This is a genomic window from Cryobacterium sp., assembly GCF_025463825.1.
Lineage (GTDB): Bacteria > Actinomycetota > Actinomycetes > Actinomycetales > Microbacteriaceae > Cryobacterium.
In genome coordinates this window covers 1-56,823 of record NZ_JAODBG010000049.1, presented here as the reverse complement: position 1 = coordinate 56,823, position 56,823 = coordinate 1, and the positions used below count along the sequence as shown (strand labels likewise).

General features: G+C 68.8%; 51 protein-coding genes and 6 pseudogenes (1 of these 57 only partly in view). 23 read left to right on the top strand and 34 right to left on the bottom strand.

The genetic code is table 11. The features are described 5' to 3' along the window. From yicI to chvE, 9 genes are all read right to left on the bottom strand, one after another. Positions 1-864, bottom strand: partial view of an alpha-xylosidase gene (gene yicI, locus JWP54_RS06070; RefSeq protein ID WP_297368745.1) — the 5' end (the start) only. 1,476 nt of this gene lie to the left of the window's left edge; the window shows 864 of its 2,340 coding nt (coding positions 1-864); it begins with the start codon at positions 862-864; its stop codon lies beyond the left edge, outside the window. Further along, the gene (locus JWP54_RS06065; protein ID WP_297368742.1) at positions 865-1,770 is read right to left on the bottom strand and encodes a carbohydrate ABC transporter permease; all 906 of its coding nucleotides are present in this window, start codon (positions 1,768-1,770) and stop codon (positions 865-867) included. It lies immediately after the preceding gene. Beyond that, positions 1,770-2,750, bottom strand: a complete 981-nt coding sequence (locus JWP54_RS06060; RefSeq protein ID WP_297368739.1) for a carbohydrate ABC transporter permease — start codon at positions 2,748-2,750, stop codon at positions 1,770-1,772. Before JWP54_RS06060 ends, JWP54_RS06065 begins: the two co-directional genes overlap by 1 nt. An 84-nt stretch (positions 2,751-2,834) precedes the next feature. Further along, the gene (locus tag JWP54_RS06055) at positions 2,835-4,130 is read right to left on the bottom strand and encodes an extracellular solute-binding protein (protein WP_297368736.1); all 1,296 of its coding nucleotides are present in this window, start codon (positions 4,128-4,130) and stop codon (positions 2,835-2,837) included. Positions 4,131-4,248: 118 nt separating this feature from the next. Continuing rightward, positions 4,249-5,262: a LacI family DNA-binding transcriptional regulator gene (locus tag JWP54_RS06050; RefSeq protein ID WP_297368733.1), complete on the bottom strand. Its 1,014-nt coding sequence runs from the start codon at positions 5,260-5,262 to the stop codon at positions 4,249-4,251. A 176-nt stretch (positions 5,263-5,438) separates the two neighbouring features. Further along, the gene (locus JWP54_RS06045; RefSeq protein ID WP_297368729.1) at positions 5,439-6,656 is read right to left on the bottom strand and encodes an ROK family protein; all 1,218 of its coding nucleotides are present in this window, start codon (positions 6,654-6,656) and stop codon (positions 5,439-5,441) included. 60 nt (positions 6,657-6,716) lie between these two features. After that, on the bottom strand, positions 6,717-7,934 hold the full coding sequence (gene mmsB / locus JWP54_RS06040; protein WP_297368726.1) for a multiple monosaccharide ABC transporter permease: 1,218 nt from the start codon (positions 7,932-7,934) through the stop codon (positions 6,717-6,719). Between the two features lie 5 nt (positions 7,935-7,939). Beyond that, on the bottom strand, positions 7,940-9,448 hold the full coding sequence (gene mmsA / locus JWP54_RS06035) for a multiple monosaccharide ABC transporter ATP-binding protein (protein ID WP_297368767.1): 1,509 nt from the start codon (positions 9,446-9,448) through the stop codon (positions 7,940-7,942). A 176-nt stretch (positions 9,449-9,624) separates the two neighbouring features. Continuing rightward, a complete protein-coding gene (gene chvE / locus JWP54_RS06030; RefSeq protein ID WP_297368723.1) occupies positions 9,625-10,749 on the bottom strand; it encodes a multiple monosaccharide ABC transporter substrate-binding protein in 1,125 nt (374 codons plus the stop codon). Positions 10,750-11,227: 478 nt separating this feature from the next. Between chvE and xylA the strand changes: the two genes are divergently transcribed. Further along, a complete protein-coding gene (gene xylA / locus JWP54_RS06025; protein ID WP_297368720.1) occupies positions 11,228-12,418 on the top strand; it encodes a xylose isomerase in 1,191 nt (396 codons plus the stop codon). A gap of 251 nt (positions 12,419-12,669) precedes the next feature. Here the strand turns inward: xylA and JWP54_RS06020 are convergent, their stop codons facing one another. Beyond that, positions 12,670-13,602, bottom strand: coding sequence for an aldo/keto reductase (locus JWP54_RS06020; RefSeq protein ID WP_297368717.1), 933 nt, complete (start codon positions 13,600-13,602; stop codon positions 12,670-12,672). A 38-nt stretch (positions 13,603-13,640) separates the two neighbouring features. Beyond that, positions 13,641-13,922, bottom strand: a complete 282-nt coding sequence (locus tag JWP54_RS06015) for a hypothetical protein (RefSeq protein ID WP_297368714.1) — start codon at positions 13,920-13,922, stop codon at positions 13,641-13,643. A 477-nt stretch (positions 13,923-14,399) separates the two neighbouring features. Between JWP54_RS06015 and JWP54_RS06010 the strand changes: the two genes are divergently transcribed. Both JWP54_RS06010 and xylB read left to right on the top strand, forming a co-directional pair. After that, positions 14,400-15,449, top strand: a complete 1,050-nt coding sequence (locus tag JWP54_RS06010; RefSeq protein ID WP_297368710.1) for a LacI family DNA-binding transcriptional regulator — start codon at positions 14,400-14,402, stop codon at positions 15,447-15,449. 253 nt (positions 15,450-15,702) lie between these two features. Next, positions 15,703-17,118, top strand: coding sequence for a xylulokinase (xylB, locus tag JWP54_RS06005; protein ID WP_297368707.1), 1,416 nt, complete (start codon positions 15,703-15,705; stop codon positions 17,116-17,118). Between the two features lie 120 nt (positions 17,119-17,238). Here the strand turns inward: xylB and JWP54_RS06000 are convergent, their stop codons facing one another. The 9 genes from JWP54_RS06000 to JWP54_RS05960 form a co-directional block, all read right to left on the bottom strand. Continuing rightward, positions 17,239-18,267: an arabinan endo-1,5-alpha-L-arabinosidase gene (locus JWP54_RS06000; RefSeq protein WP_297368704.1), complete on the bottom strand. Its 1,029-nt coding sequence runs from the start codon at positions 18,265-18,267 to the stop codon at positions 17,239-17,241. After that, complete coding sequence (locus JWP54_RS05995; RefSeq protein ID WP_297368700.1) at positions 18,243-19,748, bottom strand: alpha-N-arabinofuranosidase; 1,506 nt, start codon at positions 19,746-19,748, stop codon at positions 18,243-18,245. The genes JWP54_RS06000 and JWP54_RS05995 overlap by 25 nt, the downstream gene beginning before the upstream one ends. Positions 19,749-19,821: 73 nt before the next feature. Beyond that, positions 19,822-20,526 carry a YesL family protein gene (locus JWP54_RS05990; RefSeq protein WP_297368697.1) on the bottom strand — a complete coding sequence of 235 codons (705 nt, stop codon included), beginning with the start codon at positions 20,524-20,526 and terminating at the stop codon, positions 19,822-19,824. A 1-nt stretch (position 20,527) separates the two neighbouring features. Continuing rightward, on the bottom strand, positions 20,528-21,994 hold the full coding sequence (locus tag JWP54_RS05985; RefSeq protein WP_297368694.1) for an arabinan endo-1,5-alpha-L-arabinosidase: 1,467 nt from the start codon (positions 21,992-21,994) through the stop codon (positions 20,528-20,530). Positions 21,995-21,996: 2 nt separating this feature from the next. Next, a complete protein-coding gene (locus tag JWP54_RS05980) occupies positions 21,997-22,959 on the bottom strand; it encodes a carbohydrate ABC transporter permease (protein ID WP_367274187.1) in 963 nt (320 codons plus the stop codon). A gap of 11 nt (positions 22,960-22,970) precedes the next feature. Then, on the bottom strand, positions 22,971-23,885 hold the full coding sequence (locus JWP54_RS05975; RefSeq protein WP_297368691.1) for a carbohydrate ABC transporter permease: 915 nt from the start codon (positions 23,883-23,885) through the stop codon (positions 22,971-22,973). Positions 23,886-23,989: 104 nt separating this feature from the next. Then, a complete protein-coding gene (locus JWP54_RS05970) occupies positions 23,990-25,321 on the bottom strand; it encodes a sugar ABC transporter substrate-binding protein (RefSeq protein ID WP_297368688.1) in 1,332 nt (443 codons plus the stop codon). Positions 25,322-25,567: 246 nt separating this feature from the next. Then, positions 25,568-26,581 carry a LacI family DNA-binding transcriptional regulator gene (locus tag JWP54_RS05965; RefSeq protein WP_297368685.1) on the bottom strand — a complete coding sequence of 338 codons (1,014 nt, stop codon included), beginning with the start codon at positions 26,579-26,581 and terminating at the stop codon, positions 25,568-25,570. Positions 26,582-26,804: 223 nt separating this feature from the next. Continuing rightward, a complete protein-coding gene (locus JWP54_RS05960) occupies positions 26,805-27,920 on the bottom strand; it encodes a glycerate kinase (protein ID WP_297368682.1) in 1,116 nt (371 codons plus the stop codon). Positions 27,921-28,126: 206 nt separating this feature from the next. Between JWP54_RS05960 and JWP54_RS05955 the strand changes: the two are divergent. From JWP54_RS05955 to JWP54_RS05930, 6 genes and pseudogenes are all read left to right on the top strand, one after another. Further along, positions 28,127-28,530 (top strand): annotated as a pseudogene (locus JWP54_RS05955) (gfo/Idh/MocA family oxidoreductase); the annotation flags it as partial. Next, positions 28,517-28,750 (top strand): annotated as a pseudogene (locus tag JWP54_RS05950) (DUF993 family protein); the annotation flags it as partial. The pseudogenes JWP54_RS05955 and JWP54_RS05950, both read left to right, overlap by 14 nt. Next, positions 28,747-29,631, top strand: a complete 885-nt coding sequence (locus tag JWP54_RS05945; RefSeq protein WP_297368761.1) for a sugar phosphate isomerase/epimerase — start codon at positions 28,747-28,749, stop codon at positions 29,629-29,631. The pseudogene JWP54_RS05950 and the gene JWP54_RS05945, both read left to right, overlap by 4 nt. A gap of 201 nt (positions 29,632-29,832) precedes the next feature. Then, complete coding sequence (locus JWP54_RS05940) at positions 29,833-31,164, top strand: GNAT family N-acetyltransferase (RefSeq protein ID WP_297368680.1); 1,332 nt, start codon at positions 29,833-29,835, stop codon at positions 31,162-31,164. Positions 31,165-31,327: 163 nt separating this feature from the next. Then, complete coding sequence (locus JWP54_RS05935) at positions 31,328-32,245, top strand: thioredoxin domain-containing protein (protein WP_297368678.1); 918 nt, start codon at positions 31,328-31,330, stop codon at positions 32,243-32,245. A 126-nt stretch (positions 32,246-32,371) separates the two neighbouring features. Beyond that, entirely contained in the window at positions 32,372-32,797 is a 426-nt protein-coding gene (locus JWP54_RS05930) for a CHY zinc finger protein (RefSeq protein ID WP_297368675.1), read from the top strand. A 78-nt stretch (positions 32,798-32,875) separates the two neighbouring features. Here JWP54_RS05930 and JWP54_RS05925 read toward each other — a convergent pair whose 3' ends face one another. Then, the gene (locus JWP54_RS05925; protein ID WP_297368672.1) at positions 32,876-33,667 is read right to left on the bottom strand and encodes a M23 family metallopeptidase; all 792 of its coding nucleotides are present in this window, start codon (positions 33,665-33,667) and stop codon (positions 32,876-32,878) included. A 343-nt stretch (positions 33,668-34,010) separates the two neighbouring features. After that, positions 34,011-34,199 (bottom strand): hypothetical protein, encoded by a 189-nt coding sequence (locus JWP54_RS05920; RefSeq protein ID WP_297368669.1) that lies wholly within the window; start codon positions 34,197-34,199, stop codon positions 34,011-34,013. A gap of 177 nt (positions 34,200-34,376) precedes the next feature. On the opposite strand from JWP54_RS05920, the gene JWP54_RS05915 reads away from it, so the two are divergent. Continuing rightward, positions 34,377-35,975: a helix-turn-helix domain-containing protein gene (locus JWP54_RS05915; protein ID WP_297368666.1), complete on the top strand. Its 1,599-nt coding sequence runs from the start codon at positions 34,377-34,379 to the stop codon at positions 35,973-35,975. 7 nt (positions 35,976-35,982) lie between these two features. Here JWP54_RS05915 and JWP54_RS05910 read toward each other — a convergent pair whose 3' ends face one another. Continuing rightward, the gene (locus JWP54_RS05910; protein WP_297368663.1) at positions 35,983-36,447 is read right to left on the bottom strand and encodes a DUF296 domain-containing protein; all 465 of its coding nucleotides are present in this window, start codon (positions 36,445-36,447) and stop codon (positions 35,983-35,985) included. Between the two features lie 413 nt (positions 36,448-36,860). Between JWP54_RS05910 and JWP54_RS17690 the strand changes: the two are divergent. The 8 genes and pseudogenes from JWP54_RS17690 to JWP54_RS05875 all read left to right on the top strand — a co-directional run. Continuing rightward, positions 36,861-37,349: pseudogene (locus JWP54_RS17690) on the top strand (amidohydrolase family protein); the annotation flags it as partial. Further along, the gene (locus tag JWP54_RS17685; protein ID WP_367274188.1) at positions 37,264-37,590 is read left to right on the top strand and encodes an amidohydrolase family protein; all 327 of its coding nucleotides are present in this window, start codon (positions 37,264-37,266) and stop codon (positions 37,588-37,590) included. The pseudogene JWP54_RS17690 and the gene JWP54_RS17685, both read left to right, overlap by 86 nt. Positions 37,591-37,679: 89 nt before the next feature. Further along, positions 37,680-39,263 carry an ABC transporter substrate-binding protein gene (locus tag JWP54_RS05900; RefSeq protein WP_297368660.1) on the top strand — a complete coding sequence of 528 codons (1,584 nt, stop codon included), beginning with the start codon at positions 37,680-37,682 and terminating at the stop codon, positions 39,261-39,263. Positions 39,264-39,358: 95 nt separating this feature from the next. Continuing rightward, on the top strand, positions 39,359-40,396 hold the full coding sequence (locus JWP54_RS05895; protein ID WP_297368657.1) for an ABC transporter permease: 1,038 nt from the start codon (positions 39,359-39,361) through the stop codon (positions 40,394-40,396). After that, positions 40,393-41,307 carry an ABC transporter permease gene (locus tag JWP54_RS05890; protein WP_297368654.1) on the top strand — a complete coding sequence of 305 codons (915 nt, stop codon included), beginning with the start codon at positions 40,393-40,395 and terminating at the stop codon, positions 41,305-41,307. Before JWP54_RS05895 ends, JWP54_RS05890 begins: the two co-directional genes overlap by 4 nt. Then, positions 41,304-42,491, top strand: a pseudogene (locus tag JWP54_RS05885) (ATP-binding cassette domain-containing protein); the annotation flags it as partial. The gene JWP54_RS05890 and the pseudogene JWP54_RS05885, both read left to right, overlap by 4 nt. Before the next feature lie 113 nt (positions 42,492-42,604). Continuing rightward, positions 42,605-42,691, top strand: a pseudogene (locus JWP54_RS17680) (ABC transporter ATP-binding protein); the annotation flags it as partial. A gap of 78 nt (positions 42,692-42,769) precedes the next feature. Continuing rightward, a complete protein-coding gene (locus JWP54_RS05875; protein WP_297368770.1) occupies positions 42,770-43,000 on the top strand; it encodes a hypothetical protein in 231 nt (76 codons plus the stop codon). A gap of 45 nt (positions 43,001-43,045) precedes the next feature. Here the strand turns inward: JWP54_RS05875 and JWP54_RS05870 are convergent, their stop codons facing one another. From JWP54_RS05870 to JWP54_RS05860, 3 genes are all read right to left on the bottom strand, one after another. Continuing rightward, positions 43,046-43,459: an Hsp20/alpha crystallin family protein gene (locus JWP54_RS05870; RefSeq protein WP_297368651.1), complete on the bottom strand. Its 414-nt coding sequence runs from the start codon at positions 43,457-43,459 to the stop codon at positions 43,046-43,048. An 82-nt stretch (positions 43,460-43,541) separates the two neighbouring features. Continuing rightward, the gene (locus JWP54_RS05865) at positions 43,542-43,820 is read right to left on the bottom strand and encodes a GNAT family N-acetyltransferase (protein WP_297368756.1); all 279 of its coding nucleotides are present in this window, start codon (positions 43,818-43,820) and stop codon (positions 43,542-43,544) included. Between the two features lie 141 nt (positions 43,821-43,961). Beyond that, on the bottom strand, positions 43,962-44,522 hold the full coding sequence (locus JWP54_RS05860; RefSeq protein ID WP_297368648.1) for a MarR family transcriptional regulator: 561 nt from the start codon (positions 44,520-44,522) through the stop codon (positions 43,962-43,964). A 116-nt stretch (positions 44,523-44,638) separates the two neighbouring features. Here JWP54_RS05860 and JWP54_RS05855 point away from each other — a divergent pair, with 116 nt between their 5' ends. Next, positions 44,639-45,070 (top strand): Ohr family peroxiredoxin, encoded by a 432-nt coding sequence (locus JWP54_RS05855; RefSeq protein ID WP_297368645.1) that lies wholly within the window; start codon positions 44,639-44,641, stop codon positions 45,068-45,070. A 102-nt stretch (positions 45,071-45,172) separates the two neighbouring features. Here JWP54_RS05855 and JWP54_RS05850 read toward each other — a convergent pair whose 3' ends face one another. Together JWP54_RS05850 and JWP54_RS05845 are read right to left on the bottom strand one after the other, a co-directional pair. Then, positions 45,173-45,733 carry an NAD(P)H-dependent oxidoreductase gene (locus tag JWP54_RS05850; protein WP_297368642.1) on the bottom strand — a complete coding sequence of 187 codons (561 nt, stop codon included), beginning with the start codon at positions 45,731-45,733 and terminating at the stop codon, positions 45,173-45,175. A gap of 131 nt (positions 45,734-45,864) precedes the next feature. Then, the gene (locus JWP54_RS05845) at positions 45,865-46,506 is read right to left on the bottom strand and encodes a ScbR family autoregulator-binding transcription factor (protein ID WP_297368639.1); all 642 of its coding nucleotides are present in this window, start codon (positions 46,504-46,506) and stop codon (positions 45,865-45,867) included. A 218-nt stretch (positions 46,507-46,724) separates the two neighbouring features. Here JWP54_RS05845 and JWP54_RS05840 point away from each other — a divergent pair, with 218 nt between their 5' ends. Next, positions 46,725-47,015 carry a PLDc N-terminal domain-containing protein gene (locus JWP54_RS05840; protein ID WP_297368636.1) on the top strand — a complete coding sequence of 97 codons (291 nt, stop codon included), beginning with the start codon at positions 46,725-46,727 and terminating at the stop codon, positions 47,013-47,015. A 46-nt stretch (positions 47,016-47,061) separates the two neighbouring features. Here JWP54_RS05840 and JWP54_RS05835 read toward each other — a convergent pair whose 3' ends face one another. After that, positions 47,062-47,613: a universal stress protein gene (locus JWP54_RS05835; protein WP_297368632.1), complete on the bottom strand. Its 552-nt coding sequence runs from the start codon at positions 47,611-47,613 to the stop codon at positions 47,062-47,064. Between the two features lie 137 nt (positions 47,614-47,750). Next, positions 47,751-49,184: a protein kinase gene (locus JWP54_RS05830; RefSeq protein WP_297368629.1), complete on the bottom strand. Its 1,434-nt coding sequence runs from the start codon at positions 49,182-49,184 to the stop codon at positions 47,751-47,753. A gap of 176 nt (positions 49,185-49,360) precedes the next feature. Here JWP54_RS05830 and JWP54_RS05825 point away from each other — a divergent pair, with 176 nt between their 5' ends. Together JWP54_RS05825 and budA are read left to right on the top strand one after the other, a co-directional pair. Next, a complete protein-coding gene (locus JWP54_RS05825) occupies positions 49,361-50,281 on the top strand; it encodes a hypothetical protein (RefSeq protein ID WP_297368626.1) in 921 nt (306 codons plus the stop codon). A gap of 27 nt (positions 50,282-50,308) precedes the next feature. Then, entirely contained in the window at positions 50,309-51,040 is a 732-nt protein-coding gene (gene budA / locus JWP54_RS05820) for an acetolactate decarboxylase (RefSeq protein ID WP_297368623.1), read from the top strand. Between the two features lie 102 nt (positions 51,041-51,142). Here budA and JWP54_RS05815 read toward each other — a convergent pair whose 3' ends face one another. Beyond that, positions 51,143-51,424 (bottom strand): hypothetical protein, encoded by a 282-nt coding sequence (locus JWP54_RS05815; protein ID WP_297368620.1) that lies wholly within the window; start codon positions 51,422-51,424, stop codon positions 51,143-51,145. 165 nt (positions 51,425-51,589) lie between these two features. On the opposite strand from JWP54_RS05815, the pseudogene JWP54_RS05810 reads away from it, so the two are divergent. Beyond that, positions 51,590-53,168 (top strand): annotated as a pseudogene (locus JWP54_RS05810) (ABC transporter ATP-binding protein). A 102-nt stretch (positions 53,169-53,270) separates the two neighbouring features. Here JWP54_RS05810 and nrdF read toward each other — a convergent pair. The 3 genes from nrdF to nrdI form a co-directional block, all read right to left on the bottom strand. Then, on the bottom strand, positions 53,271-54,245 hold the full coding sequence (gene nrdF, locus JWP54_RS05805; RefSeq protein WP_297368613.1) for a class 1b ribonucleoside-diphosphate reductase subunit beta: 975 nt from the start codon (positions 54,243-54,245) through the stop codon (positions 53,271-53,273). A 105-nt stretch (positions 54,246-54,350) separates the two neighbouring features. Next, on the bottom strand, positions 54,351-56,522 hold the full coding sequence (gene nrdE, locus JWP54_RS05800; protein ID WP_297368609.1) for a class 1b ribonucleoside-diphosphate reductase subunit alpha: 2,172 nt from the start codon (positions 56,520-56,522) through the stop codon (positions 54,351-54,353). Positions 56,523-56,566: 44 nt separating this feature from the next. Then, on the bottom strand, positions 56,567-56,823 hold a 257-nt coding region (gene nrdI, locus JWP54_RS05795; protein WP_297368606.1), incomplete at its 5' end, for a class Ib ribonucleoside-diphosphate reductase assembly flavoprotein NrdI.

The window sequence follows — 56,823 nt, the reverse complement described above, 5'->3', positions numbered from 1 at the left end:
GTACGACCAGGCCGGCACCCGGGCGGGGCGGCCGGTGAGCCGGGTGTAGCGCTCGAGCACCTCCTTGGGGGTGGGGCCGTAGATGACGAGGTATTCGATGGCCGGGCCGGCGACGGAGAACTGCACCCGCTCGACGGCCTCGGTGCCCACCTCATAGGAGACGTGCTCGGGGTGGTTGACCAGCACACCGTAGCCGCGGTTGGTGAGGTAGAACGGCACATTCTTGTAGGACTGCTCGCTGGAGGTGCCGCCGTCGGCGTTCCAGATGTCGATGGTCTGGCCGTTCTTGATCAACGGGCCGAAGCGCTCGCCGAGACCGTAGACCAGCTCGCCGACGCCGAGCGAGAGCTGCGCGTGCGTGTAGCTGGCCGCCGGGGCGAGCCCGGTGGTGGTGACGCCGGACACGCCGGTCGGTTCGGCTGAGATCGGCGCTCCTGGCGCGAGCTGCATGTGCCCGATCGACTTGTGGCCGCTCTCGGTGAGGGTCTTGCCGTCGGCCTCGAAGGTGAGGTTGAACGGAGCGCCCGGGCTCACCCGTGCGGTGAGCGCACCGGCGGTGAGGGTGCCGCCGGTGGCGTCGACGACGATGTCGCCGGCATCGGGTTCGGCGCCGACCAGGTCGAACCCGGGGCCGGCCTTGGTGCCGGTGTGCTGGTCGATGCGGACCTTGACGATGCCGTCCAGCGGGGAGCTGAGCGTGACGGTGAGCATGGCCCGGTTGAGCACGTCGCCGCGGCGTTCGATCACCTTCGTCGGGGCGGAGATCCGCAGGGCCGCGCCCACCTGTTCGATGTCATACGCCTCCTGCGCGTAGAAGGCGGTGACGCCGGGACGGGTGTGCCAGAAACCATCGGTGAATTTCATCTACTTGACTGCTCCTGCGGTGATGCCCCTGGTGAGGGTGCGTTGGAAAATAAGGAAGAAGATCAGGGTGGGCAACAGGCCCAGCAGCGCCGAGGCGCTCGTGGTGGTGACGTCCATCAGCCGGTCGCCCTGCAGCACCGCGATGGAGACCGGGACGGTCTGGCTCGCGTTGCTGACCAGGAAGGTGAGTGGGATGAGGAACTCGTTCCAGGTCCAGATGAAGAAGAAGATCACCAGGACACTGAGCGTGGGCTTGGTGATCGGGTACACCACGCGCCAGAGCATCGTCCACTTGTTGGCGCCGTCCAACGACGCGGCCTCGAGGATCTCCTTGGGGAAGGTGCCGAGCACGCTGGCCAGCAGGTAGGTGCCGAAGGCGCTCTGGATGACCACGAAGATGATGATCACGGCCCACTGGTTGTCGTACAGCCCCACGCTCTTGAACATGAAGTAGAGCGGGTAGAGCAGCACCTCCTGCGGCAGCATGTTGGCCAGCAGGATCAGCAGCACGATCCAGGTGCGCCCGCGCACCCGGCCGATGCCGAGCGCGAACGCGTTCAGCAGCGAGACGAGCACGGCGAGGATGGCGACGACGCTGGAGATGAAGAAGCTGTTCCAGAGCTTCTCCGGGAAGTCCACCCGCTGCCAGAAGTTGATCATGCCGTCGAAGTACAGATCGGTGGGCAGCGTCAGCGGGCCGGCGGCGTTGTAGTCGGCCGGCGATTTGAACGAGTTGATCAGGATGAGGAAGAACGGCACCGCGATCAGCAGGCCGATCAGGATGGCGACGACCAGGATCATCCAGTCGCCCAGGGTCTTGCGGGTGGTGCTGCTGCGACGTTTGCGGGGCTCGCGGACCGCAGCAATGGGGGCCTGGGCCGCCTCGTCGAGGATGGTGGTGGACATCAGCGTTCCTCCTCCTGGCGCTCGAGCCGGGTCTGGGCCATCAGGAAGACGACCGAGACGATGGCGATGACGATGGTCAGTGCGGTGGCGATGGTGGCGCCATAGCCCACCTGCTGGGACTGGAAGAACTCGCTGTACGCGTAGTACGCGGGCACGATGGTGGACGTGCCGGGCCCGCCGCCGGTGAGGGTGTAGATCGGGCCGAAGACCTTGAGGGCGGCGATGGTGCAGGTGAGGGTGACCACGAAGATCTCGGGCCGGATGATGCTCACCGTGATGGCGCGGAAGCGCTGAATCCAGTTGGCACCGTCCAGTTCGGCGGCCTCGTAGAGTTCGGGGTCGACGCGTTGCAGCGCGGCCATGAAGATCACGATCGGATAGCCGAGCTGCACCCAGATCATGATCACCATGATGCTGGGCAGAGCGGTGTCGGGGTTGCCGAGCCAGTTCCGGGCCAGTCCGCCCAGGCCCACGCCCTCGAGCACCTGATTGAGCGCACCGTTCTGCGGGCGCAGGATCCACCCGATCACGATCGCGGCGACGACGCCGGGCAGGATCTGCGGCAGGTAGTAGGTGGCGCGCAGGAAGCTGGCGATCTTGCCGCCGAACTTCTTGCCGATCAGGTCGAAGAGCATGGCGGCCAGGATCAGGCCGAGCAGGGTGGGCACCACGACCATGGCCACGATCATCGCGATCGAGTTGCTGAACGAGGTCCAAAAGGTGGTGTCGCCGGCGAGCTTGACCCAGTTCTCCAAGCCGACCCATTCGGGCGGCTTGATGCCGCGGTAGTCGGTGAAGGTGAGGTAGATGTTCCAGATCAGCGGAACGACGATAATGAGCGTGAGCAGCGCGAGGCCGGGCACGAGGTAGATCCAGAAGGTTCGGGGGGTGCTTCCCGGGATGAGGCTCTGCCGGGCGGCGAGGCGCCCGGGCGTTTTGCGAGCGACAACGGGCGCATCGGCTACGGATGCTTTCGTCATGCGATGTCCTTCTCTGCGAGTGGGGGCCGGGGGCCCGGTGGGGCCCCCGGCCGGTTACTGCGAGGTGTTCAGGAGGGAACCGGGTCAGCCGACGATGTCGTCGACGCCGGACTGGTACTGGCCGCCGAGCTGTTCGTTGACCTCGGCCGGCGACTTGGTGTCGTTGATGAGCTCCTGCAGGCCGGCGTTCAGTTCGTCGTAGAACGTGGCGGTGGGCCAGTCCGGGTAGAACGCGATGCCGTCCTGCTCGGCGAGGGTGTTGAAGTTGCCGATCAGTTCCTGGCTCTTCTCATCGGTGATGTCAGCGGTGTCGGCGGCGACGGGGATGCCGCCGTTGTTGCCGATCAGGGCCTGAATCTCCGGGCGCATCGTGATGTCGATGAACTCGTAGGCGAGCTCCTTGTTGGCGGCCTTCTCGGGGACGACCCACATGTTGCCGGCCGAGCCGGGCGACATCTCGGCCTCGGGGAAGAGGAAGGTTCCCCACTCGAAACCGGTGGCTTCGGTGGTGAACCGGTTGTGCCACCAGGAGCCCGAGAAGAAGATCGGGTAGGTGCCGTTGATGAAGGCGGTGCCGGCATCTTCTGCCTTGAACCCGGTCGCGTCGGTGGAGATGTAGCCGGCGTCGGTCCAGTCCTTGATGGTCTCGGTCGCGTAGGTCAGCTCCGGACCGCTCCAGTCGACGTCACCGGTGTAGAGCTGGTAGTCGTCGACGAAGCTGCGGTCGGCCTTGGTGAGCGCGAGCTGGTACCAGAGCTGGCCGAGCGGGTACTCCGCGGCCGATTCGGCCAGCGGGGTGATGCCCTGGTCGGTGAACGCCTTCATCACGGTCTCAAGCTCGGCCACCGTGGTGGGCACCTCGAGGCCGGCTGCCGCGAACATGTCCTTGTTGTAGAAGACCTCCACGAACTCGCCGTAGTTGGGCACGCCGTAGAACGCTCCGGAGCCCATGATGCCGTCTTCGTCGTACCGGGCGGTGGTCTGCAGCGACGGCGCGAGGGCGTCGTCCCAGCCGAATTCGTCCACGGCCTCGTCGAGGTCGGTGAGCAGGCCCTGGCTGGCGAGCAGGCCGGCGGTGGCGTTGCCCTTGTTGTATTCGAGGATGTCGGGGGCTTCGTCGGAGTTCAGCACCTGGCTGGCCGTGGAGCGGATCTGCTCGAAGCTTTTCTCTTCGAACTCGACGGTGGCGCCGGTCTCCTCTTCGAAGACCTTGATGGCCTCGTCCCAGGCGATGCCCATGGCGCTGGTTTCGCTCTCGAAGTGCCAGAGCTTGAGGGTGTTGGCGTCACTTTCGGATGCGCCGGCGGAGCAGCCGGAGAGCAGGAGGGCGCTGACGCCGAGGATGGCGACGCCGGCGAGGGTTCTTCTGGTGTTCTTCACTGTTCTACTTCCTTGTAGGAGGTTCGTTCGGTGGGTGGCTGGGGTGGAGCGGGAGTGGAACTTGTCGGATTCGAAACGTTTCGATAATGCGCGTGCTGAAAGCGGACCTTTCGGGATGTCAGGAAGAGGTGCGGGCGGCGGTCGAGCCGAGCTGGACGTAGGTCGGCTCGATGAGCTCGACGTGGGGCTCGGCGGTGCCGGCGAACTGGGCCATCGTGAGCTCGATTGCGCGAGTGCAGGATTGGTCAGCAGGCAGCGGGATCACGTCGAGCGGCGGGTTGAGGTGGTCGGTCGAGAAGCTGGAGCAGGCCGAGATGACCGACAGGTCGTCCGGCACGCTGATGCCGCGCTGGCTGAGCAGCTCGAGCACCATGGACTGCACGGGTTCGTTGCAGTGCAGGGCCAGCCCGGTCATGCCGGGCAGGACGGCGAGGAGCCCGTCGACGGCGGCGCGGACGCCGGCCGATTCCTCGGGCGCGGGGGTGAACGCCACGGTGGCGCCCAGGAGGGCGGCCTCGGCCAGGAAAGCGTCGCGGAAGCGCGGCGGGAAGTTCGAGCCGCGCTCGTAGATCAGGGGCGCCTGGCCGATCAGGCCGATCTCGCGGTGGCCGAGGTCGACCAGCCGGCGGACGGCCAGCCGGGCGGCCTGTTCGAAGTCGAGGTCGACACAGGTGAGGCCGGCGGTGTCGTCGGGGATGCCGATCACCGTCGCGGGCAGTCCGAGTTCCCGCACCAGTTCGGTGCGCGGGTCTGAGGTTGAGACGTCCAGCAGCACGATGCCGTCGACGAGGGAGCTGCGCGCCACCCGACGCAGGCCGCTGGTGGCTTCGTCCTGGGTGAGCAGCAGCACGTCGTAGTCGTAGGCGCGGGCGGCCGTGACCACCGACAGCACGAAGGCCATGTGGGCCGGGGCGTGGGTGCCGGCGTGCAGCGGGGCGCTCAACGCGAGGATTTGGGTGCGGGCTCCCTTGAGCATCCGCGCGCCGGCGTTGGCCCGGTAGTCGAGTTCGAGCACGGCCTGGTCGATACGCTGCTTGGTCGATGCCGCGATGGACCGTTTGCCGCTGAGGGCGTAGGAGACCGTGCTGATCGACACTCCGGCGACGCGTGCTACGTCGTGAATGTTGGCCACCAGGACTCCATCGTCGGTCGGTTGTACGAGACTGGCGGCCGATTTATCTAAACGTTTCGACTGCCTCGCCAGGAGCTTAGATCAGCTCTTCCCGGTTCCGCAAGGGGTTTGTGGTTATTGCCGACAAATCGTTTTCTCCCGAGTTGCCCACCTGCGCGTCGCGGGCACGGAAGCGGTCAGCGGCGGCCGGGGCGGCCGCGCACGAACCCGGCGGGGTCGTCGAGCAGGTCGGCGAAGGCCAGTTCGGCGGCGCCCACCAGGGAGATGCGCGACCCCAGGCTGGCCCGCTCGATGGCCACGGTGTGGCCGATGCTGCTCATCGAGCGCACGATCATCGCCGCGGTCAGCTGCTCCCGGCCCACCGACAGCAGCGAGCCGAGGAACCCGCCGAGCACCACCATCTCGGGGTCGAACATGTTCACGAAGTTCGAGATCGCCTCGGAGAGCAGCTCGATCTGCCGGCGCACCTCGGTTAGCACCGCCGGATCGCGGGAGACGCCCAGCGCGATGTCGAGCTCGTCCAGATCGGCGCGGGGCAGCTTCAGCACCGCGAGCAGCCGGGCCATGCTCACCTCGGTCTCCAGGCACCCGACCCGGCCGCAGTGGCAGCGCACCCCGCGACTGTTCACCAGGGTATGGCCGAGCTCCCCCGCATAGCCGCTGGTGCCGCGCAGGGGGCTGCCGCCGATGATCAGGCCCCCGCCGATGCCGCTGGCGCTGCCGTTGAGGTACACCAGGTCGTCGATGCCACGCGCCGCGCCGAACATGCTCTCGGCGATGGCGCCCAGGCTGGCGTCGTTGCCGGCGAACACCGGGTAGCCCAGCACCCGGGCCAGGTCTCTGGCCAGGTTGGCGTCCCGCCAGCCCAGGTGCGGCGCGATCAGCACCCGGCCGTCGGCGGAGTTCACCAGCGCCGGCACGGCAACGCCCACCCCGGCGATGCTGTAGCTCTGGTCGATTTCGCCGCGCATGCCGTCGACGATGGCCTTGACCGCGTTGATGGCCTCGGCCACCGTCGGCACCCGGGTCGTGTCGAAGCGGATGCGCCGGATCACCTCGCCGCCCAGGCCCACCAGCCCCACCGTGATCGCGTCGATGTCGGGGTTCACGGCGATCGCGGCCAGCCCGGGATTCGGCACCACCTGGGGGCTGGGCCGGCCGACCCGGCCGACCACGCTCTCGGGCTCAGCCTCGAACGCCATGCCCAGGTCGACGAGCTCCGCCACCAGGGCCGCGATCGTCGACCGGTTCAGCCCGGTGCGCTTGGTCAACTCGGCCCGGGAGCATCCGCCCGCGTGGTGCAGCATCGTCATCACCATCGACAGGTTGTACCGGCGAAGCTGGTCGTTGCTGGTGCCACCCCGGACACCCAGGGTGGGTGGCGCTTGGCTCACGGGTGGGTCACGGTCCTCTCGGCTGCGGTGCCCGACGGGACCCGTCGGGCGGGCTTCGTCCTAACGTCCCCCCGCACGCCGCTTGTTGAAGACATCAAACGCCACGGCCAGCAGAAGCACCAGCCCCTTGATGGTCATCTGCCAGGCGGCATCCACCGAGAGGATGGACAGGCCCATGTTGAGCACGCCCATCACCAGGCCGCCGACCACGGCGCCCACGACGGTGCCGACGCCGCCCTGCACCGCGGCTCCGCCGATGAAGACGGCGGCGATGGCATCGAGCTCGTAGTTCTGCCCGGCGGAGGCGACGGCGCCACCGGCGCGGGCGGTCGAGACCACCCCGGCCAGGCCGGCCAGGACGCCCATGTTCACGAAGATGTAGAAGTTGACCCACTTGGTCTTCACGCCGCTCATCACGGCGGCGAACAGGTTGCCGCCCATCGCGTACACGTGCCGGCCGAACACCGTGCGGTTGAGCACGAAGTTGTAGATCAGGATGAGCGCGGCGAGCACGATCAGGATGATCGGGGTGCCGCTGTAGTCGGAGAGCAGCCAGGCGAACCAGACGATCGCGACAGCGGCGATGCCGTTCTTCGTCCACATCGACGCCGCGGGCTCCCGCGGCAGGTCGAGCCGGGAGAGGGTGGCGCGGGTGCGCAGCTGGAATACGATCAGCGCGACGGCGGTGAGGATGCCCAGCGCCAGGGTGAGCAGGTCGCGCCCGCCCAGTTCGCCCAGGTACGACGGCAGCCAGCCGGCGCCGATCGCGGTGAACTCGGCCGGCAGGCCGCTGATCGTGCCGCCGGTGAGCAGCACCAGGGTGAGCCCGCGGAAGATGAGCATGCCCGCCAGGGTGACGATGAACGCCGGGATGCCGACGAAGGCCACCCAGTAGCCCTGCCAGGCGCCGACCAGGGCGCCCACCAGCAGCGACACGATCACCGCGCCCCACCAGGGCAGTCCCCACTCGTTCATGCTGATCGCGGCGACCGCACCCACCATGGCCACGACCGACCCGACGGAGAGGTCGATGTGGCCGGCGATGATCACGATGACCATGCCGATCGCCAGGATCAGCACGTACGCGTTCTGCTGGATGAGGTTGTTCACGTTGCCGGGCAGCAGCAGGCGGCCGTCGGTGAGGAACTGGAAGAGGATGACGATCACGGCCAGCGCGGCGACGATGCCGTACTGGCGGAGGTTGATCGAGAGCTTCGGGATGCGGCGCCTCACGGGGGGTTCGGTGGGCACCTTGCTCGCTGGCGTGGTGGTGGTCATCGCGCTCAGTCCTTTCCTGCGGTCATGTAGTGCATGAGGGTTTCCTGGGAGGCGTCGGCCTTGGCGACCTCGCCGGTGAGTTTTCCTTCCGAGATCGCGTAGATGCGATCGCAGATGCCGATCAGTTCGGGCAGCTCGGAGGAGATCACGATGACCGCCTTGCCCTGGGCCGCGAGTTCGTTGATGATCCCGTAGATCTCGTACTTGGCGCCCACGTCGATGCCGCGGGTGGGTTCGTCCAGGATCAGCACGTCGGGGCCGGAGAAGATCCACTTCGACAGCACCACCTTCTGCTGGTTGCCGCCGGAGAGCTTGCCGGTGACCGAGGCGACCGAGGGCGCCTTGATGTTCATCTTCTGCCGGTAGGAATCGGCGACCTTGTACTCGCGGTGCTTGTCGATCACGCCGTACTTGGCGAGCTTGGCCAGTGCCGCCGCGGACACGTTGACGGTGATGTCGCCGATCAGGTTGAGGCCGTAGCGTTTGCGGTCCTCGGTGGCGTACGCGAAACCGTGCTGGATCGCCTCCCCCACGGTGCGCATGTGAATCTCGGTGCCGTCCTTGTAGACCTGGCCGGAGATGTTGGTGCCGTAGGAGTGGCCGAACAGGCTCATCGCCAGTTCGGTGCGGCCGGCGCCCATGAGCCCGGCGAAACCGACGATCTCGCCGGCGTTGACGGTGAAGGATGCGCCGTCGACGACCTTGCGGGCCACGTCGACCGGGTGGTGCACGGTCCAGTTCTCCACCCGCAGCACCTCTTTGCCCACGGCGGGCTCTCGCGGCGGGAAGAGGTTGTTCAGGTCACGGCCCACCATGGCGCGGATGATGTGCGCCTCGGTGGCGTCCGGACCCGCCATGTCGATCGTCTCGATGGTCTTGCCGTCGCGGATCACCGTGACGGTGTCGGCGATGCGTTTGATCTCCTTGAGCTTGTGGGAAATGATGATGCAGGTGATGCCCTGGCCGCGGAGGTGGTCGATCAGGCCGAGCAGGTGGGTGGAGTCTTCGTCGTTGAGGGCCGCGGTGGGCTCGTCGAGGATGAGCAGCTTGACCCGCTTCGAGAGCGCCTTGGCGATCTCCACGAGCTGCTGCTTGCCGACGCCGAGTTCGAGGATCTTGGTGGCGGGGTTCTCCGCCAGGCCCACCCGGGCCAGCAGCAGGGCGGCCTCCCGGTTGGTCTTGTTCCAGTCGATCACGCCGCGGGTGGCGTTCTCATTGCCGAGGAAGATGTTCTCCGCGATCGACAGGTAAGGGCTCAGCGCGAGCTCCTGGTGGATGATGACGATTCCGTCGTGCTCGCTGTCGTTGATGGTCTTGTAGGCCACCTCGTGGTCTTCGAACTCGATGCTGCCGCCGAAGCTGCCCGCCGGGTACACCCCGCTGAGCACCTTCATCAGCGTGGACTTGCCCGCACCGTTCTCCCCGCAGATGCCGTGCACCTGCCCGCGGGTGACCTCGAGGGACACCCCGTCCAGGGCCTTGACCCCGTTGAAATCCTTTTCGATGTTGTTCATCCTGAGGATGATCGAATGCTCCACTGCGCTCTCCTGATTCCTGGGTGCGCCGGGCGCCGGGTTGCCCCGGCGCCCGGCGACGGCCCGACTGGTGCGGCCCCGCTCGTGCCCGGCCGCCGCCGGGCTGGGCAGGCCGGCCCGCTTCCTACCGGAGCGGACCGGCCCGGTGTGGCTGGTTAGAGGCCCACATCCGCTGCCTTGATGAAGCCGGAGTCGACGAGCTTGGTCTGCACGTCGTCCTTGACGACGACCTCGGGGTCGAGCAGGAAGGACGGGACGACCTTCTCGCCATTGTCGTAGGTCTCGGTGTCGTTGACGGTGACCTCGTCGCCGGCGGTGATCTCCTGGATCATGGTGAAGACCTGCTCACCAAGCGTGCGGGTGTCCTTCCAGACCGTCATGGACTGCTCGCCGTCGAGGATCGCCTTGACGTTGGCCTTGTCGGCGTCCTGTCCGGTGATCAGCGGGTAGTCAGCGCCCGGCGTGTAGCCGGCCGACTTGAGCGATGCCTCGATGCCGATGGCCAGGCTGTCGTTCGGGGAGAGCACCACGTCGACCTTGTCGCCGCCGGTGTAGAAGGACGACAGGCGGTTGTCCATCTCGGACTGCGCCTTGTCGCTGGCCCAGCCCTGGATGCCGATCGAGGCCCAGTCGTCGTTGGAGGCGGGTGACTGGCCGCTCGGAACGACGAGGACGCCGCTCTCGACGTAGGGCAGCAGCACGTCCCAGGCGCCGGAGAAGAAGAACTTGGCGTTGTTGTCGTCGGGGCTGCCGGCGAACGGTTCGATCGAGATCGGCCCGGCCGCGTTGGCCAGGTCGAGTTCGGTCTCGATGAACTCGCCCTGCAGCTGGCCCACCTTGTAGTTGTCGAAGGTCGCGTAGTAGTCGACATCCGGGGTGCCGTTGATCAGGCGGTCGTAGGCGATGACCGTGGCGTCCTGCTTCTTGGCTTCGGCGAGCACCGGTGCGAGCACCTGGCCGTCGACGGCGGCGACCACGAGGATCTTCGATCCGCCGGCGACCTGGTTCTGGATCTGGCTGATCTGCTGGTCGGTCTTGTTGTCGGCGTACTGCAGGTCGACGGTGCAGTCGGCGTCTTCGAGGAGCGCCTTGAGCTGCTCGCCGTCGTTGATCCAGCGCTCAAGGGAGCGGGTCGGCATCGAGATGCCGACGTTGCAGTCGGCTCCGCCGGCGGCCGGTTCGCCGCCGCCGGTCGAACCGCCGTCGCTGGAGCAGGACGCGAGCGACAGGGCGAAGATGCCGGTTGCCGCGAGGGCGAGAATTTTCTTGGTCGTGGACATTGTTGGAGCTTTCCTCTCTGAGAGCTGCCAGTCACCGCAGTCCTGCGCACGCGCCGGACTGCCAGAGGAGGAAATCGCTTCGCGCACTCCCCCGACATCGGGTGAGCGCGGGTCGGGGTTACCTCCTTGTAACGGGACATCGCTGTGATTGACCCACCGCACAAATTGCGGCCTTTGTTGACGGACAGAACTTATCGCCACTCTTCGTTGTTTGCCTAGGGGCAATTCCGGAAAGGCCCCTGTTTGGGGGGGGTGCCGGACCGAAACCGGCCGAGGCGCCGGCATTCGTGGTGCCAATTGTCGAAACCGTTCGACACGGCAGGGCTCGCTCCGCCTCGGATGCCGCCGCCAGGTGGATTTGTTGTGGCCGGGGTTCTCCTCGCCCATCCGGCGGCGAACTGTACGAATCGGAGGCGCGTGTGTAATATGTTGGTAATTGCAACAAATCATCAATGAAGCTGAATCGGAGTCAACGTCCATGACACTCACCCCCACCCCCGCCGACAAGTTCTCATTCGGCCTGTGGACCATCGGTTACAACGGAACTGACCCGTTCGGCGGGCCGACCCGCCCGCAGCTGGACACCGTCGAGGCCGTCACGCGCCTCGCCGAGCTCGGCGCCTACGGCCTCACCTTCCACGACGACGACCTCTTTGCCTTCGGCTCCACGGATGCCGCCCGCCAGAAGGAGATCGACCGCCTCAAGCAGGTCCTCGCCGACACCGGCGTGATCGTGCCGATGGTCACCACCAACCTGTTCAGCGCCCCGGTCTTCAAGGATGGCGGCTTCACCTCCAACGACCGCGCCGTGCGCCGGTTCGCCCTGCGCAAGGTGCTGCGCAACCTCGACCTCGCCGCCGAGCTCGGCGCCAAGACCTTCGTGATGTGGGGCGGCCGCGAGGGCGCGGAGTACGACGCCGCCAAGGACATCCGCTCGGCCCTCGACCGCTACCGCGAGGCCGTCAACCTGCTCGGCGACTACGTCACCGACAAGGGTTACGACATCCGTTTCGCCATCGAGCCCAAGCCCAACGAACCGCGCGGCGACATCCTGCTGCCCACGGTCGGCCACGCGATGGCGTTCATCACCACCCTCGAGCGCCCCGACCTCGTCGGCGTCAATCCCGAGGTCGGCCACGAGCAGATGGCCGGGCTGAACTTCACCGCCGGCATCGCCCAGGCGCTCTACCAGGGCAAGCTGTTCCACATCGACCTCAACGGCCAGCGCGGCATCAAGTACGACCAGGACCTCGTCTTCGGCCACGGCGACCTGCAGAACGCGTTCTCGCTGGTGGACCTGCTCGAAAACGGCGGCCCGAACGGCGGCCCCTCCTACGACGGCCCGCGCCACTTCGACTACAAGCCGAGCCGCACCGAGGACATCACCGGCGTCTGGGACTCCGCCGCTGCGAACATGCGCACCTACCTGCTGCTCAAGGAGCGCGCCGCGGCCTTCCGGGCCGACCCCGAGGTGCAGGAGCAGCTCGCAGCGTCCCGCGTGCCCGAGCTGTCGGTGCCGACCCTGGCCGAGGGCGAGAGCTACGACGACTTCCTGGCCGACACCTCGGCCTACGAGGACTTCGCCCCGGAGAAGTACTTCGGCGGCAAGGGCTTCGGCTTCGTGCGCCTGCAGCAGCTGGCTCTCGAGCACCTGCTCGGCGCCCGCTAACCGCTCTCCCGCACTCCGCCGCATCCGCGGCACTCCGCGGCACCGCCCCGGCCAGGTCCGCCTGGCCGGGGTTTCGCCTGCCCGGAGCGAGAGCTGCGCGGGCACCGCGCCACCCACCGAAACCGGAGCGAGAGCTACGCGGGCACCGCGCCACTGCGCGGGTGGCACGCCACCCGCGCAGCGGCGCCCGACCCGCGCAGCGGGCATCCGCCGCTGGCGATCGGGGCCCTCGGGGCCCTGGGGCGGGTACCTCAGGCCGTGTGGACGCCGGTCGCGGGCGCGATCGTGTCGAGGGCGGCCCAGACCGCATCCGGCACCTCGATCGCTGCGTGGACCACGGCCTCGTCGAAGCGCTCGCGGGTGCGCACGCCCACCACCGTGGTGTCCACGAGCGGATGCCGCAGGCTGAACTGCAACGCGAGCGCGGCCAGCGGGATGCCGGCCTCGGCCGCAATGCGGGTCGCGCCGTCGACGGCGGCCTGGGTCTCGGGCCGGATCGGGCCGTAGGCGTAGGTGCCGGCAAACCGCGGGTCTCCGGTGAGGACTCCCCCACCGAACGGGGCGGCGTTCTCGACGATCATGTCCCTGTCCCGCGCCGCCTGGTAGAGGTCGGTCGCCGAGCGGTCCACCAGGGTGAACCGGTTGTGGTTGATCAGCACGTCGAAGATGCCCGTGTCCACGAACCGCCGCATCATCTCGACCGGTCCGCCCGAGATGCCGATGGCCCGCGCGACGCCCCGGTCCCGCATCGCCACGAGCGCCTCGACGGCGCCGCCGGGCTGCATCACGCTGTCGAAACCGACGTTCTCGGGGTCGTGCAGGAACAGGACGTCCACGGACTCCAGGTCCAGCCGGTCGAGTGACTGGCGCAGGGAGTGTTCCATCTGTGCGGCGGAGAAGTCGTTGCGGGCCGCGTCCCGGTCGAGCTTGGTCTGCACGACCAGGCCGGCACCCACCGAGCCGCCCAACGCCCTGCCGATCACGACTTCGGAGTGCCCGTCGCCGTAGATGTTGGAGGTGTCGATGACGTTGGAGGCAAGCCGGCCGGCCGCGAAATCTGCGGCGAGGGCATCCGTCGCGCTGTTTTCCTCCGCGCTTCGGAGCGACCAGCCCGACGTACCGAGGGTGAGCGGAGAAAGCGGAAGCGCCGGCGCGCCGGCGGGCCGGGGATCTAAGGAAACCATGAGCCGAGGCTAGTGCCCGCGCCGCGCCCTGGCGAGGGTCAGTGCACCAGGATCTTCAGAACTATCGCGAACATTCCCAGGGCCGCCGTGGCCAGGGCCCCGCAGACCCGCCCGTACCAGGCGATACCCCGCCCGCCGAAGGCGATCCAGCCCACCACGCCGAGCAGGGCGACCTGCACCCACAGCGCCATCCAATCGGCCACGGCGCCACCCTCCATCCCGACCAAACCGAGCAGCAGCAAGGCCAGCGGCGGGATGCCCGCCAGCAGAAGTCCCTGGGAGTCCGCGAGCGCGGCCCGGAACGAGGCGCGCACGCGCACCGGATCGGAGTCGAGACGCCAGGGTGCGCGGCGACGGTGTGCGCGAACACCTCGATGGCCCAGAACACCAGCAGGCTGAGGACCGTGATCGTGAAGACGTCTAGGATGCCGCCCGATTCGTCCGCGACGGCGATCACGACGCCGACGAGCACGGTGCCCGACACGAGCTCGGGAGAGATGTACCGCCGCCGCAGCGGGCCGGTCGGGGAAGTCGTGCCATTGCCGGTGTCCACGCTCATCCATCCCGCGCCCGCCGCACCGTCACCAGCATCGGCGGACCACCGGTCGCCGAGGTTGACCCGCCCGCGGGCAAGCGCATTCCGCGCGGAACCGCCTCCACCCGCCCGCGTCACCAACACCTGGGTCGGCGGCGACGCATGTCGGCACGGGTGAAACAACGCGCCCACAGTACGCCGGTTTCGGAATAGGGTTTCCCTATTGCCGATCCGGCCCCACCGACTCGAGAGGACCCGCACCGTGGCAGCTTCTTCCTCAGCCTCTCCGGCCACCCTGCACGACGTCGCCCGCGACGCGGGCGTCTCACTGGCCACCGCCTCCCGATCACTCAACGGCAGCACCCGCAAGGTCAACGAGGACTACCGCCAGCGGGTACTCGCCGCGGCGGCCAGGCTCAACTACAGCCCGAACTTCTCCGCCCAGGCAGTGGCGAAGGGGTCCACGTCGACCGTTGCGCTGCTGGTGAGCGACATCGCCGACCCGTACTTCTCCTCCATCGCCGCCGGCGTCATCCGGGCCGCCGAGGCGCAGGGCCTGATCGTCACCATGGCCGTCACCGAGCGCAGCACCGAGCGCGAGCTCGAACTCGTCCGTGCACTCCGGGGCCAACGACCCCGCGTCATGATCCTCACCGGAAGCCGCTCCGACGGCTCGACCTCGCAGGCGGCACTCATCGCGGAGCTCACGGCCTTCGCCCGCACCGGGGGCCGCGTCGTGCTGATCAGCCAGGAGGGCCTGCCGTTCGGCACCGTCGTGGTGGACAATTACCTCGGTGCCCGGGCGCTGGCCAACAGCCTCGTCGCCGCGGGCTACCGGCGGTTCGCGGCCGTCTGCGGCGAGCGCGCCCTGGTCACCTCCCGCGACCGGCTCGCCGGCTTCGCCGACGGTCTGGCCGAGCATGGCATCGCCATCCACCCCGACCACGTCGTGCGAGGCGAGTTCACCCGGGACGGCGGCTTCGAGGCGGCGGCGGCACTGATCGCCGGCGGCCTCGACCAGGTCGAGCTGGTCTTCGCGGTCAGCGACGTGATGGCCATCGGGGCAATGTCCGCCCTCCGCGAGGCGGGCATCGATGTGCCCGGGGATATTGCAGTGGCCGGCTTCGACGACATCGACACCGCCCGCGATGTCACCCCGGCGCTGACCACGGTGAACATCCCGCTGGCCGACCTCGGCCGTCGGGCCGTGGAACTCGCGCTCTCCGACGCCACCGACGTCACCGACGTCACCGACCAGGTCATCCGGGTGGAAACCCGGGTGATTCTTCGCGCGAGCAGCCCGCCGCGCTAGCCTCGCGCGGCGCACGTCCGTCCGTGGTGGCACAGCGTGCCCGAACCGAATATGTTTAGACCCAGAACATTTTATGTGTGAACCACCTTGGGCGATGACGGCGAGGACACCCTCCCGCCCGCGGGTGGTGGCATGACTCCTGCTCTTTCTCATTTCGCTGCTCGTCAGCCCCGTAATTCCGGGGCCGACAGCCGGCACGTGCGTTGCAGGAGTTGTGCCCACCCAACGCGGTTTTTCTAGTTTGGAGTGCGTCATGACGCTGGTTGCCGGAGTCGACTCGTCGACACAGAGTTGCAAGGTGGTCGTGCGAGATGCCGACACGGGCGTGATGGTGCGCACGGGGAAGGCCGCCCATCCGGCCGGCACTGAGGTCGATCCCGCCGCCTGGTGGGATGCCCTGCTGGCCGCGATCACGAACGCCGGCGGGCTCGAGGATGTGGCCGCCGTGTCTGTCGCCGCCCAGCAGCACGGCATGGTGGTCCTCGACGACGCGGGCCAGGTCATCCGGCCCGCCCTGCTCTGGAACGACACCCGCAGCGCCCCCGCCGCGGCCGCCCTGATCCAGGAGATCGGCGCCGCCGAGTACGCCCGCCGCACGGGCGTGGTTCCGGTGGCGTCGTTCACGGTCACCAAGCTGCGCTGGCTGCGGGATGCCGAGCCGGCCAACGCCGCCCGCGTCGCCGCGGTGGCCCTGCCGCACGACTGGCTCAGCTGGCGGTTGCGCGGGTACGGCCCGGCCGGGGACAGCGCCCTCGGCCCGGTGCTCACCGAACTGACCACCGATCGGTCGGATGCCAGCGGCACCGGCTACTGGTCGGCCGCCGCCGCCGACTACGACCGGGACCTGCTCGTGCGGGGCCTCGGCCACGACGCGCTGCTCCCCCGCGTGCTCGGCCCCGGCGAGACCGCCGGCACCACCGTGGCCCTGCCCGGCGTTCCGGCCGGCCTGGTCGTGGGCGTGGGTGCCGGCGACAACGCCGGCGCCGCCCTGGGCCTGGGCGCCGCCGCCGGCGACGTCGTCGTCTCGATCGGCACCAGCGGCACGGTCTTCGCCGTCACCGAACAGCCCAGCGAGGATGCGTCCGGCACCGTCGCCGGGTTCGCCGACGCCAGCGGGCTGAACCTGCCGTTGATCGCCACCCTGAACGCCGCCCGTATCCTCGACTCGATCGCCGGCCTGCTCGGCGTGAACCACGACGAACTCGGCCGCCTCGCCCTCGAGGCCGAGCCCGGCGCCGACGGCCTGGTGTTGCAGCCGTACTTCGAGGGTGAGCGCACGCCGAACCTGCCCGACGCCACCGCGTCGCTGTTCGGGCTCACCCTGGGTTCGACCACCCGGGCCAATCTGGCCCGCGCCGCCATCGAGGGGCTGCTCTGCGGCCTGGCCGACGGCCTGGACGCCGTGCGCGCGCAGGGCGTCACGGCCGAGCGGATCCTGCTCATCGGCGGCGCGGCGCAGAACCCGGCCGTGCAACTGATCGCCGCGCAGGTGTTCGAGGCGCCCGTCGCGGTGCCGGTGCCCGGCGAGTACGTCGCCGACGGCGGCGCCGTGCAGGCCGCCTGGGCGCTCACCGGGGCCCGCCCCGCCTGGTCGGTCCCCATCGCGACCCACCCCACACCGGACTTTCACCCCGTCATCCGCGCCCAGTACGCCGCGCACCGCGCCTGACCGAAGCTGCTCGCGGCACGCGAAAGTGCTCGCAGCGTGCGATATCAAGCGCTATATCGCGTGCCGCGAGCACTATCTCAGGCCGCGGGCACTAGCCCACGCCACGAGCGCGAAACTGCGCTACTCCCAGGTGGCCACTGGCCAGCCGTCCTCCCACTGGAGCGGGATCAGGCCGAGTTGGAAAGCGCCGTCAAGCGCGGTGTCGTAATAGTGAAAGGCGAGGGTCCCGCCGGACACCGATTGGCCGCCCGGACCGACCCGGTCTCCGTCGTTGCCCAGAAGCGGGGTGCCGCCGTCATCCAGCAGGGCGGCGCCATTGGCGTCCAGGTACGGTCCGCTCACGGTTTCCGACCGCCCGACCGCAATGTTGTAGGTGCTCTCCGTGCCGCGGCAGCAGAAGTCTCGGGAGAAGAACAGGTAGAAGTAGTCGTCGTGGGCGAGCAGGAACGGTGCCTCGAGCGCGTTCACGGCCGTGTCGCGGTCCGCGATCAACTCCGGGTCGGCGTCGTCGGCGCGCAGCCCGCCGGGCCACTCGAGTTGCACCAGGTGCAGCCCCGACGAGAACGACCCGAAGGTCAGCCACGGCGTGCCGGCGGCATCCTCGACCACGCCGGGGTCGATCGCGTTGAAGTCGGTGCCCACCGAGGTGATCACCTCGCCCTGGTCCACCCACTCGTAGTCGGCCGCATCCGGGTCGAGGGTGCTGTTGGTCGCCAGCGCAATCACCGAGGTGTTGGTGCCGAACAGCGACGCCGAGTAGTACAGGTACCAGGTGCCGTCGTGCTGGTGGAGCTCGGGCGCCCACAGGTTGTCGACACCGGGCACCGCCGCCACCAGCCAGGCCGGTTTCTCCTGCCAGACCTCGCCGACGTACTCCCAGGCCAGACCGTCCACGGACCGGCGGATCTGGATGTTGCCGTCCGCGATGTCCCCGTTGCCGGTGGAGAAGACGTAGTCGGCGGCACCGTCCGTCCCGGCCACGTAGGCCGGGTCGTGCACGGCGATGTCGCCGCTGAGGGCGCGGGCCCCCGTCCCGGTCGAGCATCCGCTCAACAGGAACAGGAGCACCGCGGCCAGGGTCAGGACGGACGGGCCCGCGAGCGCACCCGCCCGACCCGGTCGTCCTAACCGAGCGCGATCGCCGACCATGACACGGGCGGCAGGGTGACCGTGAGCGTACCGTCGGCCAGCACAGCACCGGCGAGGTCCTTCAGGCCCACCCGGTTCTGATCGGCGAGCGTGTTCTTCGCGTACGGGTCGGCGTCGTGCAGGGTGACCGCTTCCGTGACCACGGATGCGCCGAGCCCGGCCACGTCGATGGCCACCTCGATCGACTCGGTCTGGCTGCGGTTCACCAGGAACACCGCCGCGGTGCCGGTTTCGGCGTCCACGGTCGCGACCGCGTCCACCAGCGGTGCGGCGCCGTACACGGCGGTGTCGTAGCTGCCGACCTCGATGCGGGGCGTGAGCACCTCACCGCGGGCGAGCCTGGAGGTCACCGAGAACGGGAAGAACGTGGTCTGGCGCCAGGACGCTCCGCCCGGTTCGGTCATGATCGGGGCGATCACGTTCACCAGCTGGGCCAGCGAGGCACTGGTGACCCGGTCGTGGTTCTGCAGCAGGGTCATCAGAAGGTTGCCCAGCACGACGGCGTCGGCCACCGAGTAGACATCCTCGAGCTGGCGCGGCGCGAAACGCCACTCGTCGTTGACCTCTTCGGAGGCCTGGTGCTCTTCGAGGTACCAGATGTTCCACTCGTCGAAGGAGAGCTGGATGGTCTTCTTGCTGCGCAGCTTGTGCTTGACGTGGTCGGCCGTGGCAACGACGGTGTCGATGAAGTACTTCATCTCCAGCGACGACGCCAGGTAGGAGTCCAGGTCGCCGTTTCGCTCCTGATAGTAGGCGTGGCAGGAGATGTAGTCCACGGAATCGTAGCTGTGCTCGAGCACCACCCGCTCCCACTCGCCGAAGGTCGGCATCGCCGAGCCGGAGGAGCCGCAGACCACGAGCTCCAGCGACGGGTCGGCGGTCTTCATGGCCGATGCGGTGCGGGCGGCGATCTTGCCGTAGTCGTCGGAGGACATGTGGCCGACCTGCCAGGGGCCGTCCATTTCGTTGCCGAGGCACCACATGCGGATGTCGTACGGTTCGGCCTTGCCGTTGCGCACGCGCTCGTCGGCCAGGGCGGTGCCGGCCTCGCCGTTGGCGTACTCGAGCAGGTCGAGGGCGGATTCGATGCCGCGGGTGCCGAGGTTCACGGCCATCATCAGCTCGGAGCCGGTCAGTTCGCACCAGCGACCGAACTCCTCCAGGCCCACCTGGTTGCTTTCCAGGGAGTGCCAGGCCAGGTCGCGGCGCACCGGGCGCCGGTCGCGGGGGCCGACGCCGTCTTCCCACTTGTAGCCGGAGACGAAGTTGCCGCCGGGGTAGCGGATGGTGGTGGAGCCGAGCTCCTTGACCAGGTCGACCACGTCGAGGCGGAAGCCGTCCTCGTTGGCGGTGGGGTGGTCGGGCTCGTAGATCCCGTCGTAGACGCAGCGGCCCAGGTGCTCCACGAAGGAGCCGAAGATGCGCCGGTTGATGGTTGCGACCACATGTGTGCGGTCGATGCTGATTCGTGCGGTGGTCATGGAGATCCGGTCCTATCTGTGCAACGTTGTAAACGGAGTTCGAAATCGAGTAAGTGTAGGTATGTGGGTCGGCTCAGGCGAGCGAGGTGTGCCGGGCCGGTGCCAGCGGCAGGGCGCCGTCTTCGTTCCGCACGGCGCCGTGCGCGGGGTGCGCGGCATCGAGCGCGGCCAGGCGGTGATCGATGAGCCAGCCGGCCAGGAACAGCGGTGCGGACGCCCCGATCAGGGGAATCAGCACGCCGAACTGGAACAGGGCGAGGGTGAGTGCGCCCAGACCCAGGATCAGTGACAGGCTCAGCACCGGCGAGACGAACGGCAACACGAACGCGTATCGCCAGACGGACCGTGCGGAGTCGCGGTAGCGGGTGCAGATCGTGATCGCGCAGAAGAGCGCGAGAAGGGTACCGATCGAGGCCACGATCAGCAGCACCAGCAGCACGGCGCTGACCGGGCTGCCGGCCACGGCCGTCGTTTGGAAGGCCACCAGGTCGAGGAAGATCAGTACGGCGGCGGCGTGGAACGGGATCGCCACGACGAACAGGCGCCAGAACTGGGCCCGGTAGGCGGTGATGAAGTCCCGCACCAGCCGGTCGCCGGGCTGCCCGGCGCGCAGCCGGCCGAGCAGGATCGCAGCGGCGGTGGCCGCCGGGAACACGCCCAGCACCACGAGCCCGGCAAGCGTGCCGGCGAGGAAGAGCAGGTTGATCACCACGAGGGCGATCGCGAAGCGCAACCAGTTCATCACCTTGCCGGCCCAGCCGATGGCGTAATCGTCCATCTCAGGCGCTCCTCGTGCCGAACCAGGCCACCCCGTCGGCGGCGAGGCCGCTGAACGAGAGCGCGGGCCGGGCGTTGGCCCAGTCCCAGCTGGGAAAGACGACGGCGTCGAGCTCGGTGCCGGATGTCCCGGCGCCGCCGACCACCAGCCTGACGTTCTCGGGGGCGGCGCCGAAGAGCCGGTCGGCGGGTGCCGCGCCGGCGGGGACCAGGGCGGCGGGGGCCAGCGTGAGCGTGCTGGTCACCGAGTCCACCAGGGCGGAGGAGTCCGGGGCGAGCCGCACCACCTGCCATGCCCCGGCCAGGTCGACCGGTTCGGTGAGCCGTTCCAGTTCGGCGCCGGCGAAGGGCTGCGGCGAGACGACGGGCCAGCCGGTCGCGGTGAAGAAGGTGCGCCGCAGCTGCACCACGTGCTGGTGCGGATCGTCGGCGAAGCGCACGTGGTGCACCATGAAGTACTCGTGGGACCGGTAGCCATCGGCGCCCGCGGTTGCGCCGTCGCCGGAACCGTCCGTGCCGGGCAGGCCGGCCTCGATGAGGATCGAGTTGTGCCCGGGGGCGAGCCAGCCGGTGTCGCTCCCGAACCGGTGGCTGCCGAGCACCTTGGTGCCGATCAGCTCCGGAGCGCTGTCCAGGTCGGTCAGCGCGTGGCCGAGCAGGTCGGTGTACGGGCCGGTGATCTCCTCGGCCACGGCCACGCGCACGTTGTAGCTGTCAAAGAGCGAGTCGTAGGAGGAGAACAGCACGTAGCGGTCCTCTTCACGGCGGTAGAGGACGAAGGCGCCTTCGATGGCCCGGTCCACCGAGACGGGCCGGCGGGCGAGCAGGGTACCGAGGTCGCCCGGCGTCTGCGGCCGACCGGTGGTGGCGTCCAGCGGCAGCGTGTAGATGCCGGAGAAGAACGACCCGTAGGTCAGCCACGGGGCGCCGGAGCGGTCGATCGTGACGGCCGCGTCGATGGCGTTCTGGCTGTCGGTGCCGGCCCGGGTGGCCACCACGATGCCGCGGTCCTCCCAGGGGCCGGCCAGGCTGCTGGCCACGGCCAGGCCGATGGCGGAGGTGTTCGATCCGAAAGTGGACGCGGAGTAGTACATGTGCCACCGCACCTCGGCGGTGTCGGCGCCCACGGCGCCGGTCGCCGGCCAGCGCACGACCTCCGGGGCCCAGAGCCCGGGGGCCTGGCTCCACTCGAAGGCGGGGCCGGGCACCCCGGCAAGGGCGGTGCCCACGAAGGTCCAGGTGACGAGGTCCACCGAGCGGCGAACGTGCACACCGGCGGCCACCGAGTCGGCGCCGGCGGCGGCGTCCGTGGAGAACATGAACCAGCTGCCGTCGGTGTCGCGCACGACGGTGGGGTCGTGCGCGTTGCGGGTGCCCCAGGCGGCCGGGTCGCCGGCGGGTGCCGGGACCAGGCTGCGGAGGGCGCCGGCGGCCGGCGCGGCGGCCGGACGCTCGTCGAGAACCGTCATGACTATCCCTTCCCACCGGTGAGGGCGACGGATTCGATGATCTGGCGCTGGAAGATGATGAACACGATCAGCACGGGAAGCAGTGCGATGAACGACGCCGCCATGATCAGCGGATAATCGGTCTGGCTGGCGTACTGGGCGTTGAAGCTCGCGATGACGAGCTGCAGGGTCTGCTTCTCCGGCGTGTTCAGGTAGATGATCGGCGCCAGGTAGTCGTTCCAGACGGCCATGAACCAGAGGATGAACTGGGCGGCCATGGCCGGCCGGATGGCCGGGAAGATCAGCCGCCAGAAGATCTGCAGGTACGAGGCGCCGTCGAGCTTGGCGGCCTCGATGATCGAGTCCGGGACGTTCTCGAGGTACTGCTTGAGGAAGAAGATCATGATGATGTTGCCGAACAGGCCCGGCACGATCAGCGGCAGGAGGGTGTCAACCCAGCCGATCTCGGCGAAGACCATGAACTGCGGGATCATGATGGTCGGGAACGGGATCATCAGCCCGGCGAGCAGCATGAGGAACGCGGCGTTCTTGAACGGCATCTTCATCTTCGCGAACGCGAATGCGGCCACGGCGGAGGTGAGCGAGCCGATCACGGTGACGGTGGTCGCCACGATCAGGCTGTTCCGGATGCCGCTGAGCAGCGGACCGGCCGACCAGACCCGCACGTAGTTGTCCCACATCACCGGGTCGGGGATCCACTGGGGCGGCAGGGCGAAGATCGCGTCGTGGGTCTTCAGTGAGGTGGAAAAGGTCCACACCAGCGGGCCGAGCATCACGATCGCGCCGAGCGAGAGGATCAGCGTGACGAGCAGGTTGCCGAGCTTGTACCGCGAGGTGCGCGACAGCGCAGCCGGGGTGTTGCTGCGGCGGCCGGAGCGCACCGGGCTGCGGCCGGGAAGCCCGGCCTGCGGGTCGAGCAGCGGCGCTGCGGCGGCGGGGCCGGGCAGGGAAGTTGACGTACTCACGAGGGCGGCCTTCAGTCGATCGAGAACTGGTTGCGGCGGTTGAGCCGGAATTGGATGACGGTGATCACGAAGATGACCAACCCGAGCACGATCGACATGGCCGACGCGTACCCCATGTGAAGGTTGTTGAACGCCTGGCGCCAGATGTACCAGACGATGGAGGCGGAGCTGAACTCCGGGCCACCGAGGGGGGTCATGATGTTGATCTCGATGAAGATCTGCGAGCCGCCGATGATGCTGGTGACGACGAGGAAGAAGGTCACCGGGCGCACCATCGGCATGGTGATGTTGCGGAACTGCTGCCAGGTGCCCGCGCCGTCGAGCGACGCGGCTTCGTAGAGGTAGCGCGGCACCGATTGCAGGGCGGCCAGGTAGAGCAGCATGGAGTAGCCCAGGCCCTTCCAGGTGGCCATGATGATCAGGGCCGGCTTGACGGTGTCCTTGTCGGCCAGCCAGTTCGGGCCCTGGATGCCGAACAGGTCGAGGACCTGGTTGACGAGGCCGAAGTCACCGTTGTACGCCCACTGCCAGAGGATGGCGATCGCGGCGATCGAGGAGATTACCGGCACGTAGTAGACGGTGCGGAAGAACGTGGTGCCGCGCATTTTGCGGTTGAGCCCGAGGGCCAGCGCCATCGAGAGCACCAGGCCGATGGGGATGCCGATCATCATGAACAGCGTGTTCCACATGGCCTTAAGGAAGTACGGGTCGTTCCACATCTTGATGTAGTTGTCGAGGCCGTTGAACTTGGGTGCGGCCAGGCCGTTCCAGCTCGTGAAGGAGGCGTAGACGGAGTAGAGCAGCGGGTAGAGCGTGAAGAGCAGGAACCCGATCAGGGGGATCGCGATGAACAGGAGGGCGACCTGGTGCTCGCGCCGGTGCAGGCGTGAGCGGCGCGGCTTGGAGCGAAGGACTTCAGTGGACATCAGCGATCTTCCTTGACTTGATTCCGATGAGCTGGGACCGGCCGGGGCCGGGGGCGGATGCCGCGGCCACGCGTCGAGGGCGCGGCCGCGGCATCCGGGCGGTGTCAGCCGATACCGGCCTGGGCGTTGGCGTCGTCCAGGAATGCCTGCATCTTGGGCTGCGCCTCCTTGAGGTAGTCAGCGGCGGTCTGCTTGCCGTCGAGCACAGGCTGGATGTTGGTGAACAGCTCGTCGTACCACTCGGCGTTGTAGGTGTTGTTGGCGGGCAGCGCGCGACCGTAGTCGTTGACGATGTCCAGGAACTCCTGCTTGTTGGCCGGCGGGGTGGTCGAGTCGGCCACCCAGGTGTCGGCCATGTCCTTGAGGTTGGGGATCTGCACACCGGCGTCGACCAAGGTCTGCTGCGCGGTGACATCGGCGGAGAGGTACTCGACGAGCTTGGCGGACAGCTCCGGGTCCTCGGTGGTGCTGCCGACGGCGATACCGAGCGAGCCGACCCAGGTGGCGGACTCACCGGTCTTGCCGGCCGGGTAGGGAATCAGGTCCCAGGCGAAGTCGAGGTCGGCGTACGTGGAGACGTCCCACGGACCCACCGGGAAGAACGCGATCTGGCCGCTCATCCACCGCTGGTAGGTGTCGAGGGTCTGCGCCTGCGCGGTGGAGGGGGTGACGCCCTCGACGTTGGACAGGTCGGCGAACCACTGCAGGGCCTCGGCGAACTCGGGGGTGTCGACGGTGACCTTGGTGCGGTCCTCGTTGAGGAAATCGGCGCCGTTGGACCAGGCGAAGGACTGCAGGCTCCACTGCACGTTGAGTCCGGTGCCCCACTGGTCGAGTTCGCCGTCGCCGTCGAGGTCCTTGGTGAGCTGCTTGGAGATGTCGACGAACTCCTGCAGGGTCAGGGGCACATCCACGTCGGGCAGCGGGATGCCCGCGGCCTCGAACATGGTCTTGTTGTACCCGAACGAGAACGGTCCGACGTCCTTGGGCAGCGCGTAGATGGCGCCCTCGCCGACCAGGCTGCCGTCGTAGCGGTAGCTGTCGACGCCGTACTCCCAGATGTTGTCGAGGTCGAGGGTGTCCGAGTCTTCGACGTAGTCGGTGATGTCGAGGACGACCCCGTTGTTCACGTAGGCCTGGATGTCACCCTGGGCGATGTAGAACACGTCGGGGATCTGCTTGCCGGCGATGGCCGCCTTGAGCTTGGTGGAGTAGTCGTCGGCGGTGGTGACGATGATCTTGACCTTGACGTCGTTGGCTTCTTCGAAGGCCTTGATGGCCGTCGTGTACGCGGCCTTCTCGTCTTCGCCGCCGCGGAACATGAATGTGAGCTGCTTCTCACCGGTGTCTGCTGCTCCTGCCGAGCATCCGCTGAGCAGAAGGCCGGTCGTAGCGATCATTGCTACGGAGGCGGCGATAAGACGTGACCTCTTCATCACGTGTTCCTTCCCGATTGGCTGTGCTGTGAGTGGTGGATGCCACGGCCCGGCGGGTCGGACATCCGTGTCCTGAGTGTTTTACAACGTTGTAACAGTATGTCAGGCTCCGCCGAGGCGCAAGATATTCCGGCAAAAAATTCCAACGTTGTAATATCGTTACCGTTCCGTTATCCGGCATTCCCGGGGCCGCCCCGAAGGATCCGGAACACCGGCATCGGCCCAGGAGGCGGGAGCAGGGCGGGGCTAGCCGGCCGTCGACTCCCGGTCGACCACGGTGTAGTCGGCCAGGTAGACCTCGGGCACCGGCGGGGTCACGCCCTCCTCGATGCGCTGCACCAGCAGCCGCACCGCGGTGTCGGCGATCTCGTCGCGGCCGGGGTCGATGGTCGACAGGGTCGGCAGCGAGTACTGGGTCTCGTCCAGGCCGTCGAAGCCCATGAACATCACGTCTTCCGGCACCCTCAGCCCGGCCACCTGGGCCACCCGCATCGCGCCGAGGGCGAGGGCGTCGTTGAGTCCGAAGACGGCGTCGAAGTTCACACCCGAATCGATCATGGCTCGCATCGCCTCGGCGCCGTCCAGCCGGTGCCACAGGCCCACGTGGCCGATCAGGGCCGGGTCGAACGGGATGCCGGACTCGGAGAGGGCCTCGCGGTAGCCCTGCAGGCGGAGCGCGGCGGAGCCGACCAGCTCCCCCTCGTGCGCGCCGATCACGGCGATGCGGCGGCGGCCCCGGCTGATCAGGTGCCGGGTCGCGGCCTTGGCGGCCTCGACGTTGTGCATGGTGACGTGGTCGACGGGGCTGCCGAACACCCGCTCGCCGAGCAGCACCAGCGGGTAGCCCACATTGAGGAGCTCGGCATCGTCGGTGCTCATGCCCAGCGGGCTGAAGATCAGTCCGTCGGTCAGCTGCAGCCGCGGGCTCGAGAGCATGGCGATTTCGCGGTCGCGGTCGCCGCCGCCGGTCTGCTCGAGGAGCACGACGAGGTGGCGGCGTTCGGCGGCCTGGATGATGGCATCAGCCAGCTCGGCGAAGTAGCTCAGGCTGAGCTCCGGCAGGGCCAGGCCGATCACGCCGGTGCGGCCGGAGCGGAGGCTGCGAGCCGTGATGTTGGGCTTGTAACCGAGCTCGTCGATGGCCGCGCGCACCTTCGTGCGGGTCGCCGGGCGGATGTGCTCGAAGTCGTGGACGACATTCGACACCGTCTTGATCGACACCCCGGCGAGCGCCGCCACATCGCGCAGTGTTGCTGCCATTTCGCTCCCTGGTTGGTCGATTCCCCACGAACCGCCTCGCGCGGGTGGCCGCGGGAATCGCGGCCGTCCGCGCACCGCTCCGGTGCGCATCCGACTGTTCTCTATGCGAACTTACCGCGTGCATTACAACGTTGCAGCCCGCCGGCCCGTTCACGCGCCCGCGGCGGGCCCCGACGGTGCGCGCGCGGCACGCGGCCCGCCTTCCGCTTCGTACGCGCGGGCGCTAGGTGTACTGCGGGGCGGTGGCGAGTCGGATTGCCGCGAGCTGCAGCCACCGGAGCGGGTCCGCCATCGCGGCCGCGCCGCCGCCGGCCAGGGCGGTGAGCGCCACGGCCGCGTCGAACTGGCCGGGATGGTCCGCCAGCGCGTCGGCATCGATCGCGCCGGCCACGAGGAGGGCGCGTGCACCGGCCTCCTTCGAGAGAGCGGCCAGATAGGACGGCACCTTGCCGGCCGCCGACTGGGCGTCGTACCGGCCCTCGCCCGTGATCACCACGGATGCACCGGCGACGGCCGCCGGCACACCCAGCGCCTCCCCCACGGCGGCGGACCCCGCAAGAATCCGGGCACCCCAGGCCAGCAGGCCGAACGCGGTGCCGCCCGCCGCCCCGGCGCCCGGGGTGAGGGGGTCCATCGGGAGCACCCCGGCCAGGCGGGCCAGGCCCGCGTCCAGCTGGGCGATCTGGGCCTGATCGGCGCCCTTCTGCGGGCCGAACACCGCCGCGGCGCCGCTCGGGCCCAGCAGCGGGTTGGTCACATCACCGAGAATCAGCACGCCACCATCCGGCAGTACCGGCAGAGAGCTGAGGTCCGCCGCCGCCACGTCGGCCAGCCCGCGGCCGCCCGTGTGCACCGCTCGGCCGGCAGCGTCGGTGAAGCTCGCGCCGAGGGCGGTCAGTGCGCCCGTCCCACCGTCGGTGGACGAGCTGCCGCCCACCGCCAGGTAGAGCCGGCTGACGCCGTGCCGGAGCGCGGCCGCGATGGCCTCGCCGAAACCGATGCTGTGGGCAGCGAGCGGTTGAAGCGGGTAGAGGAGGGTGATGCCGCTGGTGCACGCCAGTTCGACCACGCCGGTGCCGTCCGGCAGCAGCAGCCAGGTGGTGTCGACCGGGTGATCGTCGGGGCCGGCCACCGTCACGGGCATCCGCCGGGCACCGGGCACCGCGAGCTCGAACGCATCCAGGGTGCCCTCACCGCCATCGGCCATGGGCATCAGCAGCAGCTCGTCGTCCGGACGAACCGAGGCCCAGCCGGCCGCCAGCGCCCGTGCGACATCCAGCGCCGTTGCCGTGCCCTTGAAGGAATCCGGGGCGATCACCACGCGCTCGACGGTCGGCATCCGGCTCCACTTCGTTGTATCGGTTCCCGGCATCCGGGCACGCGGCGGCGACGGACGAGAGGAAAACGTTTGCCCAGCTTGAACGGCCGAGGCGCAGATTGTCAAGCTGCACCGTGTCGTATTTTGTCCGCACCGTTGCGAACCATCGATCTCCTGTTCTACACGTCGGGTAAACGCTTTCCAGTTTTCGCGGAGAGCTACCCTCAATGAAGAAGGACACCCTCGTGGCACAGACCCTCGGCATCATCGTGCACGGCGCCTCCGGGCGCATGGGCTACCGGCAGCACCTCGTGCGCTCCATCCTTGCCATCCGCGAGCAGGGCGGGGTTCCGCTCCGGGATGGCAGCCGGGTGCAGGTCGCACCGATCCTGGTCGGCCGCAACGAGGCCAAGCTCAAGGAACTCGCCGACAAGCACGGCATCGAGCACTACACGACCGACCTCGACGCGGCGCTGGCGGATGACCGCTGGCACGTCTACGCGGACTTCCTGGTCACCAAGGCCCGGGTGAGCGCCCTCAATAAGGCCATCGCGGCCGGCAAGGCCATCTACACCGAGAAGCCCTCGAACTGGCTCGGCTGGCCGCGGCCGCCGGCGTCAAGAACGGTGTCGAGCCCCACCTTCTACTACAAGACCGGGGTCGCGTTCCTGTCCTGGCTGGGCGGCCACCAGGACGCGTTCAGCATGGTCGGCGGGCTGCACGCCGCCCGCAGCCTGCCGCACCTGTCCGAGATCGTGCGCCTGGCCAACGACTCCGGCGCCGTGGAGCGGCCCGAGCTCGCGGCCGCCCGCTGGAGCAGCTACCTGACCCTGAACGGAGTCCCAGCATGACCTCCACCCTGCCCACCCCGGCCGCATCCGCCACCGGGGCCACGGCCGCGCATCCGCGGCTGTCGATCAACCAGGCCACCATCGAGTACGCCCACCTGGCCACCGCCCTGCGCGTCACGGCCGACGCCGGCGTCACGAGCATCGGCCTCTGGCGCGAACCCGTCGCCGAGGTGGGCCTGGACACCGCGGTGCAGCTGGTCGTCGACTCGGGCCTGCGCGTCTCCAGCCTGTGCCGGGGCGGTTTCTTCACCAACCCGGAGGGACCGGCGCGCCGGGCCGCCATCAACGAGAACCGCCGCGCCATCGCCGAGACCGCCGCGCTCGGCGCGCCCACCCTGGTGCTCGTCGCCGGCGAGCTGCCCGAGGGGTCCAGGGACCTCGTCGGCGCCCGCGCCCGGGTGCGCGATACGATCGGCGAGCTGGCCGACGAGGCCCGGGCCGCGGGGGTCACCCTCGCGATCGAGGCGCTGCATCCGATGTACGTGTCCGACCGGGCCGTGGTCTCCACCCTCGGCCAGGCCCTCGACATCGCCGAGCAGTTCGGGTCGGATGCCGTGGGCGTGGTCGTGGACACCTTCCACGTCTGGTGGTACCCGGATCTGGCCGCCCAGGTGGCCCGTGCCGGCGCCGGCGGCTACATCGCCAGCTACCAGGTCTGCGACTGGGCCACCCCGCTGCCGGCGGATGTGCTCCTCGGCCGGCACTACCCGGGGGACGGCGTTATCGACTTCGCCGCCATCTCGGAGCTGGTGCGCACCGCCGGCTACACCGGCGACGTGGAGGTGGAGATCTTCAACCAGGCGATCTGGGACACCCCGCCGGCCGAGGCCGTGGCCGGCACGGTGGCCTCCTTCGGCACCGCGGTCGCCCCGCACCTCTAGCCCGACCACGTTCCGCCAACGCGCCCCAGCGCTCGCGGCACGCACAAGTGCTCGCAGCACGCAATAGTGCTCGCGGCGTGGGGTAAGTGGCGCCTTAACCCACGCCACGAGCACTAACCCACGCCGCGAGCGTTTTCCGACGCCGCGAGGCCACCGCGTACGGGCCCAGACCGGAGCGGGCCGCGGAAGTAGGCTGGTTGGGTGAATGCCTACGACTCCGCGCCCGTCGACCCCGAATCCGCCACCGTCCTGACCGAACGCGGCCTGAGGCTTTCGGTGCTCGATGCCTCCGACGAGGTCGGCCTCAAGCGCTGGCTGCTGGCGGATGCCCGCGGCTTCCACGAGATCACTCCCACCGAGGGCACCCTCGAGGTGCAGGTCGAGGACATCGCCACCGACCGGGTCACCGGGGTGTGGGACGCCACCTCGGCCGACCCGGAGACCCCGGTCGCCACCGTCCGGTCCTGGGAGATGGGCCTGACCGTGCCCGGCGGCACCGCCCTGGCCAGCTGGGCGATCAGCTCGGTCACGGTCTCGCCCACCCACCGCCGCCAGGGCATCGCCCGCGCCATGCTCACCTCGGAACTCCGCACCGCGGTGCGGCTGAGGCTGCCGGTGGCCATGCTCACGGTGTCGGAGGCCACCATCTACGGCCGATACGGTTTCGGCCCGTCCGTACGGCAGTCCTCCTACCTCGTCGAGACCCCGCGGGCGCGCTGGATCGGGCCCACGCCGGCCGGCCGGGTGCAGTTCGTGAACCCCGAATCGCTGCTCACCGACGGCCCCGCGGTCTTCGAACGCACCCGCGAACGCTGCCCCGGCGAGGTGGACCGCCGCGAGATCTGGTGGAAGCGCATCCTGGGGCTGCTGCCGAACGAACCGGAGGCACACAAGCGCGGCATCCGGGCGGTGCGCTACGACGACGCCGACGGCGCCATCGCCGGTTTCGCCCTCTATGAGATCGCCCTGCAGAACGTGAGCCAGCCCGGCCAGCTCAAGTTGGTCGACCTGGTCGCCGCGACCGACGACGCGTATGCAGCGCTGTGGCGGTTCATGGTCGAGATGGACATGGTCAACGAGATCGCGGCGCCGCTGCGCAGCATCTCCGAACCGGTGGCCTGGCAGGTCTCCGACCACCGCGCCGTGCGCAAGACCGGTGAACGCGACCACCTCTGGCTGCGCATCCTCGATGTGCCCACCGCCCTCGGCGCCCGCCGGTACGCGGCACCGGGCGACTACCTGCTCGACATCACCGACGACCTCGATTTCGCCCAGGGCCGGTTCCTGCTCACCATTGCAGCCGACGGGAGCGGCCAGGCGCAGCGGCTGCCCGATGCGGCGGCAGGCACGCCGGACGGCGCCGTCGAGGTTGCCCTGACGGCGGCCGACCTGGCGTCGCTGTACCTGGGCGGCACGAGCGCCGTCGACCTCGCCCGCGCCGGCCGCATTCTCGAGAAGACTCCGGATGCCGCGCGCCGACTGGACACGGCCCTGCACTCCGCGTACACCCCGCACCTGAGCACCTGGTTCTAGAGCGGGCTCCGGGTTCCCGCCGCCCGGAACGGGTCTAGGCTCGATTCGGGCCCGGAGGAATCGACCCCTCCCAGCGGGCTCACAGCACCCGGCGATCGGCCTCATAGCTTCGGTCGCTAGCGTCGGGGAAGAATCTGTCCCGACGAAACGGCAAACGCAGTCCATGAACGCACATATCCCCGGCCAGCCGCTCCCCCCGAAGAAGGATCGCCGCGAGGTGGCCCGCGAGACCGCCCGCATCCAGCGTGAGGAACAGGAGAAGCGTGATGCGCGAAACCGCTGGTTCCTGCGCGGCGGCATCGGGGTCGCGCTGATCGCGATCGCCGCAATCGTGGCGTTCATCGTGGTCGGCAGCATCAAGCCGCCCACGCCGGGGCCGTTGAACATGGCGAGCGACGGCATCCTGCTGCAGGGGGACGGCACCACCGTCAGCGCCGTGGAGACCGATGCCACCGAACCGGACGCCGATCCCGTCGCCACCGATGTGAGCGCCCTCACCGACACCGTGAACATCGCGGTCTACCTCGACTACCTGTGCCCGTACTGCAACCAGTTCGAGACCACCAACGCCGACCAGCTCAACAGCTGGCTCACGGCGGGCAACATCACCCTCGAGATCCATCCCATCTCGATCCTGGACAACTCGTCGAACGGCACCAAGTACTCCACCCGGTCGGCCAACGCGGCCTCCTGCGTGGCCAACTACTCGCCGGACGACTTCCTCGACGTGAACGCCGCCCTGTTCGCGAACCAGCCCACCGAGGGCACCAGCGGCCTCACCGACGCCGAACTGGTGAGCCTGGTGGAGACCGCGGGCGTCACAGACGAATCCGTCGCCACCTGCATCACCGACCAGGAGTTCAGCTCCTGGGTGGGCGCCGCCACCGACCGCGCCCTCGAGGGCCCGCTGCCCAATTCGTCGCTGGAGGCCCTCACCGGCACCCCGACCGTGCTCGTGCAGGGTGTGCAGTACTCCGGCGACCTTGCCGACGCCGCAGCCTTCGAGACGTTCGTCATGGAGCAGGCCACCGCCACCACCGACACCAGCGGAGGCACCAGCACCGAGGCGCCGGCCGAGTAGGCACTTCCCCACTCGGCTAATGTGGCCGGTGCGGACAATAGGTCCCGGCACACCGGGTGCAGTTGTCCGTGCCGGCCACAGTTGTCTGCGGATGCGGCGGCGGCCGGCCCCTATGGAGGAGGCGACATGGTTAACGAGCAGGCAGCGCTCGAGCATGCCGAGGCCGAACTGGCGGATGCCGCGTTGATGGTGCACACGCCTCCGGCCGGGGAGCAGACCGGCCGGCCGGCCGTGCACGGCGCCGTCGTCGACGATGCCACCCGCTGCGTGCACTACAACGGTCCGACCGACATCGTCGCGATCAAGTTCCGCTGCTGCGGGCGGTTCTACCCGTGCTTCCAGTGCCACGCCGACGCCGAGCAGCATCCGCCCGCGCGGTGGGCGCCGGCGGAGTGGGCCGAGCACGGGATCCTCTGCGGAGCCTGCGGGCGCACCCTCAGCATCGACGAGTACCGGGCAGTGTCCGGCTGCCCGGCATGCGGGTCCGCCTTCAACGACGGCTGCCGCCTGCACGCCCACCTGTACTTCGAAGTGCCGCCGGCAGCCGGATGACCCGTTGCGGGTACGTCGAGGTGCCGGCAGCATCCGGGTGACCCGCGGCGGAGGACCGCCTTGTCATACCGGTCCGGGTTACATCGGTCCGGCGTGCGCGGTCAGCCAGCCGTACGGGTCGATGGCGGTGACGCCGTCGAGGTGGAGCTCGAGGTGCATGTGCGGACCGGTGCTCTGGCCGGTGCTGCCGACGTTGCCGATCAGCTGCCCGGCCGAAACGGTCTGGCCCTCGGTGACCGCGGCGGAGCCGGCGAGCATGTGCCCGTAGGTGCTGGTCACCTTCTGGCCGTCGACGACGTGGTCGATCATCACGTGCACACCAAGGCCGCCGTTGTCGTACGCGGTGACCGAGCTCACGACGCCGGCGGCGATCGACCCGATCGGGGTGCCGACGCCTGGGTTCATGTCGAGGCCGTCGTGGAAGGTCGAGCAGCCGGAGCACGGCGCGGACCGGGGTCCGTAGCCGTCGGAGATCCGGGTGACCCCGGCGAACGGCCACAGCACGGCAGCCCCGGCGGGCGCAGCGGCGGTGGCGGGGCCGGCGCCGACCGCGGCGGGCGCGACGACCGGCGGGGGCGGCGGGATCTCCTTCCCGGTGAAGGTGTCGGCCTGCACGGCCACCGACGCCTCCGTCGTGACGCTCATGCTCTGCACCGGGCCGGCGGCCAGGCGGGTCGCCGCCGCGGCATCCGCTGCCCGGTCCGCGGCCGCTGGCACGGCAACGCCCGGGTCGAGGTAGGCGGCCTGCGCGGGCAGCGCGCCCATGGCGGTGAGCACGGCGACAAGGGACATGGCGGTGACGGCGAGGGCCTGCCGGCGACGCGGCCGAACCGGCGGCGCGACGAAGCCTGTGCGCCTAGCCCCGCGCATGGGCCGCCAGGGTCGGGCGGCAAGCGCGCGGGTGTGCGATCGAATGGGACAGGGCGATCGAAATGAACATGGTAAAGCTCTCCGGTCGAGGCGGGATCAGGACGCGGATCCACGAGACCTCGACAGAGGTTCACTCACCGACAGGCGCAAGCGGGCACGCCGGGTGCAAAGCAGGAGCAGCGGGGCTCAGACGGCCCGCTGAATGAATCCAACGCCGCGGCGGCATCATCGGCCCGGGCGCAAGAAAGTGACGTTACATCAGTTTTCTGGGGATCCCGTGTGCATTCATGCATATGCACGCATCCGCGCGAGCCGGCGTCGGCCGGTCGGCCGGGGAGCAGCGCTATCGCCGGCGGGAGCGCAGGGCACGACCGCCGAGAGGCAGGATCACCAGGCCGGCCGCGCAGACCAGGGCGATCCATTCGCCCGTGGTCGGGCTCACCCAGAGACCGATCCCCAGCACCAGCCCCGACCACAGCCAGCCGAGCCACGTGCTGCGGCCGACGGATGGTTCGGTGCGGGCGCCAGCCATGTCTTCACCCTAGACAACCCGTGGCCCGGCCGTCCAGACGCCGGCGGCACCGCCCGGCACCGGCCCCGCCCGCCCTGGTGGCCACGGGGTCCCGTAAATTGGCCGAATGGAAACTCCGGCACACGGTCTCGCCCGCGTGTCGCGGGCGCGGACGGATCGAACCTGCGGGATCGCGCGGTGAGGGTCCTCGATCTGCTCGAGCGCGCCGAGCTCGGCCTCTCCGTCGCCTGGGCCGAGCCCGCGATGCTCGAGCGGGAGATCAAGGGTTCGTACATCATCGACCTGCCCCGCCCGGGCCGGTTCCTTTCCGAGGGCGACCTGGTGCTCACCGGCGCCCAGTGGGCCACCGGGCCCGACAGCGCCGAAGTCTTCGTCTCCGAGCTGGCCGCCAAGGACGTCGCCGTGCTCGTCGTCGGCCGCATCCTGATCGGCCAGATCCCCGACTACATCGTCACCGCCTGTCGCAGCCGGCACATCGTGCTGCTCACCACCTCGGCCGACGTCTCCTTCAAATCGATCAGCCACCACATCGAGTCCGCCATCAGCGCCGACGTCGGCTCGGACTCCCGCGCCGCCGGGTTCACCAGGGACCTGCTGGCCAACCTCGCCTCCGGCCAGGGCGCCCAGGGTGCCCAGGGTGCCCTGCGGATGTTCTACACAGAGTTCGCCGTGGATTGCTGGCTCCTCGAGGCGGATGGCACGGTGACCGCCATGGTGGGCCAAGCGCCCAGCACCGAGCGCATCGGTACGGTCTGGAACGCCGCCCTCGATGCCTCCGCCGACGTCTTCGTGCTCCCGGACGAGAGCGGCCGGCCGTCCTCCGTCTACCCGATCGTCGGCGACGGCACGGCCGGCTATCTCGTCTCCCTGGGCGACCACCGCACGTTCTCCCCGGACATGGTGCGCGTCATGGGCTCGCTCATGCTCGTCATCCGGGTCGAGCTCGAACTGGCCAATGACCGTCGTCGCGCGGCCGAGCGCCAGGCCGTGGAGCTGGTCGGCACGATCCTGGCCGACAACCTGGTTCCTGGTGAGGCGGCCGCACGACTGCGGATGCTCCGGGCCGACCCGACGCTGCCCATCACCGTGGTCACCGCCTTCGTCGACGACCCCGGGTATCCCGCCAGGGCGGTGCTCGAGGCCGTGACGGGGATGCTCGCCGACGGCGAGCACCTCCTGATCGGCAGCGAATCCGGCGAGATCGCCCTCGCGGGCCCGGAGCCCGGAGCCGAGGTGGTGCTCCTCGTCAACGGCGTGGACCCCACGGCGGAGTCCCTCGTGCGGCTGCTGGACCGGCCGATGGAGGGCCAGCGGGCGCTGCTCGGTACGCGCAGGCTCCGGATCGGCATCAGCGATCCCACCAGGGGCGCCGGTCAGCTGCACTCCGCGCTGCTCGTCGCCCGGTCCCGGATGCGGATGCTGCCCGGTTCCGCTCCCATCCGGTGGTCGACGGGGGCGAGCCCGCCCTCGGCCGACGCCCTGCTGGCCCTGCTCTCCGACCGGGTGCGCCAGACGTTCGCGCAGGCGATGCTCTCGCCGCTGACGGACTACGACGCCCGGCACGGCACCGACCTGGTGCCGACCCTGCGGGCCTACCTCGACTCCGGTTGCGCCTGGCAGCAGGCCGCCAGCGACCTGCACGTACACGTCAACACGCTGCGGTACCGCGTCGGCCGCATCGAAACGCTCACCTCACGGGATCTCTCCAGCATGCGTGACCGGGTGGATTTCTTCCTCGCCCTGGAGTGCGTGGACCCGCAGGGCCCGGACGCCTGAACCCGGCTCAGACGGCCTCGAAGACCAGGTTGGGGATGTCATGCGCAGCCGGGTCCGGCCGCCGGGCGAACCGGGGGGCGAGCACCTCCTCGACCACGACCTCCGTCACGTAGTGCACGGTGCCGCCGAGCAGGTGGCCGGCGTACCCCGCCGCCGCCCGAGACTTCATGCCGATAGCGACATGTAAATGGATCTGCACACTCGTCGCGGCGGCGTCCCACGCGATGGTGCCGGAGCCGGTGCCCTCCACGTTGGTCAGCAGTACGGAATCCTTCAGCGGGACATCTTCGTCCTCGACGGGCAGGCAGGTGCCGATCAGGGACACCTCGGTGAACGCGCCGAGGAACACCGGCAGGTAGCCCTGTTCGATCCCGTGCGCCGCACACGCCTCGCCGAGCGCTCCGAGGATGTCGTCCCCGGGCTGCAGAACCACCGCAATGCGTCGGCCGCCGACGAGCTCGGTGCTGAACATTCCTTCGCTCCCTCCGCGCAGCTCGATCGATGCGCCCCGGAGGTTTTCACCGCGGCCAGTCGAGCTAAGCACAATTGCTCCCGCCGGGCCTTCGTCCGATCCGCCAACGTTGACGGGCGTTCCCGACGGGGCCTTCATCGGGTCCTCCGAGCGGTCACGCGTTCGGAATCTGGCGTAACGACCCCGAAACCTGTTCGGTCGATCGACCAAAGATCCTCCAACATCCGGGGTCGTTTTCTTGTACGGACCACGATTGCCAGAACCCGCAGCGGCTTGCCTGACTGGAGGAGCGCCAGACCACGCGGGTCTGGGACCCCCCCTCGTTGCGGCAGCCCGGCCGCCCCCGTCCTCGCGAAAGTTGCCGCCATGCCTGCTCTGCCCTGCTCGATTCGTGCCGTCCGGTGGCTTTCCTGATGGGCGAGATCTCCGGTATCACCGTCTGGGACGGCCACACCGACCGGGGCGTCAGCCGGCTCAGCTGGGACGGCGACAACATCCTAGGCCTCGAGCCGGCCCCGGACGCCGACGACTCGCTCGCCGAGTACAGCATCATCCCCGGCCTTGTCGACACTCATGTGCACCTCGGAGCATATTCGGGATCCCGGTCGGTTGACTGGTCGACCTGGCCGCTGATCACCCCGGCGGAGGAGCGGGTGTTCCACATCGCCGCCAACGCCCAGCTTGCCGCGCGGTACGGCGTGACCACCCTGCGCGACCTCGGCGGCGACGCCACCCACCTGGCCGTCAGCCGGGTGTTCGAGGAGGGTATCCAGGCCAGTCCCCGCCTGATCGTGCACGGCCAGGTCGGTATGACGGCTGGGCACGGCGACCAGTTCGTGCCGCCGCACTACCCGGATCGCCCGCCGGTGGCGGACAGCCCGGACGAGTGCCGCAAGCTCGTGCGGCAGTGGGCGCGCAGCGGCGCCCACGGGCCTGCACGCCGCCACCGCCGATGCGGCCGACGCCATCGGGCTCGGCGCACAGGTCGGCACCCTCGCCGCCGGGTTCGGCGCCGACTTCGTGGTGCTGCGCGGCCACCCGGCCACCAACCTCGACGATCTGCACACCGACAACATCGTCGCCGTGCTCTCCCGCGGCCGGCTGGTGTTCGGCGAACTGCCCGGCACCCCCGCCCCGCGCTAGCCCCACAATCTCCGGCCCCGCCGGTTCGCCCGCAGCACGCGCACGTTCGTTCCCCGCACCCCGCACCCCGCACGTGAAAGGCACCTCGAATGTCCCGCAGCACTGCCCCGTCCTCCCGGTGGGTCGCAGCCCCCGTCGCCGCCCTGGCGACGGTCGGCCTGCTCACCGCCTGCAGCACCCCCCTCGCCTCCGCCGAAGACACCGTGATCTTCGCCATCAAGGAAGACCCCACCTGCCTCGACCCGCAGCAGACGTCGATGACCACGGCGTTGAACATCGGCCGCCAGGTCGTCGACTCCCTCACCGACCAGGACGCCGAGACCGGCGAGATCGTGCCGTGGCTCGCGGAGAGCTTCGAGACCAACGACGACCTGACCGCGTTCACGTTCACGCTGCGCGACGACGTCACCTTCAGCGACGACACTCCGCTCACCGCCACCGTCGTCAAGGCCAACTTCGACGCCCTCGCCGCCCTCGGCCCCGCCGCTTCACTTGCGTCGCAGTACCTGGCCGGTTACGACAGCACCGTCGTCACCGACGACGCCACCCTCACGGTGAACTTCAGCACCCCCAACGCCCAGTTCCTGCAGGGAACCTCCACCATGACCCTGGGTCTGGTCGCCGAGGCCAGCGCGGCCGCGACGGCCGAAGAGCGCTGCCAGAGCGTCATCGGCTCCGGCCCGTTCGTCTACGACTCCTACGTGCCCAACGACTCCGTCGTCATCGTCAAGCGCGCCGGCTACGACTGGGCGTCCACCCTGCGCGAGCACTCCGGGGAGGCTCTCGTGAGCACCATCGAGTTCCCGATCATCACCGAGAACGGCGTGCGCACCGGCGGCCTGGATTCCGGCGAGTTCGACATCATCCAGGACTTGCCGTACGCCGACGAGGCCCGCTTCGACACCGACGACTTCAACCTGTACGCCAAGGCGAACACCGGGGTGCCGAACAGCCTGATCCCGAACACCAGCCGCCCGATCGTCTCCGACGAGGCCGTGCGCCAGGCCATGCTGCTGGGCACCGACCGCGAGGAAATCAAGACCCTCACCGGCGCCACCAACTCCGAGCCGCCCACCAGCGCCCTCACCTCCTCCACGACCGGTTTCGTCAGCCAGGCGGATGCGATGGAGTACGACCCCGACGCCGCCATGGCCCTCCTCGAGGACGCCGGCTGGATCGAAGGCGCCGACGGCATCCGGGAGAAGGACGGCGTGAAGCTGAGCGTCTCGGTCACCGCCTTCTACGCACAGGACGTCCTGGAGACCGTGCAGATGCAGCTGGCCAAGATCGGCATCGACCTGCAGCTGAACATGGTCACCGCCGGTGACTTCTTCGGCGTCATCGCCAGCGGCGACTACGACTTCCTCGGCGCCGCCCTCACCCGCACCGACCCGGATGCCCTGCGGGTGCTGTTCTCGCAGGCCGCCTCGTCGCACTGGGCCATCGTCGACGACGCCGAGCTCGAGGGAGTGCTGGCCGAGCAGGCCATCACGGCCGACGCGGAGGCGCGTGCCGCCCTCGTGGAGCAGGGGCAGGCCCTGATCATCGACAAGGCCTACCTCATCCCCACCCTCGAGACCACGCAGCTGCACGCGTCGGTCGCGAACGTCCACGGCGTCGCCTTCGACTCCGCGTCCCGGATCGTGCTCTACGACGTGCGCATCGCGGAGTAGTCCCTCCGGGCGGGCGGCGTCGCTCCAGCGACGCCGCCTGCTCGCCCCACCTGCACCGCCGAACACCGAACACCGAACACCGAGGTAACAAGCCCGTGGCACCAACACCCCGAGACCGACTGGCCGCCTCGGTGCGCTATCTCGGCCCGAAACTCGTGCAATTCGCGTTCGTGATCTGGGCGACCTACACGGTCACGTTCCTGCTGATCCACTTCCTGCCCGGCGACCCGGTGCTGGCCGCGCTCTCCCTCAAGGGCGGCGACGCCACCACCACCGACCCGGCCGAACTCGCGGCCCTCCGCGCCCAGTACGGCCTGGACGGCTCACTCTGGCAGCAGTACGTCGGTCACTTCGTGTCCGCGCTCCGCGGCGACCTGGGGGTCTCCATCGCCACCGGGCAACCCGTCGCCGACATGGTGGCCCGGGCGCTGCCGAACACCGCCGCCGTCGCGGTGCTCGCCCTGGTCCTCGGCGTCGTCACCGCCGTCGTCATCACCTTCCTGGCCTTCGTCAGCCCGTGGCGCTGGCTGCGCCAGACCCTGCTGCAGATTCCGCCGCTGGGTGCGGCCACGCCCGCGTTCCTCAGCGGCCTGGTCCTGGTCAGCGTGTTCTCGTTCGGGCTGGGCTGGTTCCCCTCCTCGGGCAGCCGCAGCCCGCTCGGCGTGGTGCTGCCGGCCATCACCCTGGCCCTGCCGGTCGGGGCGATCTTCTTCCAGGTCTTCTCCGCTGCCGTGCTGGATGCCAGGAAGGGCCCGTACGTGTTCACCGCGGTCGCCAAGAGCCTGGGCACCGGCACCATCTTCCTGCGCCACGTGCTGCGGAACTCCCTGCTGCCGTCGGTCACCATCCTGGGCCTGCTCATCGGTTACCTCGCCGGCGGCACCGCCGTGGTCGAGACGGTGTTCTCCCGCGACGGCATCGGCCGCATCACCGTCGACGCCGTGCTGGCCAGGGACACCAACGTCATCCAGGGGGTCGTGCTGGTCGTTGCCCTGGTCTACTCCGTGGTCAACCTGCTCGTCGACCTCTCCTACGGCCTGATCGACCCGCGCACGCGGCTCGCCCTGGTCGGCCGCCGGGCCGGTTCGGCCCGGGTCGCCGCGGCCCGTGACACGGCGGTCGTCGAATCATGAGCACCCCCGCGTCCTCTCCCGCCTCCTCCGAAGCCAAGGGCACCCACACCGTGACAGCCACCCCGCCTGCCCGCATCCGCACCGACCGGTCTGCCCGGCGGCTCCCGCCGATGCTGCGCACCGCCCTCTCGCCCGGCGTGCTCCTGGCCGGCCTGATCGTGCTGGCCGCCCTGGCGATGATGCTGATGCCCGGGGTCATCGCCACCCACGACCCGTACCCCGGCGTCGCGTCCGATCGCCTGCTGGCGCCGGGCGGCAGCTACCTCTTCGGCACCGACCACCTGGGTCGTGACCTGTTCTCCCGGGTCGTGCACGGGGCGTTCCTCTCCCTCGCCTCCGCCGGCACGGCCGTGCTGGTGGGCGTGTTCGTCTGCGCCCTGCTCGGCCTGGTCTCCGGCTTCGTCGGCGGCACGCTCGATTTCATCGTGATGCGTTTCATCGATGTGCTCATCGCCGTGCCCAGCATCCTGCTCGCCCTCATCGTCGTCGCCACGCTCGGCTTCGGCCCCTGGTCGGTGGCGCTGGGCGTCGGACTCGGCGCGGCCGGGTCGTTCGCCCGCATCATGCGCTCCCAGGTCGTGCGGGTGCGGAACGAAGAATACGTCGAGGCCGCTCGCACGCTGGGCGTGCGCTGGCCGGGCATCCTGTTCGGCCACATCCTGCCCAACGCCGGCCGGCCGGTGATCGCGCTGGCCGCCCTCGAACTCGGCACCGCCATCCTGGCCGTGTCGGCCCTGAGCTTCCTCGGCTTCGGCGCCCAGCCGCCCGAACCCGAGTGGGGCGCGCTCGTCTCCGGCGGGCGCGACTACGTCTCGACCGCCTGGTGGCTGAGCATCCTGCCCGGCGTCGTCGTGCGCGCGGTCGTGCTCGCCGTCAACCGCCTGGCCCGCCTGATCGGAGGAGAACGATGACCCGCCCAGACACCGGCGACGCCCTGCTGCGCGTCACGGACCTGCACATCGACTACGACACCCGCTCCGGCATCACCCGCGCCGTGCGTGGCGTCGGTTTCACCGTGGCGCCCGGCGCTATCGTCGCCGTCGTCGGCGAATCCGGGTCGGGCAAGAGCACCATCTCGCAGGCGCTCGTACGCCGGCTGCCGGACGGCGGCCGCATCGTCTCCGGGTCGATCTCCTTCGACGGCCGGGACCTGGTCACGATGCCCGATCGCGCCCTGCGCCGGATCCGCGGCGCCGACATCGGCTTCGTCCCGCAGGACCCGAGCAACTCGCTCAACCCGCTCATGAAGGTCGGTGAGCAGATCGCCGAGAGCCTGCGCCTGCACCGCGGGCTGAACCGGGCGGATGCGGCGGCCGCCGCCGTGCGGATCCTCGACGAGGTCGGCATCCCGGATGCTGCCAGCCGCGCCGGGCAGTACCCGCACAAGCTCTCCGGCGGCATGCGGCAGCGGGTGCTGATCGGTGTCGCCTGGTCGTGCTCGCCGCGCCTGGTGATCGCCGACGAGCCCACCAGCGCCCTGGACGTGACGGTGCAGCGGCACGTGCTCGACCGCCTCGAGACGCTGGCCAGGGACCAGGGCACCGCGGTGATCCTGGTCACCCACGACCTCGCCATCGCGGCCGACCGCGCCGACCAGATCCTGGTCATGCAGGCCGGCCGGATCGTCGAGCAGGGCACCCCAGCGGACGTGCTCGGCGCGCCGTCGCACCCGTACACCCGGGAACTCGTCGCGGCCGCGCCCGGCCTCACGAGCGGACGGCTGGCCCCGCGCCCGGCGAGCGCCCAGGGCGACGCTTACGCCGCCGCGGCACGATCCAGGCTCACCCTGGCGTTCCGCGCCTCGGCCACCGCCACGAGCGTTCCCGACATCCTCGCCGTCGACGACCTCACCAAGACCTACTCCCTGCGTCAGCCCGCCGGCGGCGCGAAAACCCTCACGGCGGTCGACGCGGTCTCCTTCGCGGTTCCCCGCGGCAGCACCTTCGCGATCGTCGGCGAATCCGGTTCGGGCAAGACCACCACCGCGCGCATCGCCGCCCGGATCGTGACGCCGGACTCCGGTCGCATCCGCTTCGACGGCCAGGACATCAGTTCCGTGGCCGGCGAGGAACTGCGTCAGCTGCGCCGGCGCATCCAGGTGGTCTACCAGAACCCGTTCGGCTCGCTCGATCCCACCATGTCGGTTGAACGGCTCGTCGACGAACCGCTTCGCGCATTCAAGGTGGGCAACAGGTCGCAGCGGGCGCGGTGCGGGAGCTGCTCTCCGCCGTGCGCCTCGACCCCGCCCTCGTGGACCGCCGGCCCGCGCAGCTCTCCGGCGGGCAGCGCCAGCGCGTCGCCATCGCGCGGGCGCTGGCACTCGGCCCCGAGCTGCTGGTTCTGGACGAGCCCGTGTCGGCCCTGGACGTGTCGGTGCAGGAGCAGATCCTGCAACTGCTCGTGGACCTGCAGGTGGAGTTCGGCCTGAGCTACCTGTTCATCTCGCATGACCTCGGCGTGATCCGGCAGGTCTCCGACCGGGTGGCCGTGATGCGTACCGGCCGGGTCATCGAGCAGGGCGACGCCGCCGGGGTGCTGTCGGCCCCGGTCGAGGACTACACCCGCGAACTGGTCGCGTCGATCCCCGGCCGCCGAAACGCCTGACCGGCGAAGGCGGCGAAGGCGGCGAAGGCGGCGAAGGCGGCCGGCTCAGCCGCGCGTCACCGCGATCTTTGCCCGGCGCTCCGGGCGCTCGGCGACGGGCACCCGCACCTCGAGCACGCCGTCCCGGTAGCTGGCCGAGACCTCCGCGTCCTGACTGCCGCCCGGCAGCGGGATATCCCGGGAGAACGAGCCGTAGCGGAACTCGGTGCGGTAGCCGCTCTTGTCCTTGTGCTCGGTGCGCTCCTGGCGTTCTGCCTTGATGTGCAACACCCCGTCCGACACCGAGACGTCGACATCCTGTTCCGGATCGATGCCGGGCATCTCGGCCTTCACGACCAGCGTGCTGCCCTCCTGGTACTCCTCCACCCGTATCCCAGACGAATCCCAATCGCCCTCGAAAAAGCGGCGCACCGAGTCGGGCAGCTCGAAACGGTCGCGGCGTGCTATTCCTCCGGCCATGATGCATCTCCTTGGGTCGGGCCTGCATTCCGCTGCACACAGTACCCCCGCCGACGGCCGGCCGCTCAGGCCGCCGAGCGCGTCAGAGCAGGCCGGCGGCACGGATGTCGGCCGTCAGCCGCGGGGTCACCGGGTCGGCCACGTCGTCCCACTCGCGGTGGCCGCGCAGGTACGACGCCGTGAACGGGCAGATCGCCACGACCCGCAACTGCCGGGCGCGCACATCCGCCAGCGCCCCGGTCACGAGGGTCGACGCAAGGCCCTTGCCGCCCTGGTCCAGGTCGATCTCGGTATGCACGAATACGCGCTGGGAGCCGTGGTCCACGTAGGTGGTGGAGCCGACCCGCACCCCGCCGAGCAGTAGGACGTAGCGCCGTTCGGCCTCGACGAGTTCGACGGTGCGCTGGTCGCCCTGCCCGTCCGGGCCGCCGGGAGGTGGATTGCTCCTGATCCCAGTCTGCCCATCGCGCCCGAGGATGCAAACCCCACCAGCACTCGACCCCTAGTCAGCGGCGGTCGGCAGGGTTTCGCCCGGCGCAGCCACACCGGCTGCCCGGTCGGCAGCGCCCTTGGACCGGCCGCGCCGGAAGGTGGAACGCTTGGGCTGCTCCTTGAGTTGGCGGCGCACGTCGTCGAGGATCTCGGTGACGGTCATCAGGTCGGCGTGGCTCAACCGGTCGAACAGCATCTCCCGGACCAGGTCCACATAGCCGGGGATGCCCGCCCGTAGCAGGTCGAGCCCGGCCGGCGTGATCTGGGCGATCACCGACCTGTCGTCGTCGGGGGCCGGCTTCCGCAGCACGAGGGCCTTCCGTTCGAGCTGACCGACCTGGTAGGTCAGGCCGCTGCGCGAGACGGTGAGGGCGTCGGCGATGTCCGTCATGCGGCGGCCGTCGGCGCCGGCCTCGCCGATGCGCAGGAGGATCTCGAACTGCGCCAGCGTGAGTCCGACGGTGTCGCGCAGGTTGCGGTCGGCCGCGTACTGAACGATGTTCGACGTCTCGAACAGGGCCGCCCAGGCGCGCATCTCATCGGCCGAAATGGTCGGTTCGGGAATTCCCATGCGCGGTCCTAACGTTGCCCTGAGGATACAGTTGTTTCGAATACGAAGCACTTGAGTAAAGCGCCCACATGGGCGCTCAGTCCAGTGTCCTCCGCTCTACCTGAAAGAAGACAATCATGACCAACGCCATCTACACCGCATCCGCCACGTCCTGGGGCGGACGCACCGGCAAGGTCGTCACCAGCGACAACAAGCTCGACCTCGACCTGTCCATCCCGAAGGACATGGGCGGCGACGGCGGGCCGGGCACCAACCCCGAGCAGCTTTTCGCCAGCGGCTGGGCAGCCTGCTTCCACAACGCCCTCAAGGCCACCGCCCGGCAGAACAAGATCGACGTCTCCGAGTCCGCCGTCACCCTCACGGTGAACCTGGTCGGCAGCCTGGCCACCAACCTCGACTTCGAGGTCTCCATCGAAGCCCAGATCCCCGGCGCCGACCGGGCGACCGCCCAGGCCGCCATGGAAGCCGCCCACGCCGTCTGCCCGTACTCACGCGCCACCCGCGGCAACCTCAACGTGTTGTTGAGCGTCGTCACCGACGAGGACTAACCCGCCAACTCCGACACACACAACTGTGCCCCGTGCAGACAAATGGTCCCGGTGTGCCGGGTGCAGATGTCCGTACGGGGCACAGTTGTGCCGGGCGCGGTACTACGCGGCCTGCGGGGCTCCGATGGCGGAGACGAGGCCGGCGACGACCTCGTCCAGCTGGCCGACGACCTCGGCGTCATCCTTGGGGTGCACGTCGGCGAAGCGCACGACGGAGCCGGGGATGGCGAGCTTGATGTCGTCGAGCACTGTGGCGCCGGCGATGCCGAGTGCCTTGCGGGCCTCGTCCTGGGCCCACACGCCGCCGAACTGGCCGAAGGCGCTGCCGATCACGGCGACGGGGGTGCCGACCAGCTGGCTCGCGCCGTACGGGCGCGAGGCCCAGTCGATCGCGTTCTTGAGCACAGCGGGAATCGTGCCGTTGTGCTCGGGGGTGACGACCAGGAGCGCGTCGGCGGAGCCGATGGCGGCGCGGAAGTCGACGACGGACTGCGGGACCGTGTCCTCGGTGTCGATGTCCTCGTTGTAGAAGGGCAGCTGAGCGATGTCACCGAACACCGTGAGCGAGACACCCTCCGGGGCGTTCTGCGCCGCGGTTTCGGCGATCTGCTTGTTGGTCGATCCGGCGCGAAGGCTACCGACGAGTACGAGGATATCTGTCAAGGTTTTCTCTTTCCTGGTGCGTGAGGCGCAGGGCGGATGCCTATCCTGCGCCGGGTGCGAAACCGCGGTTCCACACTGAGCCCAACCGCGAGCCGGGAAAACTATTCCGCGCCGGCGGGCCCTGCGGCGCGTCAGGCCCAGAGCTCGACGATCTCCTGCGGCAGGGTGCGCAGCTGTTCCCAGCGCTCCGGCACCACCAGGCTCGGCAGCACGAACGACCACATCTCCACGATCCGCTGCATCAGGTCATCGCGTCCAGTGAGCACATCGGAGACGACCTGCACACCCGTGAACGCCGGGCTGATGAATCGGGCGGCGGCGGCCACATCGACATCCGCGCGCACGTCGCCGTCAAGGATCGCCCGGCGCAGCAGCAGGTCGCAGGCGGCGATCCAGTCCTCGTAGGGAGTCACGACGGGAGCGGACAGGTTGCTCGACTCCATGGTCAGGCGGATCCCGGCGCGGGAGACCGGGTCGGTGCGCAGCTGTGTGGCCAGTTCGACGGCCATCCGCACCAGCACGTGCAGTCCGGGCTGGTCGCTGTGCAGGAGTTCGCCGCCGAGCGCGATCGCCCGTTCGTGTTGAGCGTCGATGACGGCCAGGGCAAGAGCCTCCTTCGACTCGAAGTGGAAGTACACCGCCCCCTTGGTGAGGCCGGCGGCGAGGCAGATGTCAGCCATCGAGGCACCGCCGTAGCCGAAAGCACCGAAAACGTCGGCGGCGGCGCGGATGATCACCGCCCGGGTTTCGACGGCGCGGGCCTGCGGAGTCATGACCCTCCTCGAATCGAACGGGCCCAGCCTGGCACGGTGGGCGAGAATTGCCCCGTGATCGGGTCCCCAAGAATCATACCGTTTGGTATGCTTTCTTCAGGCCGGGCGAACATTCCGGGGGGAACCTGTTTTCCCGGCCGACGACTCCTGCACCTGCGCTCCACCCGCCCCGCGTCGCCGCCGGGCACCATCTGCCGGGCTCGAGGGGAAACCGACGAATGAACAGCGAGACGCTTCGACTGACCGTGGCCCGGGAATCCGGCGCCGGCAACACCCTGGACGGCGCCGGGATCGACGGGGCGCACCTGGGCGCGGTGATCGGCCTGACCGTGCTGATCCTGGCGGCGCTGGGCGCCGTGCTGCTCATCGTGGCCGCGCTGGTGCAGATCAGCCAGGCCGTGCACCTGCGCGAACCGGCCCGCACCCGCTGGGTACTGTCGGTGGTCTTCGCGCCGGTCTTCGGGGCGATTGCCTGGTTTGCGGTGGGCAACCACCCCCGAACCGGCTAAACCCACCCGGCCCAACTCCGGGCGGCCCGGCCGCCCATCCGGCCGGTCAGGAGTGCTTGGGCAGCGGCGGCACCACCAGCACCGGGCACTCCGCGTGCCGCACGCACTGCTCGCTCACCGAGCCGAGCAGCATCCCCGCCAGCCCGCCGCGTCCCCGGGAGCCGACCACGAGCATCCGCGATCCCTTGGACACCTCGATCAGCGTCTTCGCCGGGCCGCCCAACGCCACCCGGTACTCCACAGCCAGGGCCGGATGCGCGGCCACGAGTGCCCTGGTGTCCTTTTGCAGCCTTTCGGTCACGGCGCCCGCGTAGTCGGAGTAGGACGAGACGTAGCCGAACTCCCAGTTCGCCGGACGCGGGGCAGTGTCGATCGACCAGGCCCGCACGACGGTCACCGGCACCGCCAAGCCGGCGGCCAGCTCGAGCGCCACGCCGAGCGCGTGGTTGGCGTCCGCGGAGCCGTCATGCCCGACCACGATGCCGCTTCGCGGGCCCGGCTGCTGTGGGGGATGTCCGGCCGCTTCGGCGTGCACCGCTGCGGCGTCGCCGGGCGTGGCCCGCGCCGCGCCGCCGCCCTGGCCTGTGTCAGCATCCATGATGACCCTCCTGCCGCAGCGGCCGGTGAATCCGACTCTCGCGGTTGCCTACCATTCAAGCGCTCTGCCTCCGCCGCCGGAAGAGCGCGGGCCGATTCGTTACCCGACCAGCCCGGAAGCCGGCCGGCCGCCGCCGATCAGGTTGACAGGGCGCGGCGGTCGAGCAACGCCTGGCGGTTCTCCAGGCGCAGCTCCAGTTCGCTCATCACCATCGCAGCGAGGTCCTCGAGGGTGGCGAGCTGGGTGGGAGTGAAGTCCCTCGGCGTGTGGTCGATCACGCAGAAGGTGCCCAGGTTGTGCCCGTCCCGCGTGGTGAGTGGAACACCGGCGTAGAACTGCAGGCCCATCTCACCGGCCACGAGGGGGTTCGCGAGGGCGCGGGGATCGTTGCGGGCGTCGGTCACCACCCACGGTTCGTGGTGCAGGATCGCCGAGGCGCACAAGCCCTCGTCGCGGTCGATCTGGTCGACGGCGAGCCCGTGCCGGGACTTGAACCAGATGCGGTCGTGGTCCACCACGCTCACCAGCGCGATCGGCACCTGGAAGATCCGCGCGGCCATCCCGGTGATCCGATCGAAGGCGCCGTCCGCTGGGGTGTCGAGCAGGTCGTAGCGCCGAACGGCGTTCATCCGGCCCTCCTCGTCGTCGGCGTCCGGCGCTCCGGGCCGGGTGGCGCGCGCAATGCCGGCCGGCTGCGACGGTGCTTCGGCGCGGTGACGGCCGGACGCACCGATGATCAACTGGCGCAACGCCAACACCAGGTCGTTCACGAGTGGGCGGTCGCCCGGATCGCGCGCGGTCATGGCAGCGAGCAAGCCGGCCCAGGCCGCCGGAACCGTGTCGGGGATGGCCGGGTCCCTCATCAACCGGGCCAGCGCGGAGGGCACCGCGGCGCCGGGGAACGCGGTCTCGCCGGTGAAGCACTCCAGCAGCACCAGGCCGAGGGCGTAGACGTCACTGGCCGGGCCGACGGGGTCGCCAGTCGCCTGCTCCGGGCTCATGTAGTGGGCGCTCCCGGTGGCGGAACCATCCGCGGTGAACCGCTCGGATTCGGCGAGCAGGGCGATGCCGAAGTCGGTGAGCTTGGCCCGGGTGCGGGAGTTGTCGCCGTTGTAGTCGACGAGCAGCACGTTGGCCGGCTTCACGTCCCGGTGTACGACGCCGCGGGAGTGGATGTACTCCAGCCCCTCGGCCAGGTCGTAGCCCAGTTGGGCGATCTGGCGCACCGGCAGTGGGCCGCCGGCGAGCTTGCGCTGCAGGTCGGCGCCCTCGACGAGTTCCATCACCAGGTAGATGCGCGGCTTGGCGGGCACGCTCCGGTCGACCGAGGCGTCGAGCAGGGTGACCAGGCTGTGGTGGTTGAGCGCGGCGAGGATGTTGACCTCGTCCTCCTGACGCCGCACGTCGGCGGCGGTCGTGGCGTGGGCGAGGAAGATCTTGATGGCAACGTTCCGGCCCAGGAACTCGTCTCGCGCCTTGTAGACGGCGCCCATGCCGCCCTGGCCGATCAGTTCAAGCAGCTGGTAGCGCCCACGCAGGAGCAGGCCTATCGCCGCACCGTTCTCCGGCACTGTGCCCGCCTTTCCCGAGAGGCAATTCTATCCAGCCGGATGCCTCTGCCGACCGGGCGCCGGGCATCCCCGCAAATAATCGTTAGGTGCCCGTAACATCTGCCCGGGCGCCGCCCGATGCGGGACTCCCTGGCCTCTCCCCCCCGGTGCCGCTGTGGCTTCGCTAGGGTCGAATCATGAGGTTTTCCGAGCGCCACCGTCTGCCAGCGCTCGCGACGGCGGCGGTCCTCGTGGTCGCCTTGACCGGTGCCGCCCTCGTCAACGCTGCGGTGCGCGCGGAGCCGGCCCTGGCCGAGCCCGTCGCTGCGATCGCGACCGAGGAAATCGACATGGCGGCCTTCTCGCCCGGCCGGATCGTCAGCGACTTCAGCTTCTTCAACCCCGACGCGATGACCGAGTCGGAGATCCAGACCTTCGTCCAGTCGCGCAGCTGCACCAGCACCGACGAATCCCCGTGCCTCTGGGAGTACCGCGAGAGCACCACCGATCAGCCCGCCGCCGGGCCCGGGCACTGCGCTGCCTACGCCGGCGCGGAGCACGAACGGGCCAGCCGCATCATCAGCCAGGTCGCCACCGCCTGCGGCATCAGCCCCCGGGTGCTGCTGGTGCTGCTGCAGAAGGAGCAGTCGCTGCTCAGCCGGCCGACCGCGGACGGCTACCTGCGCGCCACCGGTTACGGCTGCCCGGACACCGCCGACTGCGACGCCGACTTCTTCGGCTTCTTCAATCAGGTCTACCACGCCGCCTGGCAGTTCCGGCAGTACACCCAGGAACCCGACCGCACGTATCAGATCGGTGATGTCGAGGTGGGTTACAACCCCGATGCGGCCTGCGGCGCGAACGTCGTCGACATCCGTAACCAGGCCACCGCGAACCTGTACAACTACACGCCATACCAGCCCAACGAGGCGGCCCTGGCCGAGTCCGGCCAGGACGGCGATGGGTGCTCCACCCACGGCAACCTGAACTTCTGGCTGTTCTACTCGGCCTGGTTCGGCGACGGCGCCACCGACCCGTACCCCGCCGTCTTCGATTCCTGCCTGAACTACGCCGGCGGCCAGCCCTGCCGCGCCCCCGAGCTCATCCCCTCGCTCTGACACTCGCCGAACGATCAAGGAGGAATCATGATGGAGATCCCCACCGGGCGCCATCTCGTGTACCAGACCAGCCTGATGAGCGCCCTGCTCGACGGCATCTACGACGGTGACACCGCCGTGGCCACCCTGCTCGAGCACGGCGACTTCGGCTTGGGCACCTTCAACGCGCTCGACGGCGAGATGCTGATCCTTGACGGCGTCTGCTACCGGATGCGCGTTGACGGCACCGTCTCCCCCGCTGACGGCGGCGACCTCAGCCCGTTCGCGGTGGTCACCGAGTTCGTGCCCACCGTAACCATTCCCGTCGACGGGCTCACCACCCGCGACGAGGCCGTGGCTCTCATCAACGGAGGCCTGGACTCGGCGAACTACCTGTACGCGGTGCGGCTCACCGGCGAGTTCGAATGGGTGCGGGTACGGGCGGTGCACAAGCAGGAGAAACCGTACCAGCCGATGTCGGAGGCCGTCCGCGGCGAGAAGACCCTGGCGTTCGGCCGATCGTGGGGCGTCGTCGCCGGGTTCCGCACCCCGCTCTACGGGCAGGGCATCGGGGTTCCCGGCGGCCACGTGCACTTCATCGACGCGGAACGCCAGCAGGGCGGCCACGTGCTCGACTTCGCGCTACTCTCCGGCACCATCGAGATCTGCATCGGCACCGACCTGCACCTGGAGCTGCCGCTCACCGCCGAATTCCGGCACGCCGACCTCAGCCCCGACAATCTCGCCGACCAGATCGAGCAGACCGAGAACCACCGCTGAGCCCGCCGCCCTCGCCGATCGAGCCCCACTCGCCGGTCGAGCATGTCGAGACCCGGTAACCCCGTCCGCGTTCTCCCGCTCAGGCGCGACAGGCCGGTTCCGTCAGCGTCCCGTGCCGCGGCCCGGCCACAGTGCAGCATCCAGCCCGCCTTCGAGCTTGGCGATGGTCTCCATGTCGGGCCAGGCGCGTCCGTCGAGGATGCCGATGAGGGTGGCGTGGTTCATCCCGCAGGCGTCCGCTGCGCTGCGGATGCTCCGTTCCCCGATGGCCAGGCGCAGGTTGGCCGCGAACACCCGGGCGACCTCCCCGACCGGGGTGTCGGCGGGCCCGTCCGGCCACGCCGGTACGAGTTCATTCGGTTTTCGTCGCGTGGTCCGGGGCATTTCCCCAGAGTAGGCCGCGCCGGCGCCCCGGCCGGCGAGAAATATGAGCCGGTGTCGGGAATCTCCGTCGGGCGGGACGGCCCACTGGTACCATTCACGAGGCTCAAGGGTGGAGCGTGAGCTACGCCGGGCAGCCCTGGCTCGTGTCCGTGAGGACCCCCGTTGATACTGACCTCCCGGATTCTCAGCCACGCCAGGCCGTACCGGGGCCGGATCATCTGGGTCTTCCTGCTGCAGCTGGTCGCCACGATCGCCGCCCTGTACCTGCCGAGCCTGAACGCGCAGATCATCGACGAGGGTGTCACCCGGGGTGACACGGACTTCATCTGGTCGACCGGCATGACGATGCTGATCGTCTGCCTCGTGCAGGTCGTCACCGCCATCGGCGACGTCTACTTCGGTGCCCGCACCGCCATGGCCATCGGCCGCGACCTGCGCCGTGAGGTGTACCGCAAGGTCGACTCCCTCAGCGCGCTCGAGCTCGGCGGCTTCGGTACCGCCACCCTGATCACCCGCGGCACCAACGACGTGCAGCAGGTGCAGATGCTCGTGTTGATGACGCTGAACTTCATGGTGTCCACCCCGATCATGTGCGTGGGCGGCATCATCATGGCGCTCCGCGAAGACGCCGGCCTGTCCTGGCTGGTCTGGGTGTCCGTGCCGGTGCTCTTCGTCATCGTCGGCTTCCTGGTGTTCCTGCTGCTGCCGCTGTTCCGGCTGATGCAGGACCGTCTCGACGGCATCAACAGCGTGCTGCGCGAACAGATCGTCGGCATCCGCGTCGTGCGCGCCTTCGTTCGGGAGCCCTTCGAGTCCGAGCGCTACCGCAAGGCCAACGAGTCGATCACCGCCGTGTCCGTGAAGGTCGGCAACATCTTCGTGCTGATGTTCCCGGTCATCACGATGGTGCTGCACCTCGCCACCGCGGCGGTGCTCTGGTTCGGCGGCCACCGGGTGGATGCAGGCGACATGCAGATCGGGTCGTTGACGGCGTTCCTGCAGTACCTGCTGCAAATCCTGATGGCCGTGATGATGGGCGTCTTCATGGTGATGATGGTCCCCCGCTCCATCGTCTGCGCGGAACGCATCACCGAGGTCTTCGACACGGTCAGCAGCCAGACCATCGCCACGGATGCCCGGGTGAACGCTCCCACCACCGGAGTGGTCGAATTCAGCGGGGTCAGCTTCGGCTACCCGGGCGCCGAGCGACCGGTGCTCGACAACGTGAGCTTCACCGCCGCGCCCGGCCAGACGACCGCGATCGTCGGCTCCACCGGCGCCGGCAAGACCACCCTGATCAACCTCACCGCCCGCCTGTACGACGCCCAGCAGGGCGCCGTCACCATCGACGGCGTCCCGGTCTCCACCCTCACCCGCGGCCAGCTCGCCCAGGTCGTCGGCCTGATCCCGCAGAAGCCGTACCTGTTCTCCGGCACGTTTCGGCCGGGCGGGTGCGACGGACGACGAACTGTGGGAGGCGCTGCGCATCGCGATGGCCGCGCTTCGCGCCGACCGCACCTCGTTCGTGATCGCGCACCGCTTGTCGACGATCCGCGACGCCCACACCATCCTGGCGATGGAGGAGGGCCGCATCGTGGAGCAGGGCAACCACGACGACCTGCTGGTGCGCCGCGGCGCCTACTACGCCCTCTACATGTCCCAGTTCATGGGCGGAGACCCCGCGGACGAGCCCACGGACGCGGCCGACGCCACCATCCTCACGGAGCCCACCTCAGCCCCCTAGCCGTGGTGGCTCGCAAGCGCTGTCAGGACCTCATTTTTCGGAAAAAGCACCCCCGTTCGCGAGAACGAGGGTGCTTTTTCCGGAACTCAGTGGCGAGAGGGGCTAGAAGTCCCAGTCGTCGTCTTCGGTGTTGACGGCCTTGCCGATGACGTACGAGGAGCCCGACCCAGAGAAAAAGTCGTGGTTCTCGTCGGCGTTCGGCGACAGGGCCGACAGGATCGCCGGGTTCACATCGGTGACGGCCTTGGGGAACATGGCCTCGTAGCCGAGGTTCATCAGCGCCTTGTTGGCGTTGTAGTGCAGGAACTTCTTGACATCTTCGGTCAGGCCGACCTGGTCGTAGAGGTCCTGCGTGTACTGCACCTCGTTCTCGTACAGTTCGAACATGAGGTTGAAGGTGTAGTCCTTGATCTCGTCCTTGCGCTCCTGGGTGGCACCCTCGAGACCCTTCTGGAACTTGTAGCCGATGTAGTACCCGTGCACGGCTTCATCCCGAATGATCAGGCGGATGAGGTCGGCCGTGTTGGTGAGGCGGGCGCGGCTGGAGAAGTACATCGGCAGGTAGAAGCCCGAGTAGAACAGGAACGACTCGAGCAGCACCGAGGCGACCTTGCGCTTGAGCGGGTCGTCACCCTGGTAGTAGTCCATCACGATGGACGCCTTCTTCTGCAGGTTGACGTTCTCCGTCGACCAGCGGAACGCCTCGTCGATCTCCTTCGTCGACGCGAGGGTCGAGAAGATCGAGGAGTAGCTCTTCGCGTGCACCGATTCCATGAACGCGATGTTCGTGTAGACGGCTTCCTCGTGCGGGGTGATCGCGTCGGGGATCAGCGAGACGGCGCCGACGGTGCCCTGGATGGTGTCCAGCAGGGTCAGGCCGGTGAACACGCGCATGGTGAGCTGCTGCTCCACCGGGGTGAGCTGGTTCCAGGACTGCACGTCGTTGGAGAGCGGGATCTTCTCGGGCAGCCAGAAGTTGTTGACGAGGCGGTTCCACACCTCGACGTCCTTCTCGTCTTCGATCTTGTTCCAGTTGATCGCGTCAACGTGGGAGACGAGCTTGAGCTTGTCAATCATGGTGTTTTTCCTCTTGGTGTTACGTCGTTGATCGAGCTTGTCGAGATCTCGAGAGTTATCTACGTGGTCTCGACAAGCTCGACCACCGATTATGCCGCTACTCACTCATAGCGCACAGGAAACACAGCCCTCCACCTCGGTCCCCTCGAGGGCCATCTGGCGCAGACGAATGTAGTAAATCGTCTTGATGCCCTTTTTCCATGCGTAGATCTGGGCACGGTTGATGTCGCGGGTCGTGGCGGTGTCCTTGAAGAACAGGGTCAGCGAGAGGCCCTGGTCCACGTGCTGCGTGGCCGCAGCGTAGGTGTCGATGACCTTCTCGTAGCCGATTTCATACGCATCCTGGTAGAACTCGGTGTTGTCGTTCGTCATGAACGGCGCCGGGTAGTACACGCGGCCGAGCTTGCCTTCCTTGCGGATCTCGATCTTCGAGGCGATCGGGTGGATCGACGCGGTCGAGTTGTTGATGTACGATATCGAGCCGGTCGGCGGCACGGCCTGCAGGTTCTGGTTGTAGATGCCGTGCGCCATGATGGATGCCTTGAGCTCGGCCCAGTCGGCCTGCGTGGGGATCTCGACGTTGGAGTTCGCGAACAGCTCGGCGCCGCGCACGGTGCGGGGTGCCCAGACCTGGTCGGTGTACTTGTCGAAGAAGGCGCCGGACGCGTAGGTGGAGTTCTCGAAGCCCTCGAAGGTGGTGCCGCGCTCGATGGCGATCTTGTTCGAGGCACGCAGGGCGTGGAACAGCACCGTGTAGAAGTAGATGTTGGTGAAGTCGATGCCATCTTCGCTGCCGTAGTAGATCCGTTCGCGGGCGAGGTAACCGTGCAGGTTCATCTGACCCAGGCCGATGGCGTGCGACTTGTCGTTACCGGTCTCGATCGACAGCACCGAGGCGATGTGGCTCTGGTCGTTGCCGCGGGCGATGGACGGCACCGAGGTGATGTTGGACATGTCCGAGACTGCCGAGAGGGACCGGATGGCCGTCTCGATGGTCAGGCCGAAGTCCGGGCTGTCCATGGTCTTGGCAATGTTCAGCGAGCCCAGGTTGCAGGAGATGTCCTTGCCGGTCTGGTCGTAGGACAGGTCATCGTGGTACGTGGTGGGCTGCGAAACCTGGAGGATCTCCGAGCACAGGTTGGACATGATGATCTTGCCGTCAATCGGGTTCTCCCGGTTCACGGTGTCTTCGAACATGATGTACGGGGAGCCGGATTCGAACTGGATCTCGGCGAGTGTCTGGTAGAAGTCGCGCGCCTTGATCTTGGTCTTCTTGATCCGGGAATCGTCCACCATCTCGTAGTACTTCTCGGTGACCGAGACGTCGGAGAACGGCATGCCGTAGACCTTTTCGACGTCGTACGGGGAGAACAGGTACATGTCCTCGTCGCGCTTGGCCAGCTCGAAGGTGATGTCCGGGATCACGACGCCGAGCGAGAGGGTCTTGATGCGGATCTTCTCGTCCGCGTTCTCCCGCTTGGTGTCCAGGAAGCGGTAGATGTCCGGGTGGTGCGCGTGCAGGTACACGGCACCGGCGCCCTGGCGGGCACCCAGCTGGTTGGCGTAGGAGAAGCTGTCCTCGAGGAGCTTCATCACGGGGATGACGCCGGAGGACTGGTTCTCAATCTGCTTGATCGGCGCGCCGACCTCGCGGATGTTGGTCAGGGCGAAGGCCACGCCGCCGCCGCGCTTGGACAGCTGCAGGGCGGAGTTGATGGAGCGGCCGATCGACTCCATGTTGTCTTCGATGCGGAGCAGGAAGCAGGAGACCAGCTCGCCGCGCTGGCGCTTGCCGGCGTTCAGGAACGTGGGGGTGGCCGGCTGGAAACGGCCCTCGATGATCTCATCCACCATCTGCAGCGCGAGCTGCTCGTCGCCGCGGGCCAGGTGCAGGGCCACCATGCAGACGCGGTCCTCGTAGCGCTCCAGGAAACGCTTGCCGTCGAAGGTCTTCAGCGTGTAGGAGGTGTAGAACTTGAAGGCGCCCAGGAAGGTCTCGAAGCGGAACTTCTTCGAGTACGCGCGCTTGTAGAGATCGCGGATGAAGTTCATCGTGTACTGGTCGAGGGTCTCGCGCTCGTAGTACTCGTTCTTCACGAGGTAGTCGAGCTTTTCCTCGAGGTCGTGGAAGAACACGGTGTTGTTGTTCACGTGCTGCAGGAAGTACTGGTGCGCGGCCTCGCGGTCGGCCTCGAACTGGATTTCCCCGTTGGGGCCGTAGAGGTTCAGCATGGCGTTCAGCTCGTGGTAGCCCAGGCCCTTGTAGGCGGCCGGCATCTCCGGCTTCTCGACGGCGGCACCGTGGGAGCCTGCGCCCTCAGTTACTGCTGTGTCTGCGACAGTCGTGTCCAAAACTCTTCCAATCCCTGTTGTACCCTGGTGACGTCTTCCGGCGTCCCCATGAGTTCGAATCTATATAGGTGGGGCACTCCGCACTTGGCGGCGATGATATCGCCGGCCATGCAGTAGTTGTCCCCGAAGTTTGTGTTCCCTGCCCCGATCACTCCCCGGAGCTGCTGCCGGTTCCTCGGGTCGTTCAGAAAGCGGATGACCTGCTTCGGAACGGAGCCCTCTCCCC

Excerpts from the sequence above, each read along its gene's own strand:
- JWP54_RS06065 (WP_297368742.1), bottom strand. The coding sequence starts at position 1,770 with ATGTCCACCACCATCCTCGACGAGGCGGCCCAGGCCCCCATTGCTGCG.
- JWP54_RS06060 (WP_297368739.1), bottom strand. The coding sequence starts at position 2,750 with ATGACGAAAGCATCCGTAGCCGATGCGCCCGTTGTCGCTCGCAAAACG.
- mmsB (WP_297368726.1), bottom strand. The coding sequence starts at position 7,934 with ATGACCACCACCACGCCAGCGAGCAAGGTGCCCACCGAACCCCCCGTG.
- mmsA (WP_297368767.1), bottom strand. The coding sequence starts at position 9,448 with ATGAACAACATCGAAAAGGATTTCAACGGGGTCAAGGCCCTGGACGGG.
- chvE (WP_297368723.1), bottom strand. The coding sequence starts at position 10,749 with ATGTCCACGACCAAGAAAATTCTCGCCCTCGCGGCAACCGGCATCTTC.
- xylA (WP_297368720.1), top strand. The coding sequence starts at position 11,228 with ATGACACTCACCCCCACCCCCGCCGACAAGTTCTCATTCGGCCTGTGG.
- JWP54_RS06020 (WP_297368717.1), bottom strand. The coding sequence starts at position 13,602 with ATGGTTTCCTTAGATCCCCGGCCCGCCGGCGCGCCGGCGCTTCCGCTT.
- xylB (WP_297368707.1), top strand. The coding sequence starts at position 15,703 with ATGACGCTGGTTGCCGGAGTCGACTCGTCGACACAGAGTTGCAAGGTG.
- JWP54_RS06000 (WP_297368704.1), bottom strand. The coding sequence starts at position 18,267 with ATGGTCGGCGATCGCGCTCGGTTAGGACGACCGGGTCGGGCGGGTGCG.
- JWP54_RS05995 (WP_297368700.1), bottom strand. The coding sequence starts at position 19,748 with ATGACCACCGCACGAATCAGCATCGACCGCACACATGTGGTCGCAACC.
- JWP54_RS05990 (WP_297368697.1), bottom strand. The coding sequence starts at position 20,526 with ATGGACGATTACGCCATCGGCTGGGCCGGCAAGGTGATGAACTGGTTG.
- JWP54_RS05985 (WP_297368694.1), bottom strand. The coding sequence starts at position 21,994 with ATGACGGTTCTCGACGAGCGTCCGGCCGCCGCGCCGGCCGCCGGCGCC.
- JWP54_RS05975 (WP_297368691.1), bottom strand. The coding sequence starts at position 23,885 with ATGTCCACTGAAGTCCTTCGCTCCAAGCCGCGCCGCTCACGCCTGCAC.
- JWP54_RS05970 (WP_297368688.1), bottom strand. The coding sequence starts at position 25,321 with ATGAAGAGGTCACGTCTTATCGCCGCCTCCGTAGCAATGATCGCTACG.
- JWP54_RS05965 (WP_297368685.1), bottom strand. The coding sequence starts at position 26,581 with ATGGCAGCAACACTGCGCGATGTGGCGGCGCTCGCCGGGGTGTCGATC.
- JWP54_RS05960 (WP_297368682.1), bottom strand. The coding sequence starts at position 27,920 with ATGCCGACCGTCGAGCGCGTGGTGATCGCCCCGGATTCCTTCAAGGGC.
- JWP54_RS05945 (WP_297368761.1), top strand. The coding sequence starts at position 28,747 with ATGACCTCCACCCTGCCCACCCCGGCCGCATCCGCCACCGGGGCCACG.
- JWP54_RS05935 (WP_297368678.1), top strand. The coding sequence starts at position 31,328 with ATGAACGCACATATCCCCGGCCAGCCGCTCCCCCCGAAGAAGGATCGC.
- JWP54_RS05930 (WP_297368675.1), top strand. The coding sequence starts at position 32,372 with ATGGTTAACGAGCAGGCAGCGCTCGAGCATGCCGAGGCCGAACTGGCG.
- JWP54_RS05925 (WP_297368672.1), bottom strand. The coding sequence starts at position 33,667 with ATGCGCGGGGCTAGGCGCACAGGCTTCGTCGCGCCGCCGGTTCGGCCG.
- JWP54_RS05920 (WP_297368669.1), bottom strand. The coding sequence starts at position 34,199 with ATGGCTGGCGCCCGCACCGAACCATCCGTCGGCCGCAGCACGTGGCTC.
- JWP54_RS05910 (WP_297368663.1), bottom strand. The coding sequence starts at position 36,447 with ATGTTCAGCACCGAGCTCGTCGGCGGCCGACGCATTGCGGTGGTTCTG.
- JWP54_RS05900 (WP_297368660.1), top strand. The coding sequence starts at position 37,680 with ATGTCCCGCAGCACTGCCCCGTCCTCCCGGTGGGTCGCAGCCCCCGTC.
- JWP54_RS05890 (WP_297368654.1), top strand. The coding sequence starts at position 40,393 with ATGAGCACCCCCGCGTCCTCTCCCGCCTCCTCCGAAGCCAAGGGCACC.
- JWP54_RS05870 (WP_297368651.1), bottom strand. The coding sequence starts at position 43,459 with ATGGCCGGAGGAATAGCACGCCGCGACCGTTTCGAGCTGCCCGACTCG.
- JWP54_RS05860 (WP_297368648.1), bottom strand. The coding sequence starts at position 44,522 with ATGGGAATTCCCGAACCGACCATTTCGGCCGATGAGATGCGCGCCTGG.
- JWP54_RS05855 (WP_297368645.1), top strand. The coding sequence starts at position 44,639 with ATGACCAACGCCATCTACACCGCATCCGCCACGTCCTGGGGCGGACGC.
- JWP54_RS05845 (WP_297368639.1), bottom strand. The coding sequence starts at position 46,506 with ATGACTCCGCAGGCCCGCGCCGTCGAAACCCGGGCGGTGATCATCCGC.
- JWP54_RS05840 (WP_297368636.1), top strand. The coding sequence starts at position 46,725 with ATGAACAGCGAGACGCTTCGACTGACCGTGGCCCGGGAATCCGGCGCC.
- JWP54_RS05835 (WP_297368632.1), bottom strand. The coding sequence starts at position 47,613 with ATGGATGCTGACACAGGCCAGGGCGGCGGCGCGGCGCGGGCCACGCCC.
- JWP54_RS05825 (WP_297368626.1), top strand. The coding sequence starts at position 49,361 with ATGAGGTTTTCCGAGCGCCACCGTCTGCCAGCGCTCGCGACGGCGGCG.
- budA (WP_297368623.1), top strand. The coding sequence starts at position 50,309 with ATGATGGAGATCCCCACCGGGCGCCATCTCGTGTACCAGACCAGCCTG.
- JWP54_RS05815 (WP_297368620.1), bottom strand. The coding sequence starts at position 51,424 with ATGCCCCGGACCACGCGACGAAAACCGAATGAACTCGTACCGGCGTGG.
- nrdF (WP_297368613.1), bottom strand. The coding sequence starts at position 54,245 with ATGATTGACAAGCTCAAGCTCGTCTCCCACGTTGACGCGATCAACTGG.
- nrdE (WP_297368609.1), bottom strand. The coding sequence starts at position 56,522 with ATGCCGGCCGCCTACAAGGGCCTGGGCTACCACGAGCTGAACGCCATG.